This window comes from Sutcliffiella horikoshii (assembly GCF_019931755.1).
Classification (GTDB): domain Bacteria; phylum Bacillota; class Bacilli; order Bacillales; family Bacillaceae_I; genus Sutcliffiella_A; species Sutcliffiella_A horikoshii_E.
Map to the genome: position 1 here is coordinate 4,027,109 of NZ_CP082918.1, position 57,671 is coordinate 4,084,779.

The window sequence follows — 57,671 nt, forward strand, 5'->3', positions numbered from 1 at the left end:
GCTTGGTGTGTTGTTGAGCTGGGTCGCGAGCTGGTGTGAGGCTGGAATGTGGATGAATCCTGCCGGGATTTGGGCTATGTTCGGTTCATTTGTATCAGTAGGGTTAGCCGCTCCACCTGCTCCCTTTTGCGCCAGCTTGTGCAGGGCCGCGTACATGACGTTATTGCATAGGTAGGTCCCTGCTGTATTAGATATTTTTGCAGGAAAGTTATTTTCATTTAAATGGTTTACCATCGCGCGGATCGGCAAGGTGGAAAAGTAGCCGTCGGGGCCATCTGGGTTGATTGGTGCATCCTGAAGCACAACTCCATTATTATCAGGCGCACCACCAGCATCCTTACAATTGATTGCAATTCGCTCCGGTGTAATGTGCGCCCGACCCGCAGCAAGCCCAAGGGAAACCACGGCATCTGGTTGTAGCTCCTCCATATACTCCAATAACAACTTTTCCGATTCGGTGAAATCAACAGGCAGCACTCGGCTCACGACTTGGTATTGACCAATTATCTGTTGGTCCAATTCCCTGACAATCTCCTCTGTTGGATTGATCTTAAAATTCAAAAACGGTTCGAAACCTGTTAGAAGTAGGGTTTTGGTCATGATGGAAGACCTCCTTATATTTGGGAAGCGGAAGGACGGTTTTGGCGCCTAGATCGATGTTCGAAGGAACTAGTGAACCGTCCCACCTGCTTATTCAAAGTAATATTGCTCCGTAAGTTAATGCTCCCACAATGACGTAGGCGGGGTGCACTTTCCATTTTTCAAGAAGTAGGTAGCTTGCGATAATTAGAAACACTGTTTGGATGGTGCCGCTTGCTTCGTAGGATTCAGCGAAGAATCGAAAGGCCATGACACCTAGCAGGAGTGCGATGGTTGGTCGCACGTAGTTGGACATTCGTTTTACTTTTGGTGAGTCTCGGAATTTATATAGGAGGCTCATGAGTGCAATCATCAGGATGAGTGATGGTGCGACAGTGGCGAATACGCCGACTGCTGCGCCTAGGATACCAGCTTGTTCGTAGCCGATATAACCGGCCATTTTGGTTGCAATCGGACCGGGTAAGGCATTTCCGAGTGCGAGTACTTCACTGAATTCGGAGACCGACAGCCAGCCGTAGCGGTGGACGACTTCGTTTTCCACTAATGGAATGGATGCGGGGCCTCCGCCGTACCCCAGGATGCCCGGTATGAAAAAGGCGAGGAAAATCTCCCAATAGATCATCATGACTGGGTTCCTCCTTTTTCAGGTTTTGGTTTGTCTTTTTTCAGAACTGCTGCTGCAAGTAATAGTGCAATGACGATTCCTGGATGGATGCCGAGAATCTCGATGAATAGGAAACTAGCTAGGATTAGGAAGATGGCGATGGGCCAACCTAGTCCTTTTTGTGATTTTGATAGAAAGTCCCATGTCAGGACGGCAAGTAAGACGCCGACAACAGGCAGAACTGCTTTGGTCATACCTTGTACCCACGCTTGGTCTTTGAAGCTTGTAAGCGTGGTGAGCAGGACGATCATCAGTATGATGGTCGGGATGGTGGAGGCTAGGATGGCGTTCATCATGCCTGTATAGCCTCCGACGCGGTAACCGATGTAGCCGGCCATCTTGGTGTTGATGGGTCCGGGTAGCGTGTTGGCGAGCGCGAGGATGTCAGAGAAATCATCATCTGAGAGCCATCTGTACTTGCCTACTACTTCTTTATGTACAAGCGGGATGCTGGACGGACCTCCGCCGTAACCGAGCATCCCAACACGGAAGAATGCGATAAATAAGTCCCATTGCTTCATGGTGTGGTGGTTCCCTCCTTTTTGAGGAGGGGCTGACTGGCTCTACGTTGCTTTGGTGCTTTAGTGGAGTGAGGGTCAGACCCCTCTTTAGTTCTTTAGTGCTTTAACGGAGAGCGGGTCAGACCCCTCTTTAATTGTTTATCAATTTACCTCTTTATCCCTCTACCACGCTGCGATGCAGCCGTCGGTTCTTGGTTCGGTTCCTCCGGTGAGGGTGCCGGTTTGTGGGTCGCGCCAGATGATTTGGCCACGGCCGAAGCTGCCTCCGTCGAGTGTGATTTGAATGTTGTGGCCTTTGCGTTGGAGTGCTTGGGCCAGGTGTTGCGGGAAGTGGTGCTCGACGTGTACGGTTTTGCCTTCCATCCACTGCCATCTTGGTGCGTCCAGGGCAGCCTGCGGGTTGAGGTGGAAGTCGACGGTGTTCATAACGACTTGCATGTGACCCTGCGGCTGCATGTAGCCTCCCATGACGCCGAACGGTCCGACTGCTTCATTGTCTTTTGTCAGGAAGCCAGGAATGATGGTGTGGTATGTCTTCTTCCCTGGTGCCAGCGCGTTTTCGTGTTCTGGGTCAAGAGAGAAATCATGTCCCCTGTTTTGCAGGCCGATGCCTGTTCCTGGTACAACGACTCCTGATCCGAAGCCCATGTAGTTGCTTTGGATAAAGGATACCATATTCCCTTCCCCATCGGCAGTAGCCAAATAGACGGTTCCTCCTTTTGGCGGGGTTCCAGGTTCTGGCGTAAGAGCTGTGTCGGTGATGAGGCCCCTTCTTTCTTTTGCAAAGGAATCTGACAGCAATTCTTCTGCGGTGTGGGTCATGGTCGTTGTATCTGAAACGTATTTCTTGGCGTCAGCGAATGCGAGTTTCATTGCTTCGATTTGTTTATGATAGGTTTCAAAACTGTCGCGTTCAGTGAAGGTGTCCTCTTTTAGCATATTGAGTGCCATAAGGGCAACGATCCCCTGACCGTTCGGCGGGATTTCCCAGACGTCGTAGCCTCTATAGTTAACCTTTATTGGCTGCACCCATTCCGGTTGGTAGGCTGCCAGATCGTCGTATGTAAGGAAACCGTTGTGCTGCTTGGAGAAGTCTGCAATCTTATGGGCTAGTTCGCCGCGGTAGAAAGCTTCTCCGTTTGTTTCGCCGATTTGTCTTAGGGTGTCAGCGTGGCCTTGTGAGGACCAAATTTCACCGATTTCAGGTGCACGGCCGTCTGGTGCGAAGGTTTCGAACCAGTGCGTGAATTCTTCGGTTGTGCAGAATTTTTTATAGGCATTGTAGGCGCCCTTCCAGTACTTGCCGAGTGTTGGCGAGATTGGGTAGCCTTTTTCTGCGTAGTCGATGGCAGGTTGCAGCACTTCTGAGAGTGATAGTTTGCCAAATTTCTTGGATAGCTCTGCCCAGGCGGATGGTGCGCCAGGAACGGTGACTGGGATGAGGCCCATTTTTGGCATGGTGTCGTGGCCTCTTTCTTTTACCGCTTCAATTGAGATGGATTGTGGTGCTGGGCCGCTTGCATTGAGGCCGTGGAGCTCCCCTTTAGTCCAAACGAGGGCAAATGCATCGCCGCCGATTCCGTTGGAGGTTGGTTCCACGACGGTCAGGCAGGCTGCGGTGGCAATGGCTGCGTCAATGGCGTTTCCTCCTTTTTTCAGGATGTCGAGGCCGGCTTGTGCGGCTAGCGGCTGAGATGTGGCAACCATGCCGTTTTGCGCGAATACGGTGTTGCGCTGGGATGGATATGGGTTGTTGAGATAGTCGATTTTGAGTGTCATTTGTTGATCCCCCTATTATTTCGTTATGCGAATTATTTTCTATTATACGTAATATTCTTTATTTTTTCAAAATAAGAAATTTGGCTTTGTTGTTGGGGGTGAAATGGATTCGGGTGTTTGGGGTGTTGACGTATTGTGGGTAGGAGCCTTCGTGGTGGGTGGTGGAAAAGTATTTCAGGATGTCTTTGGTGCTGACGAGTGGGTCGTGTTGGTTGTTGTAGAGGTATTGCTTGTAGCTGCTGAATGGGTAGTCTTCGGGGTTGTGGACCATTTGGGCGGCCACTGGGTTCAGGTGGATGTATTTGCTGACGTCGATTTGGTAGTCGATGTCGTGGATGATGCTGGATTTGAATCTGCCTTCTAGGAGGTGGCCGGTGAGTTTGTATTTGCGGTTGATGTATTGGGCGTATTTGGTGTTGATTTTTTGCATGATGAGACTGATGTTGGTCGTTTCGGTTTCGATGAGCAGGTGCGTGTGGTTGGTCATAAGGCAGTAGGCATGCAGTTTGAACGGGTATTTGTGTTTGATTTCGAGGAGGATGCGCTTATAGGTGTGGTAGTCTTTCGGTTCAAAGAAGATAATGCTGCGGCGGTTTCCTCGTGTGGTGACGTGGTACATGGCTCCGGGGAACCACATTCTTGGGTTTCTGGGCATGGCGGATGGTGCTCCTTTCGAGGGTGGGATTTGGGTTTGTTGTTGGCGTGCTTAGCGGAAAGTGCGGAGGTCATGTTGTCGGGGAATTGGCATGCAGTGGGCCAACTTATATATTATTCGACATGAAGTGCAAAACACCTTTAGGGGTCTGACCCCTAAAGGTGTTTTTTTTCACTTTTTCACTTTTTCATTATTATTTCTTTTCTATCGTGTGCTGGTCAATGGTGCGTCCGTCTCTGGTTTTGGCTGTGATGGTGATGCCGTTTTGGGTGACGGAGATGTTGGAGTAGATTTGGGTTTTTTCTTCGAATATGACGTCCATGTATGGTTGCGGGACAGCTGCGTAGAATTTGCCGCCTGCAGATCCTGCGATGACGTAGGTGGTGCCGTCGTCATTCGCTTCTCCATTTTTCATCGGTTGAGTTCTTACGTATGCATGGTCATGTCCAGATATTGCAAGGTCTACGCCGATTTCATCGAATGCTTTCGGGAAGACTTCCTGCACATTGCCGCTTCCACCTTGTGGATTGGAGAAGTATGGAGAGCGGTGGTACATGACGATTTTCCATTTTTTTTCGGTGTCGGCCATGTCTTCTTTCAGCCATTCTGTTTGTTTGATTAATCCATCTTTATCCGTTTCTGTATTCAGGACGGCGATGTGTGCATCACCGTAATCGAAGGAGTAGACGGTTCCTTTAAATTCTTCTGGGCCGTTTTGCGGCATGCGGAAGAATTGTTTGAATGTATCTACTCCGTTTCCGATATTTTCATGATTCCCCACCGCTGTTACAATTGGCGTGGACGCGGATAGGGACGGATCTTCGATTGATTTGAAGAATTCGGACCAATGGTTGTAAAGGTTTCCGTCATCTATTAAGTCCCCAACCTGCATCATGAAGCTTGCGTCTGGGAAGTCGAATTTTGCTTTTTTATAAACGTCGGTGAAGGGGCCGAACCCTGTTTCCGATTGGTTTGGTGCTGCCTGGATGTCCCCCATAAGGATGAAATTGAAATCGTCAGAACCTTTTCCTGGTGCAGGTAAGGAGATGGTGGCCGTTTCACTCCAACCTTCTTCCGTTCCGTCACCGACTCTGTACGCATATAAGGTGCCTGGCTTTAGACCTTTCTCGGTGACCGAATGGACTTGCAGCTCGCCTTCGTTCATTGGATGTGGATTGCTTTCACCATTAATTGTCCTAGGCTTGCTTCCTTCCCATCCATTCTTTTCAAACTTAGAGTATTCCACCATTTCCAGAACGGAGTCTGTTACAAGTGGTGATGTAGTCCAGTTCACGTTACGTTGATTTTTGTTGCCGTTGAACGTGACGTTTACTTTTTTAGGGGACATGCCACCTAAATGTTTTAAGACATTCACTTCTTTTACAAAGCTGTATTGGGTCTCTTTTTCAGCTTGGATGTGACGGATGCCTGCTTCTGTTGTAAGTTCCTTTGTTTGCAACTTACCATCGTTGTTTGTTTTTCCAAGCAATACTTCTCCGTTCATTTCGGAGTCCCATGCTTTTACATCTGCACCTCCGACTGGTTGGCCATCTTGATCTTTGACTTGAATGACAGCCGGGAAGCCTACAGAAGCGCGGTCTACAGAAATTGTAAGAGCTGCTTTAAGAGTTTGCTGTACATTAGGGAGAAACAGCGGCGTTGCAACCTCTTCGTCTTTCAATGTCACTGCACCTTCGTGATAGCTCAACTCTAAGTTACCATTTGCATCTTTCGGGATGGAGAACATTATTTTTCCGATTTCCGTGACGGAAGTTGTTAGATCCTTTAATTCTATTAAAATTTCTCCGTTTTTATTTGTTTCTTTTTTTACAATCTGCTCCTCTGTGATGGATGGGTCTAGGACGATTTCTTTTACACGAATATTTGCAGATAACTTAAGGCTGATGCCGCTAATTTCTTCTGTTTGTGTTGCCTGAATGGTGATTGGGTGATCTTTTCCGATGAACGCATTATTTTCATAGTCAAGGGTAACGCCCGGCTGTCCTGCATGTTGCTCGTATTGCCAAATTTCCGTCGTTTCATTGCCAAAATTGTCTTGTGCCGTGATTTTTACTTGATGTGTTCCATCTAATAATGGCTTGTCCGGTGAAAATAGTAGTTCCCCGGCTTCTTCCTGGTAACTTGCGTCCACTTCTACTCCGTCAACGTGCATCCATACGCGCTCGGGATTGATGCCTGTTTGCTCATCGGCAAGGATTGCGCTGATGGAGTAATCGGTAGAATCTATCATACTGTCAGCTGCAGGATTGAATTCTGAGATGATTGGATTCTCTAAATCATCATTCGTTTCCCCATAGACCGCTCTGATATTGTCCACATAGATGGTACCAGCGTTTTTATTATTATTGTCTGTTTCCATGAGGCGAACTGGCAGGTCCATTTTCAAAGGAAGGGCTCTGCCTGGAGGAACTGCCGCTTCAACGTATTTCCAGCCTGTCCAGTCCATATTTCTGGCAAAGTCGAGTGCGATGGGGCTGTTGTTGCCGTCCCTCAGTTGTGCTCTCAACCAATGTCCTTTTCCATCGCCATACACCCACATTCCGATCGCTTCCGGATAGTCTTCCAGCTCGATTGGCGTTCTTGGGTGCGCATAGGCTCCGGATGTTCCGATGGTACCTGTAAAATCGTAATTCAGCTGTAGAGCATGATCGCCGAAACGAGCTGGTTCTGGATAGGTTGTCTGATTAATAGAGATAGAGTTATAGCGCGCTCCACTGAATGTCCAATGGTCGATACCGTCCTCGAAGGTTTCCAGGATGGTTGGCAGTTTGCCTACTTGAACGTCCATCGTGTCTGATACATTTTTATAGCTTACCGTGATTTTCCCCTGAGCAGATTCCTCCGTTGCATGGAATATGCCCTGCTCGTCCACATGTCCGATGTTTCCTTCCACTTCCCATGATAGATTGGCAGGATCATGATGAACATGACGGCCGCCAGATAGTGCAGTCACTTTTAGCTCAGCCGTTTCCCCTCTTTTTACAGTCAAGGCCTGCTGGTTAAAAGTAAGGCTTGAAAGCTCGTCGACAATGGTTACATTTGCTTCGCCCAGAGCACCGCCTGCCGAAGTTGAGATAATTTTACCGCTTGCTGCGGCTGGACCTGCTGTCAGGGTGCCATCTTCGTTAACCGCTCCTAAAGAAGAGTCAGAAACCGTCCAAGAAACTGTTTCTTCCAGTTGTACTGGGTTGTAGTTTGCATCCATGCCTTTTGCACCGAAATTGTATGCAGATTCCGCAAGCATCAGGCCGGAGCTCGGTTTTATTGCAAGTTGTTCGAGTGAGCCAGTTTCGGCAGTGGAGACAACTAGTAAACTATTGGCTACGCCGCGTTCTGTTCCGTCAGAAGGGATGTTCGATACCGATAATTCTTCTTCTCCCTGTTCGCGCGCGACGAATGTGGAGGAGCCGCCGCCATCAAAGTTAAGCGCCTCGACTGCACCTAGTTCATACATTAGGTTCTGCAGTTCAAATACGGTGATTCCTTCCGAGTAGCCGGGCTGTCTGCCATCCATGATGATAAAAAAGACAGAGCCGTCCGCTTTAATTCCAGCGGCTGTTCTTGGTGCCACGGCTGTTGTGAAGGCATTTGAAACCAGGTTCGTTTTTTGGCCTTCTTTGACAAGGACATACTGGCCGCCGATTGCTTCTGTTACCGTCTGCCATTGTTCAGCCACTGCCGTGTTAATTTGAATTTCTTGTCCTGCCTGAAGATTATTCAGGACAGCAGCCATTGTTCCATGGCCAGATAAGACAAGCTTGCCCTGTGGTATTGTTTCGTTTCCAACGTTCTTAATTACTTTTTCCACCGTAGCCTTGGCTGTGCCGGGCTGGTGTACGTTTCCTTCAATATTGGAAAGCACCACTTCTGTGCCATGTTCGTTTGTACTGGTTTCATTTTTTTCTGGTGAGTATAATGCCAGCTGGTTCGACTGGCGAACATCATTTAGGTGATGGATCTGATGAGTGGCATCACCGATTTGAAGGGTAAAGCTCGGGTTTGGGTAACCGATGATCGCCTGCCCGTCTTCTGTGATCCCAAATGTTTCTCTTGTTGAGGATTTAAGAATTTGTCCGTTGTGAATGACGTTTCCGATAGGAATGCCGGTGGAAGTGTTAAAAAAGTCTCCGTTCACTGCACCAACGACACGGCGGCCGTCTGTTGATGCTGCGTTTGCCTGCTCACGGACGGTCGTCATTGCTGCTACACTTCCGTTCGGTAAGCCTGCCTGGATGCTGATTGCAGGGTTTTGGAGATCTATATCCATCATGAACGCCTCCTGCCTGCCTCGGTCACTGATAAAGGTCATCGTTTCCTTTGCGACACCGGAAGCAATCTGGAGCCTTTCCTGCTCAATTACTTGTCCAAGCGAAAATTCCTGCGACTGTTGTTCCGCTGCAAAGGTTTCGATTGCCGGCTGTTGGATGGTGCCTGTTCCAACCGGTACAAGCATCGTTTGAAGCGCTAACATCCAAATGAATAATGTTAAAAATGGCTTTTTCATCCTACTCATTTTCTTATTCCCCCTATGTAACTTTGATCTGACAAGATTCTTGCAAACTACCTAAAATCCGCCATCAACGTAAACACTACCTGTCATTGATTAACCCGATGTGAAAGTTTATTAAAGAAATTGTAAATCGAGGAAAAATAGGTAAATGGAATCATGAAGTGCATCCGCATGAATACGACGATACTAAGTGTCAAAATTATTTTATTTTCATGAAATTAAATTTCAACACAGTCAAAAAAAATTTCACTTAGACATGTGAAGATATTGCTTCCACTTTTCAAATCCAAGCTTGTTGTAGAAGGATTCGAGCGTAGTCCAATCAATCATCCAGACCTCTACTCCGTCCTCTTTTAACTCCTGCATTGCCTGTTTGACAATTTTCAAGCCAAGTCCGCTTTTCCGAACCTGTGAAGAAACGCCAAGTGGTCCGATTCCGCCCACTGCCTTTCCCTTGTAAAGCTCACTCCAGTAGACATTGGAGCCAATCACAGCATCTTCCGGACGATTTATCCGACAGAACCCTCTGACTCTATCACCTTGCCATATCAGCACAAATTGCCTTGCCGTCCCACCTCGTTCAAACAGGCTGCGCACCTCATACTCCCAACGGCCAGGAAATGCTTCTTGTAAAAAAAGAATGAGTGCCGGTTCTTCTCCGCTTTGCCCTCTTTTGAAGTGAAAATTCTGATCTTGGGGGATGGATAAGTCGGTTAAGCACTCCTCCATCTTTTGAATCATATCAAAAACAACTTCACCAGATTGATAGCCCTTTTCTTTAAACCAGTCGATTGACTCCGTTAACTCGAGCGGAACTCCCGGAAAAAAGTGCTGCACATCTCTTCCAAGGTGAATCCTTGCGCACCCTTGCTCTCTGAGGCTATCTTCCGCCTCTTTCAATAATTGACTGCCAATCCCTTTGCCGCGCCATCCTTCTTTTACAAAAAGGAAATTGATCCATCCAACATCTCCGCCCGGATGATACCCAAACGTTTCCCCTGGCCACCTTTTGGCGATTACCGCACCAACCACCTCGCCATTCTCGACAGCTGCAAAACTGCTATGCGGACAAAAGCTACGCTCATCGGTCGTGTTCTGTTTGAATAACCTTGGTGTAATCGGCAGTATGAATCCCATGGAATGGTTCCATGCATCTAGAACGGCTTCTGCATGGTTAGGTGTAAATGATACCGTTTTCATTATTAAATTCACCTTGCTGTATCTCTCCCTTCAAAACTATTTACTCAGTCTGCCTACCAATTTCTCCATTTGTTCTTAATTTCCTTTTTTCTGTTTTTTAAAAAGGAAATGAATGGGACTAGGGAAAAAGACTGGGAAAGGGAGGATTTTTAGGGGTGTTGTGACATTGTACTTACAAAATAGGGTGGTTTGGGAAGTAGTTGTATCTAGTTATTTTAATTTGAGAATTTTAAAAACAGGAGTTAAGACTTAGGTGAAAATTTCCGAAGGGAGACTGCTTGAAGACAAAAAAATACCGCCAAACGGTACCTGCGTTTGGCGGTTTTGACATTCTCTTGTTTTTGCGCTGTTGTGTTGTTTGTGTATCGGTATTGTTAGTATACCCGCGGAGGCTTGGTTTTATTCCTGGTTTTGGGTGGAAGCAGATAAAAATTTGTATAGAAAAAGAGCAGCTTTCCGGAGTATGTTTCCCGTTTGTAAGCTGCTCTTTGGCTCAATAGAGTTTATCGTTCTAGCATATATTTTATTAACAAGACTTTAGATTATGTTAGATAGCTAACGGATTCTTCTTCTTCGTCAGAAGATCCTTCGTCGCCGTCTTTGTCTTCTCCGTCTTCAGGCTTGTCTTCGCCCTCTGCTGGAGTTTCTTCTTTTTCTTGTTCACCAGCAGGCTCGCTTCCTTCTTCAGAAGCTTGTCCTTCTTCCTCTAATAGGGAAGTTACTGGTTTGTTAAAAAAGCTGCTAGGGTTCACTGCTACGTTGTCCTTGCGAATTTCAAAATGAACGTGTACTGCGTCTTTGTTCAGTTGGTTTGTGTGTGCTTTGGCAATTGTTTCACCTTGCTCTACGAAATCGTTGACTTTGACTTGTACGTCAGTCAGTGATTGATAGATTGTTTTTACACCATCCAAATGCTCAATTTCTACGACGTTTCCTAGTAAAGGATCATTTTCAACATGCGTTACAGTTCCACTTAAAGAAGCGACTACTTCGAATGTTTCTCCGTCTTTCATTGCAATGTCGATACCTGTGTTTGGTTGGTAAATGCCATTGTACTCAATGAAAGCTGCTTCTTGCTCTTCTTTAGATGCGTTTGCATCCCAGAATGGTCTTTGGATGACAGAAGAGTTAACGTCTGTTACCGGCATTACAAAGTTTTCTACCGGGCTGTTCACTTCCATGGAATCTTGATCACCATAAGAAATGTTAGTTCCTTGCCCTTCTGGGTTTCCTGGATTACCTTCTGATTCATTACCTGATTGGGATACTAAAACCGCTGTCAAAATGATTGCCGCGCACCCAAGATAGATTGCTGGGAACACCCAACGCTTTTTCATTAAGCGTTGCCAATTTGAATTTTGAGAAGTCCGTTTCTTTTCTTCCTCTCTCATTGTATCATCACCTCAGCAATCATTCTGAACAGATTCACAGAATAATATACATCCGCGGTGAAAATTTTTTTGAAATGCTTATTTTCCTTCAATCGAGAGGGTTTTATGCATGGAAATGGAAAAAAGTTTTGAAAAAGGGTCAGACCCCGGCAGGAGCCGGGGTCTGACAGGTGAACCTTTATTCGACACGAAGAGGGAAAATCCTTTGGGGGTCTGACCCCCAAAGGGTAATTTTTTCTTTTTTTCTTATCATTCTATCTCTTCGCTGTCACCTTATTGATGTATTGGTCGGCGCTGGCGATTTGGACGTCTTTGTAGTAGTGGGAGATGATTTGGGTGTAGTTTTTGCCTTCTAGGGCCATTCCGTTGGCTCCGTATTGGCTCATCCCTACTCCATGGCCAAAGCCCTTGGTGGTGATGACGATGTTGTCTCCTTTGCGCTCCCAGGTAAAGTCACTGGAGCGCAGCATAAGAAGGTCACGCACTTCCCTGCCACTTAGCTTCTTCCCATTAATATCTACCGCCTCCACGCGATTACCCGTGGTGCGTGCGATAATCTTCCCTACCGACCCGTCACTTCCCAGGGTTACCCCAAGTTTGGACTGAAACTCTTGTACCGGTAAGGATACTTGGCTTAAGTATTTTTCAGAATCCACATCCCACGGGCTTTCTACACTTCGCAAATATGGGATTTCGTTTGGCCAGTATTCTTCTGAGTTTTCTGTGTAGCCGTTGCTGGTGGAGAAATAGCTAGCATCAATTGGTACATTATTATAGGTAAGGACGGATCCCGCTGTTTCTGCGACCGCCTGTTTTATTTTTTCCATCTTCCAATTAAAGTCTTCGGCTGCCCAAGCTGCTTTTAAATCTTCTGGGCTTTTATACACCTGGTGCTGTTCGGTGTCTGTGACATCCGCGCCTTCTGGTGTGCCAAGTTTTTCTTCCGCCATCAGCTGCCTTAAGATATACGTCCGTGCTGCCAGTGCCTGTGCCTTTAGCGCTTCAAGTTCAAAGTCCGCAGGCATCTCTGAAGCAACCACGCCCACAATGTAGTCCTCAAGCGGTATGTTTTCGATCATCTCCTGCTTGTGACGATACACCGCTACATCAATCGGAGAATCGATTGGTTCCACTTGATTTTGGATTTGCTGATTCGGTTGGAGTTCTTCTGCTAATTGGCCGCTTTCCTTATCGACAAACGGCATGACTAATAACGTTGGTACCATTAATACCATGACAAATAGAATAGAAGTGAGTACGATGATTGGTTTCAAGTTTCTCATAGCGCCGAGCCTCCGATAACAATAAAGTAGTAGTTGTTTGCTAATGGTTGGTTACCTTTACTCTTCATTCTTATGGGAGTGGACAAGCAATTATGACTAAAATATGGGCAGGTTTAAAGACTTCATTCACAAGCCTCTAACCCTAAAAAACTCTTAAATACTTCTATATTATATACACATAACCCACAACTGTCAGAAAACAATTCAATATCACACCAAAAAAATGGTCTGACAGAAAAAAAGTTGGAATATTAATAAGTAGTGAAAAAAATGCTGTGCTGGGGTCAGACCCCAGCAGGAATTTCCGCACTCACGTCGAATGCCAGTAAAAAAAGTTTGAAAAAGGGTCAGACCCCTAAAGGAGTCTGACCCTTGATGTAGAATATAAATATATGATTGGCTATTTTGGTGTGTTTAGGCTTCCTTGATTTGCTCTAGGATAACTGTTTGTTCTTGTTCCATGGAGCTTACTCGTTCGATGTCTGCGCCTAGTGCTGCTAGTTTGTTGTGGAAGTTTACGTATCCACGATCTAAGTGTTTTAGCTCGGTTACACGAGTGTATCCGTCTGCGATTAATCCTGCTAGGGTTAATGCTGCTGCTGCACGAAGGTCTGTTGCCGCCACTTCTGCGCCTTGTAGTTTTGAAGGTCCATTGATGACAACGGAACGTCCTTCGATCTTGATGTCGCCGTTCATACGACGGAATTCTTCTACATGCATGAAGCGATTTTCGAATACTGTTTCGGTAATCATGCTCGTGCCTTCAGCCGCCAATAATAGAGACATCATTTGGGATTGCATATCTGTTGGGAATCCTGGGTGAGGCATTGTTTTGATGTCAATTGACTTTAGTTTTTCAGGTCCGATAACGCGTAATCCGTTTTCGACTTCTTCAAACTTAACGCCCATTTCTTCCATTTTGGCAATTAAAGAGCTGGAATGTTCCGGCACTGCGCCTTCAACGATAACGTCTCCGCCTGTGATTGCAGCTGCTACCATGAATGTACCTGCTTCAATGCGGTCAGGGATGATGTTGTGTTGGCATCCGTGCAATTCGGAAACCCCTTCGATTCTGATAGTACCTGTACCTGCTCCACGAACTTTTGCTCCCATGGAGTTCAAGAAGTTCGCCAAGTCCACGATTTCCGGTTCTTTTGCAACGTTTTCCATGATAGTTGTACCTTCAGCAAGAGTTGCAGCCATCATGATATTTTCCGTTGCTCCCACACTTGGGAAGTCAAGATATATTTTCGCGCCTTGTAATCTTCCGTCTACTTCGGCATCGATATAACCATTTCCAACTTTTACTTTCGCACCCATTGCTTCGAATCCTTTTAAATGCTGATCGATTGGTCTTGAACCGATCGCACATCCTCCAGGTAGAGCAATTTGTGCTTTTCCGTTACGTGCAAGCAATGATCCCATTACTAGGACAGATGCGCGCATTTTTCGTACATATTCAAACGGTGCTTCAGTGTGAAGCTCTCTTGTTGCATCGACAATTATACGATTATTTTCAAAATCAACATCGGCATTCAAATAACGCAAAACCTCGTTAATCGTATAAACGTCGGAGAGCTCAGGTACATCTAAGATTTCGCATTTGCCTTTGCTAGCTAATAAAGTTGCGGCGATGACAGGTAGTACTGCGTTTTTTGCTCCCTCTACTTTAACAGTACCCTTTAACCTTTGTCCGCCGCGGACGATGATTTTTTCCAAAACGTTCCCCTCCGCGTCTTTTATTCTATATATTAATATTCAACAGTAATAATTGGCGTGCCTACAATCACGGTAGTCTTATCGCCCATTCCTTGTGTTCGTAACCCAATTTGTAAGTTCATCTTTCCCTGATGTGTCGGAAGAACATTATTCCATGCATCAGTATATGCTGAAACTGATACAAAGGTATCTTCCTGAATCTCTTCAACTATTTGTGCTGAAAATGCGTCTAGCAAAATATTTGTCGTATTTTGCAAACCACCTTCAATTTTAGCACTGAAATCGCCAGACATACAACTAAATATTTCAAAGTCTTCATGAGAAATATTGGTAAGATTCGAATGGAAATTGTTTATTATCTCTGTTGCTACAGGCTTTTCCCAACCATACCCAGTAACCTCATATAATACATACGATGTTTGGGATGAGTTTGTGTGGGTGGTGATGAGCTGAAGAGTCTCTTCTTGCTTTAATAAGTCATTATAATAAGTCCCAACTGCCTTCCATTGATCCTCTTCTTCCATCACATTCCAACTAAGATGGCCCATACTCTGTTTTAAACGATTTACCTCTTTTTGAAAAGTGACTAAATCCCTAATTTTATAGACGTTCTTCCGTCCATAAAGTTTCCATTCCTGAACATTAATTTTCTCCTTTTGAAAAACTTCTGCGATTTCAAGTATCTCAGTACTGATATCGTTTGGTAATTGAGCTCTGCTTCTTTCATTCCCAAGAATTACCCCCGTAAAACATATTACCAAAATAAAAAATAGTCCTAGCAATCTATTAATATAAAGTTTCCACGTTTTTTCTGCATATTTAGTATTAGTTTTTAAGCCCTTATCCGTATTCCCCATCTTAAACATATCCCCCACGCCCCTTTGTTTGTTACTACTCATTGTGACCAAAGTGAGCATAAGAGATACATAGAAATGTTCGTCAAAATTTTTGTGTTTTTTATATATTTTTTATTTTTGGGGTCAGACCCCGGCAGGAGTTTTAGCTCTTATGTAGAATGAGGCAAGAAAAACAAATAAAAAACCAGAGGATTCTCTCCCCTGGTTTGCTTAAGTTCGCTTATTTTCACCAAATCATCGGCAGTCTTTGTGATAGGAACAGGTAGTCCAGGAAGAAGTTGCTGACGGAGGATCCGATGGCGATGGTGATTAGGATCAGCAGCAGTCTGATTTGGACGACTTTGTTTGGTTTCATCCATTTTTCGTATTGGATGGCTTGGAGTGCCCACCAGGTGATGCTAATGAATAGTAGGTGGGAGATGATGCTGACGAGTGCTTGTACTCCGAAATCGATCATTGTGAAAGCAGCCTCCTCTTTATTTTAAGTAAAAGTTCTGGGTATACTCCGCTGTTGATTTCCGCGCTAGGCTTCGCTTTCCGCGGGACGGTGCTTGAGCCTCCTCGGCAAGCCTGCGGGGTCTCAACCAACCGTTATTCCCCCGCTGGAGTCTCAGCCTTTCGCTCCAATCACCAGCTCGATACACCTTGCTTCATTAGTTTCTTCCTATAGTAATCCACAAAAAAGAAGGAGCTCTATCACTCCTTCTTTTCTATTAAATCATATACCCCTTAATGGTGACAATGTGTTAGTTGTCTGTTTCGAAGATATCTCTTAAAATATCGAAATTGCTTCCGAACATGTCTAGGGCAAGGCCTGGTAAGATTCCTAACAACAGTGTTCCTAGTGCGCAAACAAAAACGGTGATCCAGATTCCAACGGGAACGTGGATTTTTTCTTGGCTTGCGGCTGGGCGGAAGAACATTTGTGTCATGATACCGAAATAGTAAAAGTATGAGACGACGGTGGTCAAGATCAAGACCGATGCCAGCACGTAGGCGTTGGTTGGTTCGGAAATGGCCCCGACGAAAATTGATAATTTTCCGATGAATCCGGCTGTTCCCGGGATACCTGCCAAAGAAAGCAAGAACACTGACATTAACACTGCAAGCAGCGGTGAACGCTGGTAGAGGCCGGCGAATCGGCTCAGATCCTCGGAATCATCTTGTGCGGTGACGACTTGCAATACTGCAAGTGCTCCAATGTTCATGAACAGGTATGCGACCAGGTAGAACCACATTGCTTCAAAAATGAAGATGAAGTTTACGGTTGCCAGTGGTACCAACAAATAGCCGGCGTGTGCGACTCCAGAGTAGGCGAACATTCGCTTGACGTTGCGCTGCCTAAGAGCAACGAAGTTACCGATGATCATGGAGGCCACGGCCAAGACTGCGATGAATTCCCCCATGGAGAACAGCATAGATGAGCCTTCTGCTGATCGGGTTGGGAAGAACAGTGTCACGAAAAGACGCAGGACGATAATGAAGCCTGCTGTTTTGGATACGACTGCAAGGAATGCCGTTACTGGTGTTGGTGCGCCTTGGTAGACGTCCGGTGCCCACATGTGGAATGGTGCGGTCGCGAGCTTGAAGGATAAGCCAACGAACATCATCATGAAGGCGATGACCAGCAGGTATTGCATGTCGCGTGCGTTGATCTGGGACAGTGTGATCCACATTTCCTGCAGGTTGGTTGTGCCTGTCAGGCCGTACACGTAACTCATCCCAAACAGGGTGATGGCGGTGGCGATTCCGCCGTTGATAACGTATTTCATGGCCGCTTCGTTGGATTGCAGGTTCTTTTTGCGCAGGCCTGCTAGTACATAGGAAGCCAGGGATAATAACTCAAGGCCCACAAACAACGTGATCAGGTCGCCGCTTGAGGACATGATCATGGCCCCTAGGACACCTAGCAGCAAGAGGTAGAAGAACTCTCCCCTGTACTCTTTCAGGCCTTCTTTCGGCTCGTAGCTGATGGCCATAAGCATCACAAAGGCTGCTCCGACTAAAATCAACGTTTTGAAGGCCATCGCGAAGCTGTCGAGTCGGTATGTTTCGTAAAGGATGGTGGTGACTTGCATTGGATCTTTGTCGTACATGCCCACTAAGAATCCGAGGGCAACCAGGATGCTGGCGAATCCGAGCCATCCGAGCAGTCTCCGGTCTATTTTTTTCGGTAAAAATAAGTCCAGTAGTGAGAGAAGGGTTGCTACACCAAGGATGATGAATTCCGGTGCCATGACACTCCAATCAAAGCTGAGTAAGGTTTCTAAATCCATCTCCAGTTCACCCCCCTATCCCTAAAATAATGGCGTTGATGGTGTCTTGCAGCGGTTGTGCGAGAATGCTAGGGTATACTCCGATCAGGATGATGAAGAATAGCATGGCAAATACGGGAATGTATTCAACTCCGCGCAGGTCCACCACTTTCTCGCCATAGCCTGCCGCTTTCGTGCCGAATGTCATTCCGAGCACTGCACGCAACAAGTATGCCGCTGTTAAAATAATCCCGAGTGTTCCGACTGCCGCAACAACCGGCATTTCATTGAAAAGTCCCATGAAGGCAAGGAATTCGCTGACAAATCCGGACATGCCAGGCAGACCGAGTGAGGCCATGGCTCCCACAAGGAAGAATCCGGCTGTGAGCGGCATCGCTTTTGCGAGTCCACCAAGCTTTCCGATGTCTGTCGTTCCTGTGCGTTCGTACATTACTCCTATTAAAAAGAACAAGAGTGCCGCGATGAATCCGTGGGAGACAACTTGGAAGATGGCGCCTTGGATTCCCGCTTCATTTAGGGCCGCAAGCCCGATCAGGACAATCCCCATATGCGAAATACTGGAGTATGCCAGCACCATTTTGAAATCTGTTTGGATGAGTGCAAGGAATGCACCGTAAAGGAGATTCACGACTCCTAAGATTGCTAGAATGAAAGCGAGCTGGTCGAATTGTTCCGGGAAAATTCCCACTCCGAAACGGATAAGTCCGAATGCCCCTATTTTCAAAAGAACGCCGGCATGCAGCATGACGATTGATGGCGGAGCCTGGACGTGGACTTTTAGCATCCAGCTGTGAAGCGGCACGATTGGCAGCTTGATACCGAATGCGACAAGCAATGCAATCAGCAGTCCCATGCGCAGGTCGTCTGAAACTTCGCCAAGGAACATGGCGTCACTGTTACCGGTGAACATGGCAGTGATTTCGGCGATGTTCATCGTTCCTGTTTTTGTGAAAAGGACAACGAACACGATTAATAGAATGGCAGAACCGAGACCGTTGTAGATAAGGAAGCGGTATGCTGCACTTTCTTTTTCAAAATAGCCCCATTTTCCGATGAGGAAGAACATCGGGATCAAGGTGAGTTCAAAGAAAAAGAAGAATAAGAGCAGGTTCTCCGCTGCAAAGACGCCGAGCATTCCGATCTGTAAAAGAAGAAAGAGAATGAAGTAGCCTTTCCATTCTTTTTTTACATGGATGCTTGCGATGGCTGCAAGGGTGGAAAGCACTGCCGTCAGTAAAATCATGACGAGCGAGAAGCCGTTGACCCCAAGCTCGAAAGAAATCGGCTGGTATACTTGAGAGCCGTAGATTTCACCAGTCAGATCTTTGTTTCCGAATGTAATCCATTCGTGCTTGATCGCAAATTGCTCAAGACCCGCTCCCGCCTTGTATTGCCAGAACGCGATGAGCGCAAGCACCAAGGACGGCAGGGTTGCAAGGAATCCAACGATTTTGATGGCTTCCACGTTTGTTTTTGGTGTGAAAAGAAGTACTAAAATACCTAAAAGAGGGGCGAAGATCAACGCTGTCAGAAATATGCTGTTCATCCGATGTACCCCCCTGTGAAGACGAAAATAATGATGAGAATGGCGAGTCCGACAAACGCGACTGCTCCGTATGTTTGGGTTTGGCCGTTCTGCACTTTGGCTCCGAGTCTACCGATTTGTTGGGATGCCGCGGCAATCCCCTTCATCGAACCCTGGACAAGGAACTCGTCGATGTATTTCAGGAACAGGCTGATCACGCGCGTTCCATAGACAAATGTCATATTGTAAATTTCATCGACAAAGTATTTGTTGCGTAAAATTCCGTACAGATGCGGTGCGCCTTGGCTGAATGTTTCGCGCGCGATCGAGCGGCGGAAATAAATCAGGTAGGCGAAACCGATGCCGGCAAATGAAACAAGGATGGCAGCCGCCATGATCCATTTTGGCCCCTCGATATGGGACGGCCCGTATAGGGTGGTCCCTTCTGTCAGCCAGTCTCCGAGAAAATGGCCAAACCAAGGGGTGTTCATATAACCTGCCACGACTGCAAGGACGCCAAGCACGATCATTGGAATGGTCATGACAGATGGTGACTCGTGCGCATGACTTTGGTCTCCACGTGCATCACCTGTGAATACCAGGAAGAACAGGCGGAACATATAGAATGCCGTGAAGAAAGCAGCGATTAGTGCCAGTAAAAATAAGAATGGATTCCCATTCACCCAAGCAGCAAGGAGAATTTCCTCTTTACTGAAGAACCCGGAGAACAACGGAACACCTGTAATGGCAAGAGTTCCGATTAGAAATAAGATTCCGGTGGTGCGCATTTTTTTCCAAAGGCCGCCCATTTCATCGATGTTTTGCGTGTGGACCGCATGGATGACGCTACCTGCTGCAAGGAAGAGCAAGGCTTTAAAGAATGCGTGTGTGGTGAGGTGGAAGACCCCTGCCACATAGCCTGCAGAACCGAGAGCAAGCATCATGAAGCCGAGCTGACTGACGGTGGAGTAGGCTAGCACTCTCTTAATATCTTTTTGTACAAGACCGATGGAGGCCGCGAAAATGGCGGTGAATGCACCGACGATTGCGACCGTCATAAGCGCCGTTTCGCTGGCATTGAACAGCGGAAACAGGCTCGCGACCAAGTAGACCCCTGCTGCAACCATTGTTGCGGCATGGATTAGCGCGGAAACCGGTGTTGGACCTTCCATCGCGTCAGGTAACCAGGAGTGTAGCGGGAATTGACCTGATTTCCCCATTGCCCCGATAAAAATAAGGATGGCAATGAGGGTCAGCATGCCTGCGGAGATTGCGCCTGCATTGACTGCTTCAAAAATCACATCGTATTCAAAGCTGCCAACCTGCCAGAATAATAGGATGATCCCGATGAATAACCCGACATCCCCGATACGCGTCATGATGAACGCTTTTTTGGCAGCGGCTTTTGCTTCATTTTTATAAAAATAGAACCCAATGAGCAAGAATGACCCTACTCCGACCAGCTCCCAGAAAATGTAGAGCTGAAGCAGGTTTGGTGACATGACAAGTGCCAGCATGGCAAAGGTAAACAGGCCCAGATAGGCGTAGAACACGTGGAAACGGTCGTCCCCGTGCATGTATCCTTTGGAATAAATATGTACAAGTAAGCTGACAAGTGATACTACGACAAGCATCAAGGCGTTTAATTGATTGACTTCATATCCCGCCGTCAGTACGACGTCTCCTATTTGGAGCCAGTCGAATGTGGCTTTGAAGGTTGGTGCTGAAAACCGCTCCCATAGTGCTGTGAGGGAAAAGATGAGTGATAGTCCAATGAGTGCGATTCCGAGGAATGCACTCGATTCTTTCAATCTTTTGCCGACAAGCATTAACAGGATAAAGGAGATCAGCGGAAAAAGCGGGATGATCCAGGCATTTTCCATCATCGTATCAAGTCCCCTTTTTTTTAGTTCTTCAGTGTATTCATTTCGTCGATGTTAACGGTGCGGCGGTTGCGGTAGAGGGCTATGAGGATAGCCAGGCCTACTGCGGCTTCTGCTGCTGCGACGGTAATGGTGAACAGGGAGAATACTTGCCCTGTGATGGATGGTGCGATGCCGAATTTACTGAACGCGACAAGGTTGATGTTGACTGCGTTCAGCATGAGCTCGATACAGATCAGGACGATGACGGTGTTGCGTTTTGTCAGGGCCCCGTAAAGTCCGATACAGAATAAAATAAGTGCAAGTACCAGGTAGGCTGATAATGGAACTCCGCTCATTCCTTGGTCGCCTCCTCTTTTACAACGTCCGCGTCTTCGTCATCTCGTCTTGCCAAGATGATTGCCCCGACAAGTGCCACGAGCAGAATCACGGAGGTCAATTCAAATGGAATGACGTATTTTGCATAGATGGCTACACCGATCTGTTCGGTGTTGTTCACATGCAGGTCGGCTGATTCTTGGGATCCAAGGTCAAGGCTGTACAGTCCGAAATACATGACTGCTGCAAAGCCGAGAACGCCGGCGCCGACGAGTATTTTTCGGGCAAGTCCTGATGTTTCGGATTCGTCATTGTGACGGGTAAGCATGATTCCGAACAGCATGATGATAGTGATGGCCCCGGAATAGATGAGAATTTGGACAGCCGCTACGAATTCAGCGGAGAGCATGACATAGATGCCGGCGATGCTGATGAAGGTGAACACTAGGGCTACCACCATGTGGACGACCTTTGTCAGGTTCAGCATGAGCACTCCACCGGCGATCGCAGCGATTGCTAGGAAAAGAAATGCGATGAATTCACCGGTTATCGTCATGCTTTATTCTCCCTTCTGATGTTCGTATCGTTTTCATCGAGCCATTGCAGGTCTTTGAAAAGTCGATCACGGCTGTATTCGGCAAGCTCAAAGTTGTTGGTCATGATGATGGCCTCTGTCGGGCAGACTTCTGTACAGAGGTCGCAGAGAATGCAGATTTCAAAATTGATGTCGTATGTGTCGATGATTTTCCCTTTTTTCGTTGGATCCGGATGTTTTTTCCCGGTAAGCTGGATGCAGTCTGTAGGGCAGATGTTGGAGCACTGGTTACAGACGATGCATTTTTCCGGGTAAAATTTTTGGATGCCGCGGAACCGGTCCGGTAGTGGAAGCGGTTCGTTTGGGTAATCATAGGTTACTTTTTTCTTCGTTAAGTTTTGTAGGGTATATTTTAAACCTTTTGCAAGACCGAGCATTTCGCTTCACCCCTATTCTTCCGTTACCCCTTTTAGTAATGAAAGTGAGTTTTTTATTTAAAGAACAATTCTTTCATGATCGCTGAGAAAAAGATGTTTGCCAGTGCTACCGGGAGCAGTACCTTCCAGCCGAATTCCATGAGCTGGTCTGCGCGCAGACGCGGGAAGGTGACACGGATCCAGATGAGCACGAATACGACTACGCTGAATTTCAGTGCGAACCAGACGGCACCCGGGATTAATCCGAGGAACTCGAATGGTGGCAGCCATCCGCCCAGGAACAGGACGGTGGTCAGGGATGCCATCGCAAACAGGTACACATATTCTGCTAGCATGAAGAATGCCCAGCGGAATCCGGAGTACTCAACATGGTACCCTGCGACAAGCTCGGATTCTGCTTCCGGCAAGTCAAATGGTGTACGGTTCAACTCTGCGACAGATGCAATCATGAAAATTAGGAATCCGACAGGCTGCAAGATGATAAACCAAAATGTTTCGCCTTGAGCTGCAACGATTTCGTTCAGGTTAAGGCTTCCTGCCAACAGGACAACCCCGATTACAGACATAACAAGTGGCACTTCATAGGAAATCATTTGGGCTGCTGCACGCATGCCTCCAAGTAAGGAGTACTTGTTGTTTGATGCCCAGCCTGCCGCAACGACGCCGACCGTTGTGATGCCCGAGATGGCGATATAGTAAAGCAAGCCGACCCCGATGTCCGCAAATTGAAAGCGGTCGGTGAACGGGATGGTGGCAAGCACCATGAACGCCGGTGTGAACGCGATCACTGGTGCGATAATGTATAATGGTCGATCCGCAAGTTTCGGGATCGTGTCTTCTTTTATAAGAAGCTTTAACACGTCGGCTACTGTTTGGAGCAAGCCCCATGAACCCCCGACCTGATTCGGTCCTATACGTCCTTGCATGAAACCCATTACTTTACGTTCGGCAAGGATTCCGTATGTTACGAAGCCAAGGACAGCGAGCAGCAATGCCGTGGCCAAACCGAAAAAAATGAAAAAGTTCGTCCAGGATGGTGAGGAATGCAACAAGCTTTCCATCATTAGCCATCCACCTCCCCGAGGACAATATCAATTGCCCCTAAAATGGCGATCAGGTTTGCCATGTTTTCGCCTTCCAAAAGCTTCGGTAAAATCTGCAGGTTGTAAAAGGACGGACGGCGGAATTTGAGTCTGTATGGCTCTTTTTTTCCGTCACTGGCAATGTAGCAGCCGATCTCACCGCGCGGGGATTCGATGCGTACATATGCTTCTCCCTTTGGCGCCTTGATGATTTTCGGTACTTTTGCCATGATCGCGCCTTCTTTCGGGAATTGTTCGACGGCTTGTTCGATGATCTTCAAAGATTCCTCGATTTCCTCCATGCGGCAGTGGTAACGCGCCCATGCGTCTCCGCCTTCCCGCGTTGGAACGTCAAAATCAAAGCGATTATAAATGGAGTAAGGCTCATCTTTACGAAGATCCCACTTCACTCCGGTACATCTGAGGTTCGCACCACTCAGGGAGTACGCAAAGGCATCCTCCTTCGTGTAACGGCCAACCCCCTTCACACGGCTCATGAAAATTTCATTGCCTGTTACAAGGTCATGGTAGCCCTTCAGCTGCTCCCTCATATATGGAACAAATTCTTCTACTTTTTCAATCCAGCCCTCCGGTGCATCCCATTTCACGCCCCCAACACGCATATAGTTGAAGGTAAGGCGAGCACCTGACAGCTCATTTAATAGATTGATAATCATTTCGCGCTCACGGAACGCATATAGGAACGGACTGACAGCCCCGATATCAAGTAAATATGTACCATACCAAACTAGGTGACTGGCAACACGGCCAAGCTCCATCGCAAGCACGCGAAGGTATTCGGCCCGCTCTGGAATTTCAATTCCCATCATCGTTTCCACCGCATGACAAAGCACGTAGTTGTTGGTCATGGCGGATAAGTAATCCATCCGGTCGGTGTACGGGATGATTTGCGTGTATTGGAGATTCTCCGCGAGCTTTTCGGTTCCGCGGTGAAGGTATCCAATGACCGGTGTCGCTTCTTTGATGATTTCCCCATCAATTTTTATGACAAGTCGGAACACCCCGTGGGTACTCGGATGCTGTGGACCGACATTCAGTAGCATTTCCTCTGTACGAATCATCTGCTACACCTCCACATCGTACGGCTCATAATCTTTGCGCAGCGGATAACCTACCCAATCATCCGGCATCATGATGCGCGTCAAATTCGGGTGTCCTGTAAACTGTATGCCAAGCAGGTCGTATGTTTCACGCTCCGGCCAGTTTGCCCCTTCCCAAATTGGCTGGATGGACGGGATGACAGGGTTCTCCCGGTCTATTTTCACTTTTAGGGCAACAGACTGCTTGTTTTTATAAGAATATAAGTGATTGTAGATTTCCATATGCGTTTCAAAGTCCGTGCCGTGCATTTCAGATAGAAATTCAAACGTCAGCTGCTCATTGTACCGCAGGAATGATGCCACTTTATAATAGTTCTCCGGTTTCGCGACAAGCGTCGGAACATCTTTGGAAAGCGGGTTGATGTACGCGTCTTCCAAGGTGTTTTCCCCGAGGTTGTCGTTGATCACTTTTACATATTTATCGAGGTATTTCTGGTTTGTTGATGGTGGTGATGGTGTATCTGATTCCGCGGCTGCTGTTGAGCCGGATGTTCCTTTGGCTTTTGCGGCGGCTGCTACTTTCGCTTTGGCTGCTGCGGCGGCCTTTGCTTTTGCTTTCGCGGCTGCGACGGCTTTGGCTTTTTCGTCTTGGAGGTCTGGGGAGGCAGTGTCTGCTTCGCCCGCGGCCCCTGTTGCTCCTCCGTCACGTTGCTGTTTGGCCAGTGCAGCGGCTTTTGCCTTGGCTGCAGCTGCTGCTTTTGCTTTCGCGGCTGCGATGGCTTTTGCTTTGGCGTCCTCGCCGTCTGTTTCGGTTGCTGGTGCTTCGCCTGTGTCGCGTTTTTGTTTTGCGAGTGCGGCGGCCTTTGCTTTCGCTGCGGCGGCTGCTTTCTTTTTAGCTAGTTCTTTGGCGTCGTCTGTTGGCTCTGTTGATTCGGCTTCGGATCCCACTTGTTCTTTCGCTTTTTGTTTAGCCAGTGCTGCGGCCTTCGCTTTCGCAGCTGCAGCGGCTTTCTTTTTAGCTAGTTCTTTGGCGTCGTCTGTTGGCTCTGTTGACTCGGCTTCAGATTCCGCTTGTTCTTTCGCTTTTTGTTTAGCCAGTGCTGCGGCCTTCGCTTTCGCAGCTGCAGCGGCTTTCTTTTTCGCCAGTTCTTTGGCGTCGTCACCAACCGGAGTTTCAGCGGGTGTTGTCTCTTCTATACTTTCAGAAGCCTTCGCTTCCATCTTCTTTTTAGCTTCTAATTTTGCAAGTGCAGCAGCTTTTGCTTTGGCTGCGGCCTCTTTCTTCTTTTCTTCCAGGCTTTTCTCCTCGCTCACTGCTAGATCACCTGCTTCCCTGTCTTGGCTTCATAACGAATTTTTTCGCGGAGCTTATTGATTCCATAAATAAGAGCCGCTGGATTTGGTGGGCATCCCGGTATGTACACGTCTACTGGTACAATTTGGTCCACACCTTTTACAACGGCATAGGATTTGATATATGGACCGCCTGCAGTCGCACAGGATCCCATTGCAATGACCCATTTCGGCTCAGGCATTTGATCATACAAGCGCTTCAACACGGGTGCCATCTTTTTCGTCACGGTACCAGACACGATCATACAGTCAGATTGACGCGGTGATGTACGAAAAAAGGACCCAAAACGGTCGAGGTCATAGTGGGACGAGCCAACTCCCATCATTTCGATGGCACAGCAAGCTAGACCGAATGTCATCGGCCACATGGAATTGCTACGGGCCCACGCTTTCAGCTCCTCCAATGTTGTCAGGAAGACCGTCTGTTTCAGTTCTTCCATTTCCTCTGGTGAGATACTCTCTAGATTTAGATCCATTTCAACACCTTCTTCTTCCATGCGTATATTAATCCGATCAGTAATAAAACTACGAAAATAAGCATTTCAATCAGTGCAAAAATCCCCAATTTCTCGTATGCCACCGCCCATGGATAAAGGAAAACCGTCTCCACATCGAAAATGACAAATAACAGGGCAAATATGTAATAACGAACATTGAACTGAACACGTGAATCATGAAAGGGATCAATTCCACTTTCATAGGTCGTCTGCTTGGCTGCTGATGGCTTATTCGGACGCAAAACACGTCCAATAGCAAGCGCCACGACCGGAAGCAATACCCCTAGAGCTAAAAATACAACCACTATCAAATAGTTATTTTGATATAAGTTTAGTAGATTCATGCCCGCCCCCTCCGAAGTCTCTCTTCATTTTCAGACTGCTCACAATATTTAAAAATGTAACCGATAACAATTATATCAAATCCCCATATCGGTGTCGACAGGAGATATCCTTATTATGGCTATTGTTTTTAGGGAGGCGAAGGGAATTGGTTTGGTGAAGGGTGAGGTTTTGTTTTTGTGGTTGATTGTGAGGCGCTTTGATCAAAGTTCAAAAGAAAATTACCTTGTTTTGAAAAAGGCCAGGCTTGGTGACTGCTGGAACCAATGAAATGTGGGGCTACTTGGAAGGTTTTAGTTGAAAGTAGGTAATTGGATTTGCGGATATCAATAAAACTCAGGATATTTCAAGAAAAATTCGGATATATCGAGAAATTAGGAGTGTATATCAATAAAAATTAGAATATATCAAGAAATTCAGGCATATATCAAGAAATCGACAGACCCTTCGTCATTTCGACAACATAGATACTGCACTCACCACCAGTCAACCATAATGCGTGGGACTGCTTCGCTTTAGCACATCACCGCACAGCGGGTCAGACCCCTCTTTAGTCCTTTAAATCACAAAAACCCCCTCCCTCCAAAGCACGTCTGCTCCGGAAAGAGGGGGTTTTGACACAGTATGTTTACAGGGTATTGTTACCCTCTTTTGGCTACGTTGATGCGGTTGATTGCGCGTTGAAGGGCAAGTTCAGCGCGGCGGTAGTCGACGTCGTCCTGTTTGGACTGAAGTCGTTGCTCGGCGCGTTTCTTTGCTTCTTCTGCACGTGTAAGATCGATTTGCTCAGCTGCTTCTGCAGTTTGGGCAAGGATCGTTACTTTATCAGGACGCACTTCTAGGAAGCCTCCGTTTACTGCCACTTGTTCGGTTTTGCCGTCTTTTTTCATACGGACGCCGCCGATTTGAAGTGGAGCAACCATCGGGATATGTCCTGGTAGAACTCCCAGCTCACCGCTTTGAGCACGGGCTACTACCATTTCTACGTCTGATTCATAAACCGGGCCATCGGGAGTAACTACGCTGACTTTTAATGTCTTCATTTCATTCCCTCCTAGGTCCCTTTAATTAAACTTCTACACCCATTTGCTTCGCTTTTTCCACTACTTCTTCGATGCGTCCAACTAGACGGAATGCATCTTCAGGAAGGTGGTCGTATTTGCCGTCAAGGATTTCTCTGAATCCTTTAACTGTTTCCTGAACAGGAACGTAAGAACCTTTTTGTCCAGTGAACTGCTCGGCTACGTGGAAGTTTTGAGATAAGAAGAACTGGATTCGACGAGCACGGTGAACGGTTAATTTATCCTCATCCGTTAACTCATCCATACCTAAGATAGCAATGATATCTTGTAGTTCTTTGTAACGTTGTAAAGTAACCTGTACTTCACGCGCTACTGCATAGTGGTCGTCTCCAACTACTTCTGGTGCTAAAGCACGGGAAGTGGAAGCTAGAGGATCAACCGCTGGGTAGATACCCATCTCGGAAAGCTTACGCTCAAGGTTCGTTGTTGCATCTAAGTGAGCGAAAGTTGTTGCTGGAGCCGGATCCGTGTAGTCATCGGCAGGAACGTAGATCGCTTGGATAGACGTTACAGAACCTACAGACGTAGACGTGATACGCTCTTGTAATTGACCCATTTCAGTAGCAAGTGTTGGTTGGTAACCAACGGCAGATGGCATACGACCTAGTAGGGCGGAAACCTCAGAACCTGCTTGTGTGAAACGGAAGATGTTGTCCATGAAGAATAGAACGTCTTGTCCTTGGTCATCACGGAAGTACTCAGCCATTGTAAGACCTGTTAGTGCAACACGCATACGTGCTCCAGGCGGCTCGTTCATTTGTCCGAATACCATGGCAGTTTTCTTGATAACGCCAGAATCCGTCATTTCGTGGTAAAGGTCATTTCCTTCACGAGTACGCTCACCAACACCTGCGAATACAGAGATACCACCGTGCTCTTGTGCGATGTTGTTGATTAATTCTTGGATAAGAACCGTTTTACCTACACCGGCACCACCGAATAGACCGATTTTACCACCCTTGATGTAAGGAGCAAGTAAGTCTACTACTTTGATACCAGTTTCAAGGATTTCAACGTCTGTTGAAAGTTGATCGAATGTAGGAGCTTGTCTGTGAATCGGATCACGACGAGAACCTGCTGGAATTGGAGCATCTAAGTCAATGTTTTCTCCTAGTACGTTGAAAACACGACCAAGTGTTACGTCACCTACTGGTACAGAAATAGGGTGACCAGCATCTTCTACTTCCATGCCGCGAACGACACCGTCTGTAGAAGCCATAGCGATTGTACGCACTGTGTTGTCTCCAAGGTGAAGAGCAACCTCAAGCGTTAAAGTAATGTCTACTTCATTAGCGCTACGAGCTTTATGATTAATATGAAGAGCGTTGTATATTTCAGGAAGATGTCCGCTGTCGAATTTTACGTCGACAACTGGACCCATGATTTGAGTAACGCGACCTTTCATCGTATTCCCTCCTAACTTACTTTTGCAAAATTTTGTTTCTTAACGAATCTATTGTTGAGCTGAAGCTCCCGCTGTAATCTCGGTGATCTCTTGAGTGATTGCTGCTTGACGGGCACGGTTGTAAGAAAGTGTAAGGCCTTGGATAAGCTCTTTCGCGTTATCTGTCGCACTTTGCATCGCTGTCATACGAGCAGCATGCTCACTTGCTTTTGCATCTAATAATGCACCGTAAATCAGGCTTTCCGCATATTGCGGTAGCAATACTTCAAGGATACCTTCTTGGGAAGGTTCGAACTCATAGGATGTAATCTTGTTGGATGTAGGTGCAATGTCAGTAAGAGGAAGAAGTTTCTTCTCTGTTACTTCTTGGGAGATTGCACTTACAAAGTGGTTGTAATACACGTATAACTCATCAAACGTTCCATCCGCGTACATGCTGACTGCACGATTCGCAATGTCCTTGATGTCTGAGAAGGATACTTGGTCGCCTAGACCAGTAATTTCGGAGAATACAGGGACGTTACGCTTTCTGAAAAAGTCGCGGCCGATTCGTCCGATGGCAATTACTGCGTATTCATCTTGAGACTTATGACGTTTTTGAACCGTCTGATGAACCGTACGTAAGATGTTACTGTTATAGGCACCTGCAAGACCACGGTCAGAGGAGATTACGATGTAGCCAGTACGTTTTACCGGACGGCTTTCTAGCATTGGATGCGATACATCTGTACTTCCTAGTGCGATACTTGCTACAACCTCTTGGATTTTATCCATATAAGGATTGAAAGCTTTTGCATTCGTTTCAGCACGATTCAGTTTCGATGCGGAAACCATCTGCATGGCTTTTGTGATTTGACTAGTCTTCTTCGTCGAGGTAATTCTCGTTTTTATGTCGCGTAATGATGCCAAAGGATTTCACCACCTTTTTAACCCTATTCAGAGTGGTTAGACACATGGAAAGGAGGAATCGAAGGTTGGTTCGGGTTCCTCCATCGCATGGTGTAACTCACTATGTCGATCTATTACTTTTCAGTAGCTACGAAAGTCTTTTTGAATGCATTAAGTGCTTCAGCCATTGCTTCGTCGCTTGGTAATCCTTTAGTTGTACGGATTTCTTCTAAAAGTTCTTTACGGTTGTGCTCTAGCCAAGTAAGCATTTCGTCTTCGAAACGAGTTACGTCTTGTACAGGAACATCATCGATGAAGCCTTTTGTAAGAGCGTAAAGAATCGCAACTTGTTTTTCTACTTTAAGTGGCTTGTTCAAGCCTTGCTTAAGTACTTCAACTGTACGAGCACCACGGTTAAGTTTTGCTTGAGTTGCTTTATCTAAGTCAGAACCGAATTGCGCGAACGCTTCTAACTCACGGTAAGATGCAAGGTCAAGACGTAATGTACCTGATACCTTTTTCATCGCTTTGATTTGAGCGGATCCTCCAACACGAGATACGGAAAGACCAGCGTTGATCGCAGGACGAACACCGGAGAAGAATAGGTCTGATTGTAAGAAAATTTGTCCATCAGTGATGGAGATAACGTTTGTTGGGATGTAGGCAGATACGTCACCAGCTTGTGTTTCGATGAACGGTAAAGCTGTTAAGGATCCAGCGCCTTTTGCATCACTAAGTTTCGCTGCACGCTCGAGTAAACGAGAGTGAAGGTAGAATACGTCACCAGGATATGCTTCACGCCCTGGAGGACGTTTTAATAGTAGGGAAAGCTCACGGTATGCAGCAGCTTGCTTTGTTAAGTCATCATAGATAACTAGCACGTGCTTGCCGTTGTACATGAATTCTTCACCCATTGTTACTCCAGTGTAAGGTGCTAAGAATAGCATTGGAGCTGGTGCAGATGCAGATGCAGTTACAACGATTGTGTAATCAAGTGCACCATGCTTACGAAGAGTTTCTACCACTCCACGAACTGTAGATTCTTTTTGACCGATAGCAACATAGATACACACCATGTCTTGGTCTTTTTGGTTAAGAATCGTATCGATCGCAACAGATGTTTTACCTGTTTGACGGTCTCCGATAATTAACTCACGTTGTCCACGTCCGATTGGTACAAGCGCATCGATCGCTTTGATACCTGTTTGAAGTGGCTCATGAACGGATTTACGATCCATAACACCAGGAGCTTGTGCTTCGATTGGACGAGTTTTGCTTGTTTCGATTGGACCTAAACCATCAACTGGTTGTCCTAATGCGTTTACTACACGGCCGATAAGTGCTTCACCTACCGGTACCTCCATGATACGGCCTGTACGACGAACTGCATCGCCTTCGCGGATTTCAGTATAAGGTCCTAAGATTACTATACCGACGTTGTTTTCCTCTAAGTTTTGGGCAAGACCCATAACTCCGTTAGAAAATTCAACTAGCTCTCCAGCCATGACGTTGTCGAGACCATGAGCACGAGCGATACCATCCCCAACTTGGATAACAGTACCGACATCGCTAACTTCGATTTCAGACTGATAACTTTCGATTTGCTTTTTTATCAGCGCACTAATTTCTTCAGCTTTGATGCTCATGAATTTCACCCCTATCTACTATCTATTCGTTGTAAGTTGACGTCCTAGACGCTCTAATTTTCCACTGACACTTCCATCAAAAATACGGTTGCCGATGCGAATCTTCAAGCCGCCGATTAAAGATGGATCTACGATATTGCTGATGTTTAAAGAAGATTTCCCAACTTTTGCTGCAAATACAGCGGAAAGCTGAGCCTGCTCTGCGTCCGTTAAAGCGCGAACAGAGTACACTTTTGCGTCTGCCACATTAAGGGCTTCGTTAGAAAGTGCTTTGTACTCGTCAATCATATCGACAACGATACCTTGACGGTGACGGTCTATTAAAAGCTGTAACGTGTTTACGATAAATGGTGATGCGGAAGCAAATGCCTCACGGACGATTTGCTTTTTAGAGTCTTTGCGTACTTTCGGGTTGCTTAGGACAACGTCAAGTTCCTTGTTGTTCAAAAACACCTTTTTCACTTCTGCAAGCTCTGAATCAAACTGGGCGTAAAGGTTGTTTTCTTTTGCCAGTTCGAAAAGAGCCAATGCATAACGCTTTGCTACTCCGTTTTTGCTCATCGCACTTCGCCTACCTGTTTCACGTAATCATCGATAAGCTTCTGCTGATCTTTTTCGTTTAGTTCTTTTTCAATCACTTTAGAAGCGATTAATACGGACAAGGAAGCAACCTGTTCACGCAGGGCAACAACTGCTTGTTCTTTTTCCTGAATGATTTCTTTTCTTGCCGCTTCTTTCAAGCGTGCAGATTCCTCTTGAGCAGCTCTTACGATATCTGCTTTTTGATCTTCTGCTACTTTTTTCGCGCTTTCCACTAAAGCCTGAGCTTCCGTGCGAGCTTCTTTTAAAAGAGCTTTTTGCTCTTCTACAAGACCTTTTGCTTCAACATTGCTTTGTTCAGCTGCTGTAATTTCATTTGCAATGTGATCTTCACGTTGCTTCATCATTCCAACAAGCTTATCCCAAGCAAATTTTCTAAGGAAATATAGTAAGATTAAAAATGTGATTAACTGGAATAGTGCATCTCCTAAAGTTAGAAGTCCTGCACCAAGCACTAAGTGATCTAAGCTATACAATGCTTTCACTCCCTTCGAGGAATACATAAGAAAAGCACAAGCACCTAAAGGGCACCTTGGCTAGATTTTCGAGAAAAATTGTTCATACTAAAGGAAAGGCGAAGGTTCTCTTGTGAGACGGACTTCGCCATTATTGATGCTAAGAATTATTCGGGCAGTTAATTAACCACCGATAACCATGAACGCGATAACAACGGCGATGATAGGAATCGCCTCAACTAGTGCTACCCCGATGAACATTGTAGTTTGAAGAGTGGATTTAAGCTCAGGTTGACGAGCGATCCCTTCTACTGTACGACTTACGATTAATCCGTTACCAATACCTGCTCCTAGTGCTGCTAAACCAATTGCAACTGCTGCTGCTATAAGACCCATTGATAATTTCCTCCTTATGTTTAAAAAAAGTTTTTTTTGGTTATTAAAAATTTATAAATTAATGGTCATGACTCACTTTGTGTGCCATATAAACCATTGTTAACATGGTGAAGATAAATGCTTGGATGGTACCAATGAAAATACTGAACGCTTGCCATACTAACATAGGAATGATTGCAACGGCTGTTCCAATAATTCCGGACATGAAGCCCATTTGATAACCGTTAACTGCCAGTCCTGCAAGCAACCCTAGCAAGATTTCCCCTGCGAAGATGTTCCCGTATAAACGAAGACCAAGCGTTAATGTGTTAGCAAATTCTTCAATGATCTTAAGTGGAAATAAGAACGACATCGGTTTGAAGAAGTCCTTCCCGTATTCCTTGAAGCCTTTCATCTTAATCCCATAATAATGCGTCAACGCTACTACCATTGCCGCGAGACTAAGCGTAATAACAGGATCTGCTGTTGGCGATTTCCACCATAAAGTGTGGTCGTCACCAAGGATAATCGCAAATGGCAACCCGAGCATATTCGCGACAAATACATACATCATAATTGTCAGAGCTAATGCAAGGAATCTACCTCCTGTTTGCCAATCCATGGTACTGTTAATGATACCTTTAGCAAAGTCAACCAACCATTCCATGAAATTCTGCGCTCCGGTAGGTTTCAATGCCAGTGTTCTTGTGCAAAGTATTGCGATAAGGAACACGATTAAGGCTGTTATAATAGTCATCAAAATATTCGACAAGTTGAAATGAAGGTCGTAACCAAACAAATCAAGCGTCGCTATAGGAGCACTGTGACCCAACACTACTCACCTCTCTTCCCCACTGCTTTAAAGAGTGTTACAAATGAATCTATGATAATGACAATATAGGATGTCATAATCCCTATGATGACGCCGTAGAGATTCAAAGTTTCTGGATATCTCATAGCGATGACCACACCGAGAATTGCGGCGGCCATTCTTGAAAAAGAACCTAGTGTCATAGCTTTCCGACCCTCAGCAACTGCTTCCGTGAACTTCTTCACTTTCTGATGCAACAGCCAATGGTTGTACACACTTATCACTGTCCCAAGGATCAAACCTAGGAACCAATCTTGGTATGGGGTAAATCCCCAACCTATTACAAAAAAGGCAAGAAAAAATAAGAAATACTTCATATGCCTCATAAACTTTTCGGTTGATTCGGGCATATTTATGACTCTCCTGAGAAGAATTTTTGGACCAGGTATAATACTCCCAACACACCTGCTGCTAGTCCTAAAAGAAGTCCAATAATAAGGAACAATGGTTCTGTACCAATTTTTCCATCCAGCCATCTTCCTGCAAATAATCCAACTAAGGTGGGACCAACTAAGTAGGAAAGGATTCCGGACATCAAAGCCATTGCTTGGAATGGGCGGCGTTTATCTTCCATAGAAAACACCCCGTTTTACATGCGGTAAAAGATTTGAGGTCTTACTGATAAATCGGTGTTAAATATGTATAAAATTGGTTTTTAAAAACCTATGAAAACCCTATCATTTTATACCCTTTGTAAGCATACAATAGCACTTTATCAATGTCAATGTGTTCTAAGGAAAAATCGACATTCTTTTCATTGGTAAGATTTCTCTTCGAACCAGCTTTTTTTGCTATGTATTTTTCCAGAAAAAAACAGCCAAATGATGAACAGTTTTCCTCATTCGGCTGTTGTATAACATTATTTTATCACAGAAGACATATAGGTTAAGTTTGTCGATTGTGAACATTATGTGACTATTCAGTAGTTTCAGGTTGTGTTGCTTGACAGGGTTCGACAAAAATGTCTCCTCACTCAAAGTAAAGGTCCGCTTCCACAGTGTCTTCCTTGTCCAGTTTCTTCGCAAAGACGACTGCCTTCACAAGTCCTTTGACTTTTACGCGATCTGCGGGGATTTGATTTTTGAATAGCCCGCGCGGAAGGTCCCTTTCCCAGTCAAGATAGTCGATGAAGTGGAGCGTATCTGCTTCGTACAGCGCAATTCCAAGTTCCTCGGCGCCTTCTGGCAAATACACTTCGTACTGATACTCCCCTTCCTTATCTCCATAACCGAACTGAAAGCCCATGATCCGCGGATAATCCGGTTCTTCTATTATATAGAGGTAAGGCAGACGGATCTTCTGGTTGTCCGCGTTCACGATGACCTCTCCCTCGTGCATCCCCGCTGTCTGCTGGTTTGGGGTGATATCGAGCGTGATGTTGGTCTCGCGTTTTTCTTTTGGTTTCAGCTTAAAGGTGATCGGTGTCTTCCACTGAACTCCCTTTTTCTGTTTCGGTACTTCTATTGAATAGGTGACTTCTTTGTCTGAGACGTTTTCAATCGTAATCGGAACTTCCTTTTGTGTTCGGGTTTGTTTCTTTTCCAGCATTCCAAAGTTAAGAGATCCCGGGTACACGAGGCTGTTCGTCTGGATCGCTTCCTCCAGCTGGATGCGTCCAGTTCCTTGTTCCAGAACGGAATAACCTGAACCATCTTCTTTAATGAGAGGTTTTGTCGTATTCATCAGGGCTGCTTTCACCTGAGCCGGCGTCCAATCGGGATGGGCCTGGATGATGAGTGCACTTGCCCCCGCCACATGCGGCGCGGCCATGCTTGTTCCTTGAAGCGCGAGGTAACCGTTAGGAATTGTGCTGTCGATCGCCACACCAGGTGCGACGACATCCGGCTTGATTTCCCACGTATGTGTCACCGGCCCGCGTGAACTGAAGCTAGCAATATCATCTTTGTGCCATTTGAATTTTGTCTTCACCATAGAGAAACTTCTTTTTAGATGCTTTTTTAAAAATAACCCGTCTTCTTTGGAAATCGAGACGACCGGTATATCCATCTCCACTTCTAAAGTACCTGTAAAATTGCCCTCGAGGTTGTTGTAGATGACAACACCAGCGGCACCGCGCATTTTTGCGTGATGTGCCTTTTCCGAAAAAGGAATCTTGCCGCGTTCAAGCAACACTAGTTTCCCCTCTATCTTCTTGCCTTCCCAATCCTCTTCTTCCCCAAGGCCTACATGCACCATGCCCATCGGTTTGGCCGGAAAATCCCAAGGCATCGACCCCTGCAGCGGAAGCATCTCTATCTCTCTTTTAGAAAAAATAGGAGACAGATGCGGAATGTGAAGCGGCGGCGTGGATGCTCCAACCGATATTGCCTCAGACGAGGTCCCGGGGGATCCCACCGTCCAAAGGTTTGGACCGGAATTGCCGCTTGAAGTGACTGCCACCACACCATGTTCTACCGCTTTATTCAGAGCCAGGCTTGTCGGCCAATCCGGCCCATTGATGGTGTTTCCAAGCGATAAATTCAGCACGTCCACTTTGTCATGAATGGCCATTTCGATAGCCGCAATGACGTGCTCACTGGAACCATGGCCTCCCGGACCAAGGACTCGGTACGCAATAAGTTCCGCTTCAGGCGCCACTCCATGAAGATGCCCGTTCGCCCCGACAATCCCGGCAACATGCGTCCCGTGGAGAGTCGGCATTCCTTGCGACCTCTTTGTTTCCATCGGATCCTTGTCCTCGTCGACGAAATCATAGCCACCCGCATAATTGTCCCGGAGGTCGGGATGCGTGTAATCGATTCCAGTGTCGATGATTCCCACTTTCACACCCTTACCGGTGAGACGATTTCCTTCTTTGTCAAAGAGTCGGTGCATTTTCTCTCCGCCGATAAAAGGCACACTCTCGTCGATATTGGGGGTGTAATTGGTAACAGGCGAAACTTCGAGAATTCCCTGTTCTTTTTGGAGTTTCTCAAGATCTTTTAGCGGGCCGTGGATGGCAAATCCTTTGAATACGGCGGTATAAGTTCGTTTTATTTTTAGATTAGGATATTTCTGTTGGATTACGTTTTGGATGGCGTTTTGGCTGTTTTCCTCCACGATTAAAATAACGGTCTGTTCCTCCAGCTCGTTATCTTTGCTTACCGGAAGTGGCGGCCGTTTTGGGTATTTTGGTGTGTTAGTTGTATTGGTTGTATGTAATGAGTCGTTTGCGTGTGTGTTTATGGCGGCTGTTGTATTTGTTAGCGGCTCCACTAGAGTTGATGTCAACAGCAACACAGTGAGTCCGATACATAAAAAAATTTTCCCTGATTTCACGTCCTTCACCTCTGATATGTAGCATTTGTTATTGATGGGGGATTATGCATAGGTTGAGAGTTGAGGTGAATTAGTCAAAAAAGCGATTGAATTAGTCAAATAAACAGGAGAAGTATACAAATAACGGTGTGAAATAGTCAAATAAACAGGTCAGATTTTCAATAATCCATATATTCCCACAAAACAACTACAAAAAAAGGCTGCTCAAAGATCTCATTCGATCCTCAAACAGCCAGTCATTTATTTTGTGCCGTATAATCTGTCTCCAGCGTCACCTAGACCTGGGACGATATAGCCTTTTTCGTTTAGCTTTTCATCAAGCGCCGCGATGTAGATGTCTACGTCAGAGTGCGCTTCTTTAAGTAATTCCACACCTTCAGGGGCAGCGATTAAGCACATGAATTTGATATTTTTCGCGCCACGTTTTTTCAGGGAGTGAATTGCTTCGATTGCAGATCCGCCTGTAGCAAGCATTGGATCAACCACGATGAAGTCGCGCTCTTCCACATCAGAAGGTAATTTCACATAATATTCAACAGGTTGAAGCGTTTCTGGATCGCGGTATAAGCCGACATGCCCAACTTTTGCAGCCGGAATCAATTTCAACATTCCTTCTACCATGCCAAGACCGGCACGTAGGATTGGAACGATTCCTAGTTTTTTCCCTGCTAATACGTTTGATTTTGAAATAGAAACCGGTGTTTCCACGTCCACTTCTTCAAGCGGAAGGTCACGGGTAATCTCGAATGCCATTAAACTTGCCACTTCATCAACTAGTTCACGAAACTCTTTCGTACCTGTATTTTTGTCGCGGATGTATGTAAGTTTGTGCTGAATTAACGGGTGATCAAATACGTACACTTTTGCCATTCGAAATCTCTCCTTTTATCATGTCTAGCCGGCGATTCTGTTAAAGACTTTTCCGGCTCTCAACTCACACTTCCATTGATTCTACAGAAAAAGCGGGATTGATTCAAGTAATTTTCCACAAAAAAGAGAGGTCTAACCTCAGACCTCTCCCATTAACACCTTTATCCTAAAGAAGGATACAATTCATATTTTCCAGAAACTGCTTCCACACGAGCTTTTGCTTCTTCCAGTTTCGTTTCGTCTTCATGATTTTTCAATGTGAAAGCAATGATGGACGCGATTTCATCCATATCTTCCAATGTGAAGCCACGGCTTGTGACAGCTGCTGTACCGATACGGATACCACTTGTTACAAACGGGCTTTCCGGGTCGAATGGAATCGTGTTTTTGTTCACTGTGATTCCCACTTCGTCCAATACTTTCTCAGCGATTTTCCCTGTGATGGAAAGAGAGCGTACGTCCACAAGTAACAAGTGGTTGTCCGTTCCGTTCGAAACAAGAGAAAGGCCTTCATTTTTCAACGCTTCCGCCAAACGGTGTGCATTGTCGATGATTTTTTGTGCGTAGTCTTTGAAGCTTGGTTGCAATGCTTCGCCAAACGCAACAGCTTTAGCTGCGATTACATGCATTAACGGACCGCCTTGAAGACCAGGGAAGATGGATTTATCAATTTTCTTTGCCCATTCTTCCTTACAAAGGATCATTCCGCCGCGAGGTCCACGCAATGTTTTATGGGTTGTTGTCGTAACGAAATCCGCGTAAGGTACCGGATTTTGGTGTAGGCCAGCAGCAACAAGTCCTGCAATATGCGCCATGTCGACCATTAGGTAAGCTCCCACTTCGTCTGCGATTTCACGGAACTTCGCGAAATCAATGGCGCGCGGGTATGCACTTGCACCGGCAACGATCAGCTTCGGCTTGTGCAGTCTAGCTTTTTCAGCAACGTCTTCATAATTGATAGTATGAGAGTCTTTGTCCACCCCATACTCCACAAAATTATATTGAATACCACTAAAGTTAACCGGGCTGCCGTGCGTTAAGTGGCCGCCGTGGGAAAGATTCATCCCAAGGACCGTGTCGCCCTGTTCTAGAATGGTAAAATAAACTGCCATATTCGCTTGGGCACCAGAGTGTGGTTGAACATTTGCATGCTCGGCTCCGAAAATTTCCTTCGCACGGTCACGGGCAATGTTCTCCGCTACATCTACGTGTTCACAACCACCGTAATAACGACGACCTGGATACCCTTCTGCGTATTTATTCGTCAGTACAGATCCTTGAGCCTCCATAACCGCTTCACTCACAAAGTTCTCAGAAGCAATCAACTCGATTTTCGTGCGTTGTCTTGCCAATTCATCCTGGATGGATTGAAACAATTGCTGATCCTGTTGTGCTAATTTCACTTTCGGAATCCCCCTTTAAGTATGAACAATAAAATTTGAAATGTTTTTTAAAACTAACTACATTCGTCTTTTCAACCATTACCTCCTCCATTTTATCACGATAGACAATAGATAGAAACAGAAAAGGAAGATTGACAGCGCTTACTCTAAAAAACTTTCGTGAAAATAAAAAAGAACGAAAAGGGGTCAGACCCTCAAAGGATTTTCGTCATCCATGTCGAAGGCCTGCCCCGCGTTTGTTTTATGTTGTTTCTGTTGTAGCGATTTCATATATTGCTCTGGCGCCGCCGATGAGTTTTGGACGGGTCCGGGCGATGGTGATGTGGGCGTTGCCGACGGATTTGACGGTGCTGCGCACTGGGACTGCGACGTGCTTGAGGTGCATGCCGATTAGCGTGTCCCCGATATCAATGCCTGCGTCGGCTTTGATGTGTTCGACCATGACCGCATCTTCCATGTGATGAAAGGCGTGTGAGGCCATTGCACCACCTGCATGTCGGACAGGTATGACCGTCACTTCATCTAATCGGCGCCTCCATGCCGTTTCCCGCTCCACTACTAACGCACGGTTCAAATGTTCACAGCATTGAAACGCAAGCTCGACACCTGTCCGCTCACGGAACTCAGCCAACACGGCAAAAAGCGTTTCAGCGACTCCTTCTGTTCCTGCTGTTCCTATCTTTTCCCCAATCACTTCACTTGTGCTGCAACCCACAACCAGAATCTGCCCTTTTTTCAAATCCGCTTGACCCTGTAAGTCATTCAGCACCTGCTGCAACTGCTCTTTCCACTCATGTTGCACCATTCTACTTCTCCAACTGATGAATTTTATTTACACGGTTTTCATGGCGGCCGCCTTCAAATTCGGTTGTCAGCCAGATCTTTGCAATTTCACGGGCAAGCCCAGGGCCGATAACACGCTCACCCATTGCCAACACATTGCTGTCATTGTGTTCGCGAGTCGCTTTCGCACTGAACATATCGTGCACAAGCGCACAACGGATGCCCTTCACTTTATTCGCCGCAATGGACATCCCGATTCCTGTCCCGCAAATTAAAATACCGCGGTCAAACTCACCCTCTGCCACCTTTGTCGCCACCGGCTGTGCATAATCCGGGTAATCGACGGATGTTTCACATTCACATCCGAAGTCTTCAAACTCTATGTTTAACTCTTTCATCAATCCTTTGATTTCCTCACGGATGTTGATGCCACCGTGATCTGATGCAATTGCCACTCTCATATTTTCATCCCCTATTCGAATGATCTTGTTATATGTACATCTTACCCGTCTATAGGGAAAAAATCCATTAGGTTGTTCACGGGTTCTTATCTCTTCCCTATAAAAAAAGCCTGAGCAACTAAGTGCCCAAGCAAATTTTTCACCAAAAAATTTTATTAAACCTTAAACCTTGAAATCATTCGCTTCAGGTTGCTCGCCTGTCCTGCAAGCTCCTGGGATATTTTCTCAACATCGGCGATCATGCCTGCCTGTTCTTGCGTGGTCGCAGTTACTTCTTCCGCTCCAGCAGAAGTTTCTTCGGCAATCGCCGCCACCTCTTGGGACTGACGTGCAGTTGTCTGGATGCTGTCCATTTGGCGGTCCACAAGGTTTGCGATCTGTTTAACCGAGGATGCAACCTCCAATACGGAGTTGGTCATTTCCGCAATTACCGTGTTTGTCGCCGTACCTTTTTCCGCTTCAACATTCGCGGCCTTCACCTGACCGGTGATTTGCGTTACCACGTTTTTCACTTCTTCTTGAATGTTTTTGATCAGTTCGGAGATTCCTTGCACCGCTTTGGCGCTTTCATCTGCCAAGGAACGAACCTCTTCCGCCACGACGGCAAATCCGCGTCCATGTTCTCCGGCCCGCGCCGCTTCTATCGAGGCATTTAATGCTAAAAGATTTGTCTGACCAGCAATATCGCCAACAAGCGAGATGATATTTTCTACTTCTTTTGCATTTTTTTCAAGTCTTTCCACCGTCTTTAAGGACGTCTGATTTTCACCGGCAAGCTTCTGGATTCCAGACACCAACGAATGGATGACCTCCTTGCTTTCCTCAAGGTCCTTCACCATCTCTTCAGAAAGCTGCTGGGAGGACGTTGCTTTTTCATGAACCTCATCGGCAATTTTAATCACTTCTTCCACCGATTCAGCTGTATCTTGAATGGAAGCAGCGGAACTCTCTGCACCTCTGGCAATCTCTTCAATCGTATAAGAGATGTTTTCTGCCTGCTCAGAAGCCTGCATCGATACGTCGCTTATTTCTTCCACTTTTTCATTTGTTTTCTCAAACGTTTCGTTTATCGTTTTCACCATGTCCCGCAGATTATGTAACATGAGGTTGAACGCATCCCCGACCGCACTGATCTCATCGCGCGAATTGGATACCGGCACATCCTCCGATAAATCCCCGTTTGCCGCCTTTTGAGCGACTTCTTCCAGTTGCTGCAACGGTTTGGTGATATATTTTGCTGCAAAAAAAGCAAGAATCCCGGACCATACAATTCCTAGAACCAACGTAAGGATGGTAAAAAGGCCAGCCCCCATAATTCCTTCCACATAATCTACTAAAAAATAGATGAAAAAGCCACTGACCGTATACGTGATGACCGCTAAAATCGTTGTAAACAACACGAGCTTGTAGCGTAAGCCAAACTTATATTTCCCGTTTTCCCCCATCGTACTTCCTCCTCCATGCATGGTCCGCACAGAAATCTCTCTCTTATATGGCAGCCTGCATGAGTGCTATTTTATTTTTTCCACTATAGCCTCTATGACGTTTTGAAGCTCTTCGAATGTCGCGCGATACGTCTCCACCGAGCCACCGTACGGATCCATCACTTCCCCACTTTGCTCAGCAAACCCCTTCAAGGTATAGGTTTTCCCAAAGCTGTTAGGGTAGCTGTTCTCCAGCAACATTTTATGCTGTGCCGTCATGGTGAAAATATAATCCGCCCACTCAATCAATTCGTCCGACACTTGGGAAGACTGATGCTCAACCGGCAGTCCCTTCTCCTTTAAGACTGCTTGCGCCTGACTGGAAGCTTCACTGCCCGGCAAAGCAAACACACCAGCTGACCTAACCTCGACATCCTTTATATCACGGCCTGCCAAGATTGCGGCAGCCATTGGACTTCGACACGTATTCCCCGTACACACAAATAATACATTCATTCCTGACTCCTCCTTTTTCTTTTATTATAAACGAAAAGAAGGCAGAAATAGTCATAGACACTTTGCATAACTTGGTGTATTCGATTCAAAAACTAGTCATAAAGACCCTCTCTCTAGTTATGTCGGCATAACGGGAGACTTTTAAAGAGGACAAAATAAAAAAAGACCCGTCGGAGGCCTTTTCTCTTCACACAAAAAACAATAATTTAATGCCGAACCCGAGCAATATACTGCCCCCAAGCGCCTCGCTGTAAGACCCGAGCCACCCCTGCAACTTCCTGCCGAAAATAAGCCCCATCCACGTCAGCAGCATACTCACCGCACCAAATAACAAAATGGTTAACAACGTCCGCGCCCCGTATATCCCAAGGCTCAGCCCCACCGAAAAACTATCCAAACTCACACTCAGTGCAAAAACGAATAATCCCGCCCCAACCGGCGTGATCATCGGCCCGTCCTCTTTTTTAAAAGAAGAAAGCATCATCTGCAACCCAAGCATCATAAGGAGCAAACCTCCTATGAGCGTTGCAATCGAACCGAATTCCTGTGACAGCACCTTGCCGACCGCCATTCCACCAAGCGGCGTGAAAATATGGAAAACCCCGATAGTAACCCCTATGTAAAAGATCTGGCGCAATCTCAGTTTGATCATGCCCATCCCAAGCCCGACCGAAAAAGCATCCATCCCAAGCGCAATCGCCATCAATAAAAGCGTCATGAATTCCCCAAACGTAATCCCCATGCTCTGCCTCCCCTTAGGACTTGTCTACTTCAAGATATGCACAAGCCTTCGGGAATAGAAGGAAAACGACGCAAAAAAGGACCCCTGTTTTTGTCGAGGTCCTTCACATTATTCTTTTATAAACTTATGTCCTGCGGCTTTTTCAAGGCGGTTCATAATCGCCGCACCCACTCCCGTTCTCGGGAACGTCTCACTAAAAATGATGTCCACATCGGTCGCATTGAAAGCGCGAAGACCATCATACAACTGGCTCGCGACGGTTGCGAGGTCTTTTTGGGTGCCGCATGAAATGGCATTGATCTCAGCGGTTTGTATTTGGGCGATGGTCTCTTCTGTTGCGAGTAGTCCCACCTTCTGGCCTTTGAGTTGAGCGTCGTTGATTGTTTGCTTCATGAAACTCGCGCTTCCCTCCACCAGATAAACCGGCGCAACTGGTGCATAATGGGTATATTTCATCCCGGGAGATTTAGGTTTATGCAGTTCTTGTTTATGCAGTTCTTCTTGCGAAAATAAAGCAGGATCCACGTCCACTTTACCTACCACTTTCTCCAGCTCTTCCTTTGTCACACCGCCCGGACGCAGGATCATCGGTGTCTCTGTTGTACAATCCACAACTGTAGACTCAAGGCCAACACCCGTTGCCCCGCCATCCACAATTCCGGCGATCCTGTGGATTAAATCTTCCTCCACATGCTTCGCGGTTGTGGGACTTGGTTTGCCTGATAAATTGGCGCTAGGAGCGGCAAGCGGTAATCCCGAAGTCTCTATCAGCGCCCGCGCTACCGGATGGTCAGGCATACGGACTGCAATCGTTTCAAGTCCTGCCGTCACATATTGGGAGACTCCTTCTTTCTTTGGAAGGACAAGCGTAAGCGGTCCAGGCCAAAAAGCCTCCATCAGCTTGCGGGCAGATTCTGGCACGTTCATGTTATCCACAAGCTCTGTTAGTTGTTCCATCTTCGATATATGCACAATAAGCGGGTTGTCACTGGGACGTCCCTTCGCTTCAAAAATCTTCAATACAGCCTGATCTGACAAGGCATTAGCACCAAGACCATAAACCGTCTCCGTCGGAAAAGCCACCACTTCATTTTCCTTCAACAAGCTGGCTGCTTCCATAATCTGTGGATAACTATGTTTTAACGGTTCTTCCTTATCCACAGCCCATAATTTCGTATTCATTTCCAATCCCTCATTCTACAATCTATTAACATGTGAATATGTAAGCATTTCTCCTGAAAGTATAAATAACTTCCACAAATAACACAAGCCTTATCCACAAACTGTGGATAAAGCCTCACCAAACCGTGGATAACTCTGTGGGTAATGTGGATTTAACAGAAAAAAGAACGAAAAAGGGGTCTGACCCGCTCCGCGTTAATGCGTTACCTTACTGCTAAGGGGTCTGACCCCTTAATTCACACACCATCAGTGTGCATCCTTCTTGTTGGGTGATTTCTTGGAAGAAGTCGGATGCGAGCATGGTTTGTGGTGCGGTGTGTATAGGTTGTGGATAAAAGTTGAGCAGTTCGAAAAATTGGATGAAGTTATTTTTGTTGGTAACTAGGTAGAGCTGCTCTAATCCTTTTTTCCGTGCATGCTGCTGTGTATGCTCAAACATTTGCAACAACTGAAACTGCTTGACGGACGGACCTATGACTAGCGATCGCAAAAGCCCCACATTTCCGTACTCTTCTATTCCGATGGTTCCGCAAATCCCTTCATTCTCTTCTTCCAGAATGATGAAATCCTCTATTTTATCTTCCAAATCCACAATACTGATATTTGCTCTTCTTAAAAATACTTGCAATGCCCAAAGGTCGTCCTGTGTTGCTGATCGCAATACTTTCATTTTCTTCACCTCATCTAGTAGTTTTCTAATACTACTCTATTGAGAGAGATGAAAAAGTAGAACCTTAAGCCGTAATTTTATTCCATAGGGATGATAGAATCTCTACTAGGAAGAATTCAACTTCCACTTCTTCTGGCTCTTCATCCACTAGAAAGTCCTGTGTGTTCTCTTTAGTATCTGTTTTCGCAGTTGATGCAGTGACCGTTGCTGTCTCTTCGGTAGTTTTCTCGTCCGCTTCTTCTTCCTCAAAAGGGCTTGCCGTTGCTTCTCCGTTTGAAAAATCCAGGAAACATAATGGCGGGAACAATACGCACCACCAGTTCGCTCCAGTGCCTTCTCCAAGTGTAATAAGGATTGCTTCATAATCTCCTGCAGGGTAAATGAATTTGCCATACATTTTTGTCGGGAAATCCACTCTGCCAAAATCCACATTATAAGACTGAACAATTCCTTCCTCTGCCATTACCTCTTCAACAATTTCTTCGATTTGATCCATGTTACCGGTAATCACTTCGCGAGCATTCTCCATGGAAGTCAATCCTTCCACCCAAACCGTGATTTCCTCATTCACACGATCACGAATCTTTCGCTTTAGTTCCTGATCCTGTTCGCTATCACTATTTGCTAGAATGCGAAGCCTGATCGCCTCATCCGGAATCACCATCGCACCATTCTTCACATTTGCACCAGCCGTCGCCTGCTCTCCCAAAAGCGAAAGATAAGCCCCTACAAAAAGTAACACTATATATAAAGTAAGTTTATTTTTCTTCAACATTTCCCCCAGCTCCCCTCTAGCAAACAGTCTAGGCAAAAAACAAAAATCCTAAACTAGTAAAATGCAAAAAAATAGAGCGGGAAAAGAAAAAAATTTAAAAAAGGGGTCAGACCCCTAAAGGTTTTTCGCCCTCCATGTCGAAACCCCTTTGAACTCCGATATGCTCGGTTTTGGTAGTTTGCTAGTTTGGTGGTTTGGGGTTTAGTCAAAGCGGGTATATGTACAGGACGCGTTACTTTAAGTGATGCAATTTTTATGAAAGGGAGATAGGCTTTATGAGATCGTTCACTTGCAATATTGAGGCATTTCGCATTGGCGAAATGAAAAGTGCATTCAATCACATCAGCATTCCTATCGTTTTTGAAATTTTGGTAGGCGGCAGATGGATGAGCGGTAAGGCATTTTACCACCATTACCATCGCACCATTTCTTACGATTCTAATCTGTCCCAATTGATCAACCTGTGTACCGCGGAAAAGAAAGAAGAAATCCGCCAAGCATTTGTGAAATTTGTGGAAGAAAAAACAAATAGAGGCCTGACACTTGCCAGACCTCAACAGGAAGACGGAGCAATAATGGAAGCGTAGATTCAACTTCCACACTCTGAAAACCAGTACCACCTTGCCCTAATCGACAGAAGCAAGCAAGGTGCAGCTCCCTCCTCCTTCTTTAAAAAAACATCATCCAATCAGTGCAAAAACCATGCGATCTTTGCCGTTGATGTCCAATACAACCTCCACAGTTGCCTGAGGAAATGTTTTTTTCAGCAACGCTTTTACGTCTTCTCCTTGTCCCATGCCTACTTCAAACGCCACAATGGCCCGTTCCTTCAGCACTTTTGGAAGCTCGTCCATAAACCGTTCGTAAAACTCCAAACCGGAAACACCGCCAACCAATGCACGATACGGTTCAAAATCTTTTACCACCGTAGACAACCCTTCATACTCCTTCTGAGGAATATACGGAGGATTGGAGACAACCACATCCACTTTTATATCTTGCTCGATGAATGGTAGAAGTAAATCACCTTGTAGAAACGCTACTTCCGCTCCCAATGCTTCTGCATTATCCATTGCCACTTCCAGCGATTCGCCTGCGATATCTGTCGCATGAACGTTTAGACGGCTATTTTCCAATGCAAGGGTAATCGCAATGGCGCCGCTGCCTGTCCCAACGTCCACGACGCTCAATTTTTCACCAGCAGAACCTGAACTCGCGCCAAAATGCTTTTTCACGCGATCTAAAACTCCAACGACCAATTCCTCTGTTTCAGGTCTTGGAATCAACACCTCTTCACTGACAAAAAAGCTGCGGCCGTAGAATTCTTCTTTTCCCATCAAGTACTGCACCGGAATTCCGGCAACATGTTTATGAACGTTGAAAATGAAAGAGCTTTGCATTTCCATCGGCATCATTTCTTGCATTCTACTAAAAAGTTGAGCCCGATCCAATTTCATATGGTGTCGCAACAACAATTCTCCCGCATTTTCGTCGCGATCGTTCTTTTTTAAAAAAGAAGAAGCCCAGTTCAGGGCTTCGTACACCTTCATGGCCTTCATCATTTTTCCATCTGTTCCATTCTTAGCGCCTGATCTTCCATGATTAAAGCATCAATGACTTCTTGAAGCTTTCCTTGAAGGATCTGGTCAAGTTTTTGAATGGTCAGGCCGATGCGGTGATCGGTTACACGATTTTGCGGGAAGTTGTACGTACGAATGCGCTCAGAGCGGTCACCGGTACCTACCGCCTGCTTACGGTTCGCATCATATTCAGCTTGTACTTCACGTTGGAACTTATCGTACACGCGGGCACGAAGAACTTTCATCGCTTTTTCTTTATTTTTAATCTGTGACTTCTCATCCTGACAGGAAACAACCGTGTTTGTCGGGATATGCGTTAAACGCACCGCGGACATTGTGGTGTTAACAGATTGTCCACCAGGACCACTGGATGCAAATGTATCCACACGGATATCCTTGTCATGAATCTCGATTTCTACCTCTTCCGCCTCAGGCAATACAGCTACTGTCGCAGTTGAAGTATGGATACGTCCTCCTGATTCCGTCTCAGGGACACGCTGCACGCGGTGGGCACCATTTTCAAATTTCAGCTTGGAGTATGCACCCTTACCTGTAATCATGAAAATGATTTCCTTGTATCCGCCAACGCCTGTGGACGCAGCTTCCATCACTTCTGTTTTCCAGCCCTGAGCCTCGGCATATCGGCTGTACATGCGATATAGATCGCCTGCAAACAGCGCCGCTTCATCTCCACCCGCAGCACCGCGGATTTCCATGATAACGTTCTTGTCGTCGTTCGGGTCCTTCGGTAAAAGAAGGATATGTAGGCGGTCAGCCAAGTTTTCCTGTTGCTCTTCAAGCTCAGAGATCTCTTCTTTTACCATCTCGCGCATATCGGCATCCAATTTATCCTCAAGCATCGCTTTTGCATCATCCAGCTGTTCTTTTACAGCCTTGTATTCACGGTACGCTTCCACAGTCTCCTGAATATCAGACTGCTCTTTGGAGTACTCGCGCAACTTTTTCGTATCGCTGATGACTTCCGGATCACTCAATAACTCCGTCAATTTCTCGTAACGCATTTCTACTGCCTGCAAACGATCAAACACGTGCATTCACCTCTATAAATGTATACAGAAAAATCTGCAATTATTTTTATATCTACAACATTCTAATTATAGTATAGGTTAGGTGGTGCGTCAAAATCAACATGACCGTGTTTTACTGGAAACCCTGGCACCAAAAAGAAAACCCGTCCCGAAAAATCAGAACGAGCTCACCTTATCTTTCTTTAATTGTAAGTTTAACGTGGTAGCGGGGAGTGACCTCAAGGAATTTCTCTTTGAGCTCTCTTTGCACACGCTTCTTTTCTTCTTTTGAAATGCCGCTTGGCGCATAGGCAGTGACCCTCGCCGTATCACCGGTAATGTAGACGGGACCAGGTTTGAGGTCGCTGTTCAATTCAATCACTTCGGCAAATTTATTCTCATCGTCTCCGTAGTCAGGACGATTTTCCGAGAGATCGAGGAAATTTGGATTTTGGTTGGTGTTGTAATCTTCTGTGTCGAGGTCTCGTTTATAGAAGCCGTCTTGTTCATCGTTTTTTACACCAATCAGTCGTTCTCCGTCAAAATCCTCGTCCGCTCCGAAACGTTGTTCGCCGCTGCATCCACTAATAAAAAAAGAGCATATCACCAATAACAGGACTGCATGTTTCATGCAAACACCTCCTGTTTCTTAGCGTATCCTCTTTCTTTTTTAACTTACGGACTAAATTTAGGAAATATTTATTTTTTCATTTCTTGCAGCACAGATACTTTGTGAGGAACTTCATGATGATGACGACAGCGAGGTTCGTATGATTCCGAAGCGCCCACTAAAATTATTGGGTCATCGTAGCAAGCCGGTTCTCCATTGATCAAACGTTGCGTACGGCTCGCAGGGGATCCACAGACAGCACATACCGCTTGCAGCTTTGTTACGGATTCAGCGATCGCCAATAGCTCCGGCATTTTTCCGAACGGCTCTCCACGGAAGTCCTGATCCAGTCCAGCTACAATCACACAATAGCCTCTGTTCGCCAACTCCTGCACCACTTCTACGATCTGATCATCGAAAAATTGCACTTCATCGATACCGACAACTTCCGTCTCAGGTTGCACCTTATCCAGGATGGCTTGAGAACTCGGAACAGGCAAGGCAATGATGGATGTCCCGTTGTGGGAAACAACCGCTTCATCACTATAACGATTATCGATGGCTGGCTTAAATACTTGAATTTCCTGTTTGGCAAATTGGGAACGTCTCATGCGGCGAATCAACTCTTCGGATTTACCCGAAAACATACTGCCACAAATCGCTTCCACCCAACCGGAATGCTTCATTACATACATATACGGCCTCTCCTTTTTGATAATTTTACGTATAAAAAGTGCTTAGCGGTCTCGTCGAAAAAACGAATTCTAAGCACTAGTTTATGTAAATAGAAGTAAAAAAACAGGCAAGATATAGGATAACCTGCCTGTTTTACTTTATTACTTAAGGCCGTATTTTTTGTTGAAACGCTCAACACGTCCATCAGCAGCAGCATGCTTCTGACGTCCAGTGTAGAATGGGTGAGAATCAGAAGAGATCTCAACTTTGATTAGAGGGTAAGTAGTACCGTCTTCCCATTCAATAGTTTCGTTTGTTTTCATCGTAGAACCTGTGATGAATTTGAAACTAGTGTTGATGTCCATGAATACAACTTTACGGTAATCCGGATGAATTCCAGCTTTCATTCTTGTCATCTCCTTTTCGCCCTGAGTCTTTCGAAACAGAGTTATCATTCAAATGATACCAGCCTTGTCGGCCGCCATCACTTATCTTAAAAACACACTGATGAAATTATATCAACTAATGGGTTGTTTTGCAAGATTACTTTTGGAGTTATTCCGCCCCAAATATTTCCCCATTGAAAACGCACCCCGATGAAGCAAGGGTGCGCGTGAGTTTTTATTATTAGCGTTTTGCCGTTCCAGCCTTTTGGTCTTCTTCAAGCATTTCGAAGAATTCCTGATTTGTTTTGGATTGGCGAAGTCTGCGCAATAGTTTTTCTGCAAAGTCTGGAGAGTCGGACATCGTTTTGCGGATGGCCCATAGCTTGTCCAAGTGATCTTTCGGGATAAGCAACTCTTCTTTACGCGTACCGGAGCGACGGATGTCGATGGCCGGGAAGATACGGCGTTCGGCAAGTTGACGGTCAAGGTGAAGTTCCATGTTACCTGTTCCTTTGAACTCCTCATAGATAACGTCATCCATACGGGAACCTGTGTCTACAAGTGCAGTCGCAAGGATCGTCAAGCTTCCACCCTCTTCAATGTTACGCGCAGCACCGAAGAAACGTTTTGGACGGTGGAATGCTGCAGGGTCGATACCACCGGAAAGTGTACGTCCACTTGGCGGGATAACCAGGTTGTAAGCACGCGCCAGACGTGTGATGCTGTCCATAAGGATAATTACGTCCCGCTTGTGCTCCACAAGGCGCAGAGCACGCTCTAGAACCAGCTCAGCCACTTTGATGTGATTTTCAGGCACTTCATCAAATGTGGAGCTTACTACGTCTCCAGCAACGGAACGCTCGATGTCTGTTACTTCCTCTGGACGCTCGTCAATCAAAAGGACGATCAGCTCAGCTTCTGGGTGGTTCGTTGTGATGCTGTTCGCAATTTCCTTGATCAGCATCGTTTTACCGGCTTTAGGAGGCGCAACGATTAGTCCACGTTGACCGAAACCTACCGGTGCAATCAAGTCCATAATGCGCGTGGAAAGACCTTTAGGCTTTGTTTCCAGCACAATTTGACGATCTGGATATAAAGGAGTCAATGCCGGGAAATGGACACGCTCTTTTGCAGATTCCGGGTCATCCCCATTGACTGCTTCCACGTGAAGCAGACCGTAGTAACGCTCATTCTCTTTTGGAGGGCGCACTTTACCAGAAACCTTGTCCCCGTTTCTTAAGTCAAAACGACGGATTTGGGATGCGGAAATATAGATATCTTCTGAGCTAGGAGAATAGTTGATCGGACGCAGGAAGCCAAAGCCTTCCGATTGGATGACCTCGAGTACCCCTTCCATGAACAATAGACCGTCTTTTTCAGCCTGTGCTTTTAAAATAGCAAAAATAAGTTCTTTTTTCGTCAATTTGCTGTAGTAAGATACTTTATGCTGACGGGCAAATTCATATAGTTCTTTTAATTTTAAAGTTTCTAAGTGAGAAATAGTTAAATCCATAAAAAGAAAACACCACTCTATTCGTTTAATTGTTTAGTACGTTTATGATCCAAGGATAAATGTTTGTTTGTCTTCCAACACTGATTCAAGCCGAATTAAGTTCGAAGGATGGGAAATATACTTTTAGTCGCTGCACTTTTTAAGGATATTGAAATGGAAGTGAGGACGTTTCCCTCGTGTTTGTGGGATAAACTCTCCTTATGAAGAAATTGTAGAAGAATCGCTAGGAAGATATAAGGTAGATTTTGCATAAATACTCGTAGTATTGTTTATTTTACCCACAAAATGGTCTTTTAAGCAACTGTTTTCTGTAGACAAGCTTTGAGTATTCCTTTTATTTTCTGGGGAATATTCTTGGATTTCCCCTATTTGTGTCGAATGGGGGCTTGTTGTCTATTACAATATTCGGAAGGTGTGCGGGTTTTTTGACGTTGGTATATAGGAAAACCGTAAATGGGAAGGATCCATTTACGGTTATATTTATGGTTTAGCGTTGACTCCCCGTTGATTTGCGTTCCAGGTGTTCGCTTTCCGCGGGAAGGTGCTTGAGCCTCCTCGCTTCGCTGTGGGGTCTCAAGCTACCTTTATCCCCCGCAGGAGTCTCACACCTTGCACTTCAATCAACTGGGTGGGCTACTATCTTTCCTAGTATCCAGTTAAGGCTTAAATACTAGATTTGGTTTTTTCTTGATATTGTGTTGGCCGTCGATGAAGCGGACGGTGCCGGATTTTGCGCGCATGACAACGGAGTGGGTGGTGGCGTTTGTGCCTTTGAATTGCACGCCTCGCAGCAATTCGCCGTCTGTTACTCCTGTTGCGGCGAAGATGGCGTCATCTCCGCGTACAAGGTCTTCCATTCTAAGTACGGCATCGATGTCTTCGATGCCCATTTTGCGGCAGCGAATTAGTTCTTCTTCATTTTGTGGAAGAAGTTTTCCTTGAATCTCGCCTCCAAGGCATTTCAGTGCGACTGCAGCGATTACGCCTTCTGGTGCACCACCGGAACCGAACAGGATGTCTACACCCGTGTGATCAAAGGCTGTGTTGATGGCTGCGGCAACGTCTCCGTCATCAATTAACTTGATACGAGCTCCGGCTTCACGCAGTTCTGCAATGATTTTTTCATGGCGAGGTCTGTTCAAAATAACCGCAACCACGTCTTCGATATCTTTATTTTTTGCTTCTGCCACGGCTCTCAGGTTGTCTGTGACAGATGCGTTTATGTCAATTTTCCCGACGGCTGCAGGACCGACGGCTATTTTATCCATGTACATATCCGGCGCATGAAGCAGGTTTCCGTGATCAGCAATGGCAAGTACCGCAAGTGCGTTCCAGCCCCCAGATGCTACGATGTTTGTCCCTTCAAGCGGATCGACCGCAACATCTACACGAGGCCCGTAGCCTGTGCCAAGCTTTTCACCGATATAAAGCATAGGCGCTTCGTCCATTTCTCCTTCACCAATGACAACTGTCCCTTTCATCGGAACCGTATCAAACACATCACGCATGGCGGAAGTAGCCGCTCCGTCCGCGCTGTCTTTATCTCCGCGTCCCATCCAGCGCGCTGAAGATAAAGCCGCCGCTTCTGTTACTCGAATTAATTCCATGGATAAACTTCTTTCCATTCCTTCCACTCCCTTTGCATTCTATGAATCTAGTTATTTTTTATGGTAGGCCAGCAGGCTGTCTGTGCAACCCGAGGCATTATGCTATACTTTTCGTTAATAGTATATCACATTTGTCGGAATTTGAAAGCGGTATCTACAAAAAAGAAGGAACCCGCTATATTCTCAGCGAATTCCTTCATTTTTTATTTATGAGTTTTGCATTTGTTCGATTTCTTCTTCTGTCAGCTTTTCACGCCAGATGCTGGCACCCAGTCCTTCTAGCTTTTCTTCTAGATGACTGTAGCCGCGGTCGATGTGTTCAAGACCTGTAACCTCTGTCAAGCCGTCAGCAAGTAAGCCGGCAATGACAAGAGCTGCTCCTGCACGGAGGTCACTTGCTTTTACCTTGGCACCTTGCAGCTGAACCGGTCCGTTGATAATAGCGGAACGGCCTTCTACTTTAATCTGTCCGTTCATGCGACGAAGTTCATCGACGTGTTTGAAGCGGGCTGAGTAGATGGTGTCCGTTACAATGCTCGTACCTTCCGCCTTTGTTAAAAGGGTGGTCATCGGCTGCTGAAGGTCGGTCGGGAACCCTGGGTGTACAAGGGTTTTTACGTCGACGGCTTTCAGTTTTTCGCCAGGAACGACAAGTACTTGATCTTGGTCATTGTTGATATCGATGCGTACGCCCATTTCACGAAGCTTTGCGATAAGCGGCTCCAAGTGAGTCGGGATGACATTGTCGATGATCATCTCGCCGCCTGTTGCAGCAGCCATGATCATGTATGTACCTGCTTCGATTCGGTCAGGAATGATGGTGTGTTTGCACCCGTGAAGGCTCTCCACTCCATCGATACGGATGACATCTGTACCCGCACCTTTGATTTTCGCACCCATGCTGCTTAAAAGTGTTGCAACATCGATGATTTCCGGCTCTTTTGCCGCATTTTCGATGATTGTTCTACCTTTTGCTTTCACTGCAGCAAGCATGATGTTAATTGTTGCGCCAACACTTACCACATCAAGGTAAATGCGGGCCCCTCTTAGTTCTTCTGCTCGCAGGTAGATGGCGCCTTGCTCATTTGTTACTTCTGCTCCAAGCGCTTCAAAGCCTTTGATGTGCTGGTCGATAGGTCTTGGTCCCAAATGACAGCCACCAGGCAATCCAACTACCGCTTTTTTAAAACGTCCTAGCATTGCTCCCATTAGATAATAAGAAGCACGCAGTTTTTTCACTTTTCCGCTTGGTAGTGGCATTGCGATCATTTTGGAAGGATCAACTGTTAGGTCTTCTCCCTCAAGCGATACGCTGCCGCCAATTTCCTCAAGCAGGCTGCTCAAGATCTCTACATCTGATATTTGCGGTAACCCTTCGATCGTGACGGGCGAGTCCGCTAGAATGGTTGCAGGGATCAAGGCCACTGCACTATTTTTCGCTCCACTTACGCGTACGGTTCCATTTAACTTGTTACCACCAAGGATTTTTAACTTTTCCATATATTTCTCCCTTCAAGGCGAGGTTGGTTTCCAAAAGTGCTATTTTCTATTATACACAATTATTACCAATCATAAAAATTTTCGTTAGCTATTAGTTTACACGAAAATTTTCTTTTCATATATGAAAATGCATGAAACTTTATCAAATCGTAATATTTGATACCATCCGCCTATATTCGACACATTGATTTTGTCGAAAAATAGCTGAAATTAACAAAAACCCCCTGCTTATTTTTTCAGCAGAGGGTTTTATGAAAAATTATTGCTTGCGGTTATTCCAATCCGCTAAGAATTTTTCGATTCCTTGGTCTGTTAATGGGTGGTGGAAAAGTTGCATCAGCACTTTGTAAGGAACAGTGGCAATGTGTGCTCCTTTTAACGCCGCTTCTGTAATGTGCATCGGGTGACGGATGGAAGCCGCGATGATTTCTGTCGGTATGTCATGCACCGCAAAGATGTCAGCAATGGTAGATACGAGATCCATTCCATTTTGCCCGATGTCGTCAAGGCGTCCGAGGAAAGGAGAAACGTATGTAGCACCTGCTCTCGCTGCCATCAATGCTTGATTTGCGTTAAAAATAAGCGTGACATTCGTTTTGATATTGAGGTCACTGAATGCTTTTACTGCTTTCAAGCCATCTGGAGTCATCGGCACTTTTACCGTGATGTTCGGCGCGATTGCCGCAAGTGTTTTCCCCTCTTCAATCATGCCTTCTGCGTCAAGTGCAATAACTTCGGCACTGACAGAACCTTCTACGAATGAAGTGATTTCGCGAAGGCGGTCTTCGAATGTAATGTTTTCTTTTGCCACAAGGCTTGGGTTTGTCGTTACGCCTGCAAGTAATCCCAGTGCATGGGCTTCTTTGATTTCTTCAAGATTTGCTGTGTCGATGAAAAATTTCATGTCAATCTCTCCCTTGTTATGAAAAGTTATGTTTGCGCTTTCATATAAAAATGAAACAAAACCGCCGGGTATGGCGGTTCTGCATATCGTTGCCTTGTTGTTGGTTGAATGGTGTTGTTGTCTTGTTAAAAAAATTTATTACGCTTTGTTGGAAGATCCAAATTCGCGCATTTTGCCTTTTACTGTATCTTTAATTGCGTCGCGAGCAGGTCCTAGGTATTTACGAGGATCGTACTCTTCTGTTTTTGCAGCAAGTGTTTCACGAACTGCTTTTGCAGATGCAATTTGGTTTTCTGTGTTAACGTTGATTTTCGCTGTTCCAAAAGAGATTGCTTTTTGGATGTCATGCGTAGGGATTCCAGTTCCGCCGTGTAATACTAGAGGAACGCCAGCACGGTTGTTGATGTCTTCCATCTCTTTGAAGCCAAGGTTCGGTTCGCCTTTGTATGGACCGTGTACGGAACCTAAAGCTGGAGCTAGGCAATCAATACCTGTGCGTTTTACAAGCTCTTCACACTCTTGTGGATCAGCATAGATTACGCCATCAGCGATAACGTCGTCTTCTTGTCCACCTACTACACCAAGCTCTGCCTCAACAGATACTCCGTGGAAGTGTGCTAATTCTACAACTTTAGAAGTTGTTTCAATGTTCTCCTCAAATGGATGGTGAGAAGCATCGATCATTACAGAAGTAAATCCAGCGTGGATCGCTTTTGCACAAGACTCATAGCTAGAACCGTGGTCTAAGTGAATCGCTACAGGTACAGTTACACCGTACTCTTCCATTAACGCTTTTACTAATGCTACGATTGTTTTGAAGCCACCCATATAACGAGCCGCACCTTCAGAAACACCAAGGATAACTGGTGAATTTTCCTCCTGTGCTGCTTGTAGAATTGCTTGTGTGAACTCTAGGTTGTTCAAGTTGAACTGACCTACTGCATAGCCTTCTGCATTTGCTTTTTTCAGCATTTCTGTCATGGAAACTAAAGGCATAATAACATCCTCCTTCGTATTATATTCACTCCGAAAAGTTTTTCCCGTTCTTACAAGGCGGTAAACACTGAAGCTCGTCCCTTTGATTAAAGGGTTCGCGGATCGTGCAAACCTTTTGTAAAAAATTTCACCCATATCAAAACTAGCTTGACCAATCGGGAAACCAGTTATGTATATTGGGTAAAAATGTGCAAAAACTTGACGGTTGATTTTTATCCAGTACTTAGCATATCAACTATGTAGAAAAACGGCAACTACTGAAGTATGCCGTTTTTCAATGTAAGCGATAACACCTAAAATGTTTTAATATTCAGTTATAAAATCAGCGTTTCAAACCGATTGGCGCGGCATGTTTTTACGGACCGCATCTCTTATTTCATCAATATCGAATGGTTTGGCAAAGTGCGTGATTGCACCAAGGTCTTTCGATTCCTGGATCATATCCAATTCACCGTAAGCTGTCATAATGATTACCTGGATATCAGAATTAATTGCTTTTAGCCTCTTTAAAATCTCGATTCCGTCCATACCGGGGATCTTCATGTCTAACAATACTAAGTCCGGTGAATGCTTTTCTACGATATCTAATGCTTGGTACCCGTTTGCTGCCTGAAACGTCTGATAGCCCTCTTTTTGAAATACTTCATTCAACAAAATCCGTATCCCATACTGGTCATCCACAATCAGTAATTTTTGACCCACCATTACACCCCACCTCTAAAAATAATCAATCCGTTTCCATCCACCCACCTAATTCTACTATAATAGTCTTATTTCCTCCTTTTTCGACCGGGAAATTTTTTTGGGAAGATGTAATAGCAAAAAAATTTCGTTAAGGGGTCAGACCCCTGCAGGACTTTTCCCCTTGATGTAGAAGGCTCCAGCCAACTTAGCGAATGTCGGATTATGTAGGAAAAACGCGAACGAAAAGGGGTC

Annotated in this window: 57 protein-coding genes (1 of these 57 cut by a window edge); 2 read left to right on the forward strand and 55 right to left on the reverse strand. The window is 45.8% G+C overall.

Annotated features, from left to right (window positions below):
• From K7887_RS20540 to K7887_RS20650, 23 genes are all read right to left on the reverse strand, one after another.
• On the reverse strand, positions 1–600 hold the 5' portion of the coding sequence (locus K7887_RS20540) for a pyroglutamyl-peptidase I (protein WP_223491473.1). 54 nt of this gene lie to the left of the window's left edge; the window shows 600 of its 654 coding nt (coding positions 1–600); its start codon is at positions 598–600; the stop codon falls past the left edge of the window.
• Between the two features lie 94 nt (positions 601–694).
• Positions 695–1,222 carry a chromate transporter gene (locus K7887_RS20545; protein ID WP_029326646.1) on the reverse strand — a complete coding sequence of 176 codons (528 nt, stop codon included), beginning with the start codon at positions 1,220–1,222 and terminating at the stop codon, positions 695–697.
• Entirely contained in the window at positions 1,222–1,785 is a 564-nt protein-coding gene (locus K7887_RS20550; RefSeq protein WP_223491474.1) for a chromate transporter, read from the reverse strand. Before K7887_RS20550 ends, K7887_RS20545 begins: the two co-directional genes overlap by 1 nt.
• A gap of 162 nt (positions 1,786–1,947) precedes the next feature.
• On the reverse strand, positions 1,948–3,552 hold the full coding sequence (locus K7887_RS20555; RefSeq protein ID WP_223493721.1) for a gamma-glutamyltransferase family protein: 1,605 nt from the start codon (positions 3,550–3,552) through the stop codon (positions 1,948–1,950).
• A 70-nt stretch (positions 3,553–3,622) separates the two neighbouring features.
• Positions 3,623–4,219, reverse strand: a complete 597-nt coding sequence (locus K7887_RS20560; RefSeq protein WP_223491475.1) for a transposase — start codon at positions 4,217–4,219, stop codon at positions 3,623–3,625.
• Positions 4,220–4,412: 193 nt separating this feature from the next.
• Positions 4,413–8,753 (reverse strand): phosphodiester glycosidase family protein, encoded by a 4,341-nt coding sequence (locus K7887_RS20565; RefSeq protein ID WP_223491476.1) that lies wholly within the window; start codon positions 8,751–8,753, stop codon positions 4,413–4,415.
• Between the two features lie 243 nt (positions 8,754–8,996).
• Positions 8,997–9,950, reverse strand: a complete 954-nt coding sequence (locus K7887_RS20570; protein WP_223491477.1) for a GNAT family N-acetyltransferase — start codon at positions 9,948–9,950, stop codon at positions 8,997–8,999.
• 542 nt (positions 9,951–10,492) lie between these two features.
• A complete protein-coding gene (locus tag K7887_RS20575) occupies positions 10,493–11,341 on the reverse strand; it encodes a stage II sporulation protein SpoIIQ (protein WP_223491478.1) in 849 nt (282 codons plus the stop codon).
• Between the two features lie 254 nt (positions 11,342–11,595).
• Positions 11,596–12,624, reverse strand: coding sequence for a stage II sporulation protein D (spoIID, locus tag K7887_RS20580; RefSeq protein WP_223491479.1), 1,029 nt, complete (start codon positions 12,622–12,624; stop codon positions 11,596–11,598).
• A gap of 414 nt (positions 12,625–13,038) precedes the next feature.
• Positions 13,039–14,343 carry a UDP-N-acetylglucosamine 1-carboxyvinyltransferase gene (gene murA / locus K7887_RS20585; RefSeq protein WP_223491480.1) on the reverse strand — a complete coding sequence of 435 codons (1,305 nt, stop codon included), beginning with the start codon at positions 14,341–14,343 and terminating at the stop codon, positions 13,039–13,041.
• A gap of 32 nt (positions 14,344–14,375) precedes the next feature.
• A complete protein-coding gene (locus K7887_RS20590; protein ID WP_223491481.1) occupies positions 14,376–15,200 on the reverse strand; it encodes a YwmB family TATA-box binding protein in 825 nt (274 codons plus the stop codon).
• Between the two features lie 226 nt (positions 15,201–15,426).
• Complete coding sequence (locus K7887_RS20595) at positions 15,427–15,657, reverse strand: DUF1146 family protein (protein ID WP_148987230.1); 231 nt, start codon at positions 15,655–15,657, stop codon at positions 15,427–15,429.
• A 289-nt stretch (positions 15,658–15,946) separates the two neighbouring features.
• A complete protein-coding gene (nuoN, locus tag K7887_RS20600) occupies positions 15,947–17,476 on the reverse strand; it encodes an NADH-quinone oxidoreductase subunit NuoN (protein ID WP_223491482.1) in 1,530 nt (509 codons plus the stop codon).
• A 7-nt stretch (positions 17,477–17,483) separates the two neighbouring features.
• Entirely contained in the window at positions 17,484–19,022 is a 1,539-nt protein-coding gene (locus K7887_RS20605; RefSeq protein ID WP_223491483.1) for a complex I subunit 4 family protein, read from the reverse strand.
• On the reverse strand, positions 19,019–20,887 hold the full coding sequence (gene nuoL / locus K7887_RS20610) for an NADH-quinone oxidoreductase subunit L (RefSeq protein WP_223491484.1): 1,869 nt from the start codon (positions 20,885–20,887) through the stop codon (positions 19,019–19,021). The genes K7887_RS20605 and nuoL overlap by 4 nt, the downstream gene beginning before the upstream one ends.
• Positions 20,888–20,907: 20 nt before the next feature.
• Positions 20,908–21,222 (reverse strand): NADH-quinone oxidoreductase subunit NuoK, encoded by a 315-nt coding sequence (gene nuoK / locus K7887_RS20615; protein WP_010200357.1) that lies wholly within the window; start codon positions 21,220–21,222, stop codon positions 20,908–20,910.
• A complete protein-coding gene (locus K7887_RS20620) occupies positions 21,219–21,758 on the reverse strand; it encodes an NADH-quinone oxidoreductase subunit J (protein WP_223491485.1) in 540 nt (179 codons plus the stop codon). Before K7887_RS20620 ends, nuoK begins: the two co-directional genes overlap by 4 nt.
• Positions 21,755–22,174, reverse strand: a complete 420-nt coding sequence (gene nuoI / locus K7887_RS20625; protein WP_010200360.1) for an NADH-quinone oxidoreductase subunit NuoI — start codon at positions 22,172–22,174, stop codon at positions 21,755–21,757. Before nuoI ends, K7887_RS20620 begins: the two co-directional genes overlap by 4 nt.
• Before the next feature lie 53 nt (positions 22,175–22,227).
• Positions 22,228–23,238, reverse strand: a complete 1,011-nt coding sequence (gene nuoH, locus K7887_RS20630) for an NADH-quinone oxidoreductase subunit NuoH (RefSeq protein WP_223491486.1) — start codon at positions 23,236–23,238, stop codon at positions 22,228–22,230.
• Entirely contained in the window at positions 23,238–24,338 is a 1,101-nt protein-coding gene (locus K7887_RS20635; protein ID WP_223491487.1) for an NADH-quinone oxidoreductase subunit D, read from the reverse strand. Before K7887_RS20635 ends, nuoH begins: the two co-directional genes overlap by 1 nt.
• A 3-nt stretch (positions 24,339–24,341) precedes the next feature.
• Positions 24,342–25,631 carry an NADH-quinone oxidoreductase subunit C gene (locus K7887_RS20640; RefSeq protein WP_223491488.1) on the reverse strand — a complete coding sequence of 430 codons (1,290 nt, stop codon included), beginning with the start codon at positions 25,629–25,631 and terminating at the stop codon, positions 24,342–24,344.
• 2 nt (positions 25,632–25,633) lie between these two features.
• Entirely contained in the window at positions 25,634–26,146 is a 513-nt protein-coding gene (locus K7887_RS20645; RefSeq protein WP_010200368.1) for a NuoB/complex I 20 kDa subunit family protein, read from the reverse strand.
• On the reverse strand, positions 26,137–26,511 hold the full coding sequence (locus K7887_RS20650; protein WP_010200369.1) for an NADH-quinone oxidoreductase subunit A: 375 nt from the start codon (positions 26,509–26,511) through the stop codon (positions 26,137–26,139). The genes K7887_RS20645 and K7887_RS20650 overlap by 10 nt, the downstream gene beginning before the upstream one ends.
• A 115-nt stretch (positions 26,512–26,626) precedes the next feature.
• On the opposite strand from K7887_RS20650, the gene K7887_RS20655 reads away from it, so the two are divergent.
• Positions 26,627–26,779, forward strand: coding sequence for a hypothetical protein (locus tag K7887_RS20655; RefSeq protein WP_223491489.1), 153 nt, complete (start codon positions 26,627–26,629; stop codon positions 26,777–26,779).
• Positions 26,780–27,150: 371 nt separating this feature from the next.
• On the opposite strand, the gene K7887_RS20660 is transcribed toward K7887_RS20655, so the two are convergent.
• The 21 genes from K7887_RS20660 to spoIIR form a co-directional block, all read right to left on the reverse strand.
• Positions 27,151–27,552, reverse strand: a complete 402-nt coding sequence (locus K7887_RS20660; protein ID WP_088019729.1) for a F0F1 ATP synthase subunit epsilon — start codon at positions 27,550–27,552, stop codon at positions 27,151–27,153.
• A 25-nt stretch (positions 27,553–27,577) separates the two neighbouring features.
• Positions 27,578–28,996, reverse strand: coding sequence for a F0F1 ATP synthase subunit beta (atpD, locus tag K7887_RS20665; RefSeq protein ID WP_148965306.1), 1,419 nt, complete (start codon positions 28,994–28,996; stop codon positions 27,578–27,580).
• Between the two features lie 48 nt (positions 28,997–29,044).
• Positions 29,045–29,905: a F0F1 ATP synthase subunit gamma gene (locus K7887_RS20670; protein WP_064099565.1), complete on the reverse strand. Its 861-nt coding sequence runs from the start codon at positions 29,903–29,905 to the stop codon at positions 29,045–29,047.
• Between the two features lie 113 nt (positions 29,906–30,018).
• Positions 30,019–31,530 (reverse strand): F0F1 ATP synthase subunit alpha, encoded by a 1,512-nt coding sequence (gene atpA / locus K7887_RS20675; protein ID WP_223491490.1) that lies wholly within the window; start codon positions 31,528–31,530, stop codon positions 30,019–30,021.
• Positions 31,531–31,548: 18 nt separating this feature from the next.
• Entirely contained in the window at positions 31,549–32,091 is a 543-nt protein-coding gene (locus K7887_RS20680) for a F0F1 ATP synthase subunit delta (protein WP_223491491.1), read from the reverse strand.
• Positions 32,088–32,633: a F0F1 ATP synthase subunit B gene (atpF, locus tag K7887_RS20685; RefSeq protein WP_223491492.1), complete on the reverse strand. Its 546-nt coding sequence runs from the start codon at positions 32,631–32,633 to the stop codon at positions 32,088–32,090. The genes K7887_RS20680 and atpF overlap by 4 nt, the downstream gene beginning before the upstream one ends.
• 135 nt (positions 32,634–32,768) lie before the next feature.
• On the reverse strand, positions 32,769–32,981 hold the full coding sequence (atpE, locus tag K7887_RS20690) for a F0F1 ATP synthase subunit C (RefSeq protein ID WP_010200387.1): 213 nt from the start codon (positions 32,979–32,981) through the stop codon (positions 32,769–32,771).
• A gap of 58 nt (positions 32,982–33,039) precedes the next feature.
• Positions 33,040–33,792, reverse strand: a complete 753-nt coding sequence (gene atpB, locus K7887_RS20695; RefSeq protein ID WP_148980110.1) for a F0F1 ATP synthase subunit A — start codon at positions 33,790–33,792, stop codon at positions 33,040–33,042.
• Between the two features lie 2 nt (positions 33,793–33,794).
• Entirely contained in the window at positions 33,795–34,181 is a 387-nt protein-coding gene (locus K7887_RS20700) for an ATP synthase subunit I (protein ID WP_223491493.1), read from the reverse strand.
• Between the two features lie 2 nt (positions 34,182–34,183).
• Positions 34,184–34,405 (reverse strand): AtpZ/AtpI family protein, encoded by a 222-nt coding sequence (locus tag K7887_RS20705; RefSeq protein WP_223491494.1) that lies wholly within the window; start codon positions 34,403–34,405, stop codon positions 34,184–34,186.
• Positions 34,406–34,800: 395 nt separating this feature from the next.
• Positions 34,801–37,110 (reverse strand): S8 family serine peptidase, encoded by a 2,310-nt coding sequence (locus tag K7887_RS20710; protein ID WP_223491495.1) that lies wholly within the window; start codon positions 37,108–37,110, stop codon positions 34,801–34,803.
• A 240-nt stretch (positions 37,111–37,350) separates the two neighbouring features.
• Positions 37,351–37,980, reverse strand: coding sequence for a uracil phosphoribosyltransferase (gene upp / locus K7887_RS20715; protein ID WP_223491496.1), 630 nt, complete (start codon positions 37,978–37,980; stop codon positions 37,351–37,353).
• 161 nt (positions 37,981–38,141) lie between these two features.
• The gene (locus K7887_RS20720; protein ID WP_223491497.1) at positions 38,142–39,383 is read right to left on the reverse strand and encodes a serine hydroxymethyltransferase; all 1,242 of its coding nucleotides are present in this window, start codon (positions 39,381–39,383) and stop codon (positions 38,142–38,144) included.
• Between the two features lie 241 nt (positions 39,384–39,624).
• Positions 39,625–40,188: a TIGR01440 family protein gene (locus K7887_RS20725; protein WP_223491498.1), complete on the reverse strand. Its 564-nt coding sequence runs from the start codon at positions 40,186–40,188 to the stop codon at positions 39,625–39,627.
• A 1-nt stretch (position 40,189) separates the two neighbouring features.
• Positions 40,190–40,627, reverse strand: coding sequence for a ribose 5-phosphate isomerase B (gene rpiB, locus K7887_RS20730; RefSeq protein WP_010200406.1), 438 nt, complete (start codon positions 40,625–40,627; stop codon positions 40,190–40,192).
• Positions 40,628–40,782: 155 nt separating this feature from the next.
• Positions 40,783–42,072 carry a methyl-accepting chemotaxis protein gene (locus tag K7887_RS20735; RefSeq protein WP_223491499.1) on the reverse strand — a complete coding sequence of 430 codons (1,290 nt, stop codon included), beginning with the start codon at positions 42,070–42,072 and terminating at the stop codon, positions 40,783–40,785.
• Positions 42,073–42,138: 66 nt separating this feature from the next.
• Entirely contained in the window at positions 42,139–42,567 is a 429-nt protein-coding gene (locus K7887_RS20740) for a low molecular weight protein arginine phosphatase (protein WP_223491500.1), read from the reverse strand.
• A gap of 187 nt (positions 42,568–42,754) precedes the next feature.
• Complete coding sequence (locus K7887_RS20745; protein ID WP_223491501.1) at positions 42,755–43,309, reverse strand: manganese efflux pump MntP; 555 nt, start codon at positions 43,307–43,309, stop codon at positions 42,755–42,757.
• Between the two features lie 108 nt (positions 43,310–43,417).
• Entirely contained in the window at positions 43,418–44,491 is a 1,074-nt protein-coding gene (locus K7887_RS20750) for an L-threonylcarbamoyladenylate synthase (RefSeq protein ID WP_223491502.1), read from the reverse strand.
• Between the two features lie 214 nt (positions 44,492–44,705).
• Positions 44,706–45,161: a GNAT family N-acetyltransferase gene (locus K7887_RS20755; RefSeq protein ID WP_223491503.1), complete on the reverse strand. Its 456-nt coding sequence runs from the start codon at positions 45,159–45,161 to the stop codon at positions 44,706–44,708.
• A gap of 64 nt (positions 45,162–45,225) precedes the next feature.
• The gene (gene spoIIR, locus K7887_RS20760; protein ID WP_223491504.1) at positions 45,226–45,936 is read right to left on the reverse strand and encodes a stage II sporulation protein R; all 711 of its coding nucleotides are present in this window, start codon (positions 45,934–45,936) and stop codon (positions 45,226–45,228) included.
• Between the two features lie 275 nt (positions 45,937–46,211).
• On the opposite strand from spoIIR, the gene K7887_RS20765 reads away from it, so the two are divergent.
• Complete coding sequence (locus K7887_RS20765; protein ID WP_223491505.1) at positions 46,212–46,523, forward strand: hypothetical protein; 312 nt, start codon at positions 46,212–46,214, stop codon at positions 46,521–46,523.
• A 93-nt stretch (positions 46,524–46,616) separates the two neighbouring features.
• Here the strand turns inward: K7887_RS20765 and prmC are convergent, their stop codons facing one another.
• The 11 genes from prmC to K7887_RS20820 form a co-directional block, all read right to left on the reverse strand.
• The gene (gene prmC / locus K7887_RS20770) at positions 46,617–47,486 is read right to left on the reverse strand and encodes a peptide chain release factor N(5)-glutamine methyltransferase (RefSeq protein WP_223493722.1); all 870 of its coding nucleotides are present in this window, start codon (positions 47,484–47,486) and stop codon (positions 46,617–46,619) included.
• Positions 47,487–47,494: 8 nt separating this feature from the next.
• A complete protein-coding gene (prfA, locus tag K7887_RS20775; protein WP_169291397.1) occupies positions 47,495–48,565 on the reverse strand; it encodes a peptide chain release factor 1 in 1,071 nt (356 codons plus the stop codon).
• Positions 48,566–48,737: 172 nt separating this feature from the next.
• Complete coding sequence (locus tag K7887_RS20780) at positions 48,738–49,175, reverse strand: hypothetical protein (RefSeq protein ID WP_223491506.1); 438 nt, start codon at positions 49,173–49,175, stop codon at positions 48,738–48,740.
• A 68-nt stretch (positions 49,176–49,243) separates the two neighbouring features.
• Entirely contained in the window at positions 49,244–49,849 is a 606-nt protein-coding gene (locus tag K7887_RS20785) for a thymidine kinase (RefSeq protein WP_223491507.1), read from the reverse strand.
• Between the two features lie 141 nt (positions 49,850–49,990).
• Positions 49,991–50,236 carry a type B 50S ribosomal protein L31 gene (locus K7887_RS20790; RefSeq protein ID WP_010200435.1) on the reverse strand — a complete coding sequence of 82 codons (246 nt, stop codon included), beginning with the start codon at positions 50,234–50,236 and terminating at the stop codon, positions 49,991–49,993.
• Positions 50,237–50,456: 220 nt separating this feature from the next.
• Positions 50,457–51,728, reverse strand: coding sequence for a transcription termination factor Rho (rho, locus tag K7887_RS20795; protein WP_060664634.1), 1,272 nt, complete (start codon positions 51,726–51,728; stop codon positions 50,457–50,459).
• 656 nt (positions 51,729–52,384) lie between these two features.
• The gene (gene glpX / locus K7887_RS20800) at positions 52,385–53,353 is read right to left on the reverse strand and encodes a class II fructose-bisphosphatase (RefSeq protein ID WP_223491508.1); all 969 of its coding nucleotides are present in this window, start codon (positions 53,351–53,353) and stop codon (positions 52,385–52,387) included.
• A gap of 189 nt (positions 53,354–53,542) precedes the next feature.
• Positions 53,543–54,835 carry a UDP-N-acetylglucosamine 1-carboxyvinyltransferase gene (locus K7887_RS20805; protein WP_223491509.1) on the reverse strand — a complete coding sequence of 431 codons (1,293 nt, stop codon included), beginning with the start codon at positions 54,833–54,835 and terminating at the stop codon, positions 53,543–53,545.
• 259 nt (positions 54,836–55,094) lie between these two features.
• Positions 55,095–55,739 (reverse strand): fructose-6-phosphate aldolase, encoded by a 645-nt coding sequence (gene fsa, locus K7887_RS20810; protein ID WP_223491510.1) that lies wholly within the window; start codon positions 55,737–55,739, stop codon positions 55,095–55,097.
• Between the two features lie 138 nt (positions 55,740–55,877).
• Positions 55,878–56,735: a class II fructose-bisphosphate aldolase gene (locus K7887_RS20815; RefSeq protein WP_064099593.1), complete on the reverse strand. Its 858-nt coding sequence runs from the start codon at positions 56,733–56,735 to the stop codon at positions 55,878–55,880.
• Between the two features lie 330 nt (positions 56,736–57,065).
• A complete protein-coding gene (locus K7887_RS20820; RefSeq protein WP_010197444.1) occupies positions 57,066–57,440 on the reverse strand; it encodes a response regulator in 375 nt (124 codons plus the stop codon).
• Positions 57,441–57,671: the final 231 nt, after the last annotated feature.

What these genes read in the sequence shown, in the direction of transcription:
- K7887_RS20545 (WP_029326646.1), bottom strand. Translation starts at nt 1,222, where the DNA reads ATGATCTATTGGGAGATTTTCCTCGCCTTTTTCATACCGGGCATCCTG.
- K7887_RS20550 (WP_223491474.1), bottom strand. Translation starts at nt 1,785, where the DNA reads ATGAAGCAATGGGACTTATTTATCGCATTCTTCCGTGTTGGGATGCTC.
- K7887_RS20560 (WP_223491475.1), bottom strand. Translation starts at nt 4,219, where the DNA reads ATGCCCAGAAACCCAAGAATGTGGTTCCCCGGAGCCATGTACCACGTC.
- K7887_RS20565 (WP_223491476.1), bottom strand. Translation starts at nt 8,753, where the DNA reads ATGAGTAGGATGAAAAAGCCATTTTTAACATTATTCATTTGGATGTTA.
- K7887_RS20570 (WP_223491477.1), bottom strand. Translation starts at nt 9,950, where the DNA reads ATGAAAACGGTATCATTTACACCTAACCATGCAGAAGCCGTTCTAGAT.
- K7887_RS20575 (WP_223491478.1), bottom strand. Translation starts at nt 11,341, where the DNA reads ATGAGAGAGGAAGAAAAGAAACGGACTTCTCAAAATTCAAATTGGCAA.
- spoIID (WP_223491479.1), bottom strand. Translation starts at nt 12,624, where the DNA reads ATGAGAAACTTGAAACCAATCATCGTACTCACTTCTATTCTATTTGTC.
- K7887_RS20590 (WP_223491481.1), bottom strand. Translation starts at nt 15,200, where the DNA reads ATGGGGAATACGGATAAGGGCTTAAAAACTAATACTAAATATGCAGAA.
- K7887_RS20595 (WP_148987230.1), bottom strand. Translation starts at nt 15,657, where the DNA reads ATGATCGATTTCGGAGTACAAGCACTCGTCAGCATCATCTCCCACCTA.
- nuoN (WP_223491482.1), bottom strand. Translation starts at nt 17,476, where the DNA reads ATGGATTTAGAAACCTTACTCAGCTTTGATTGGAGTGTCATGGCACCG.
- K7887_RS20605 (WP_223491483.1), bottom strand. Translation starts at nt 19,022, where the DNA reads ATGAACAGCATATTTCTGACAGCGTTGATCTTCGCCCCTCTTTTAGGT.
- nuoL (WP_223491484.1), bottom strand. Translation starts at nt 20,887, where the DNA reads ATGATGGAAAATGCCTGGATCATCCCGCTTTTTCCGCTGATCTCCTTT.
- nuoK (WP_010200357.1), bottom strand. Translation starts at nt 21,222, where the DNA reads ATGAGCGGAGTTCCATTATCAGCCTACCTGGTACTTGCACTTATTTTA.
- K7887_RS20620 (WP_223491485.1), bottom strand. Translation starts at nt 21,758, where the DNA reads ATGACGATAACCGGTGAATTCATCGCATTTCTTTTCCTAGCAATCGCT.
- nuoI (WP_010200360.1), bottom strand. Translation starts at nt 22,174, where the DNA reads ATGCTCGGTCTTGCAAAAGGTTTAAAATATACCCTACAAAACTTAACG.
- nuoH (WP_223491486.1), bottom strand. Translation starts at nt 23,238, where the DNA reads ATGATGGAAAGCTTGTTGCATTCCTCACCATCCTGGACGAACTTTTTC.
- K7887_RS20635 (WP_223491487.1), bottom strand. Translation starts at nt 24,338, where the DNA reads ATGATTCGTACAGAGGAAATGCTACTGAATGTCGGTCCACAGCATCCG.
- K7887_RS20645 (WP_010200368.1), bottom strand. Translation starts at nt 26,146, where the DNA reads ATGGATCTAAATCTAGAGAGTATCTCACCAGAGGAAATGGAAGAACTG.
- K7887_RS20650 (WP_010200369.1), bottom strand. Translation starts at nt 26,511, where the DNA reads ATGAATCTACTAAACTTATATCAAAATAACTATTTGATAGTGGTTGTA.
- K7887_RS20655 (WP_223491489.1), top strand. Translation starts at nt 26,627, where the DNA reads ATGGCTATTGTTTTTAGGGAGGCGAAGGGAATTGGTTTGGTGAAGGGT.
- K7887_RS20660 (WP_088019729.1), bottom strand. Translation starts at nt 27,552, where the DNA reads ATGAAGACATTAAAAGTCAGCGTAGTTACTCCCGATGGCCCGGTTTAT.
- atpD (WP_148965306.1), bottom strand. Translation starts at nt 28,996, where the DNA reads ATGAAAGGTCGCGTTACTCAAATCATGGGTCCAGTTGTCGACGTAAAA.
- atpA (WP_223491490.1), bottom strand. Translation starts at nt 31,530, where the DNA reads ATGAGCATCAAAGCTGAAGAAATTAGTGCGCTGATAAAAAAGCAAATC.
- K7887_RS20680 (WP_223491491.1), bottom strand. Translation starts at nt 32,091, where the DNA reads ATGAGCAAAAACGGAGTAGCAAAGCGTTATGCATTGGCTCTTTTCGAA.
- atpF (WP_223491492.1), bottom strand. Translation starts at nt 32,633, where the DNA reads ATGTATTCCTCGAAGGGAGTGAAAGCATTGTATAGCTTAGATCACTTA.
- atpE (WP_010200387.1), bottom strand. Translation starts at nt 32,981, where the DNA reads ATGGGTCTTATAGCAGCAGCAGTTGCAATTGGTTTAGCAGCACTAGGA.
- K7887_RS20700 (WP_223491493.1), bottom strand. Translation starts at nt 34,181, where the DNA reads ATGCCCGAATCAACCGAAAAGTTTATGAGGCATATGAAGTATTTCTTA.
- K7887_RS20705 (WP_223491494.1), bottom strand. Translation starts at nt 34,405, where the DNA reads ATGGAAGATAAACGCCGCCCATTCCAAGCAATGGCTTTGATGTCCGGA.
- upp (WP_223491496.1), bottom strand. Translation starts at nt 37,980, where the DNA reads ATGGCAAAAGTGTACGTATTTGATCACCCGTTAATTCAGCACAAACTT.
- K7887_RS20725 (WP_223491498.1), bottom strand. Translation starts at nt 40,188, where the DNA reads ATGGTGCAACATGAGTGGAAAGAGCAGTTGCAGCAGGTGCTGAATGAC.
- rpiB (WP_010200406.1), bottom strand. Translation starts at nt 40,627, where the DNA reads ATGAGAGTGGCAATTGCATCAGATCACGGTGGCATCAACATCCGTGAG.
- K7887_RS20735 (WP_223491499.1), bottom strand. Translation starts at nt 42,072, where the DNA reads ATGGGGGAAAACGGGAAATATAAGTTTGGCTTACGCTACAAGCTCGTG.
- K7887_RS20740 (WP_223491500.1), bottom strand. Translation starts at nt 42,567, where the DNA reads ATGAATGTATTATTTGTGTGTACGGGGAATACGTGTCGAAGTCCAATG.
- K7887_RS20745 (WP_223491501.1), bottom strand. Translation starts at nt 43,309, where the DNA reads ATGGGGATTACGTTTGGGGAATTCATGACGCTTTTATTGATGGCGATT.
- K7887_RS20750 (WP_223491502.1), bottom strand. Translation starts at nt 44,491, where the DNA reads ATGAATACGAAATTATGGGCTGTGGATAAGGAAGAACCGTTAAAACAT.
- K7887_RS20755 (WP_223491503.1), bottom strand. Translation starts at nt 45,161, where the DNA reads ATGAAAGTATTGCGATCAGCAACACAGGACGACCTTTGGGCATTGCAA.
- spoIIR (WP_223491504.1), bottom strand. Translation starts at nt 45,936, where the DNA reads ATGTTGAAGAAAAATAAACTTACTTTATATATAGTGTTACTTTTTGTA.
- K7887_RS20765 (WP_223491505.1), top strand. Translation starts at nt 46,212, where the DNA reads ATGAGATCGTTCACTTGCAATATTGAGGCATTTCGCATTGGCGAAATG.
- prmC (WP_223493722.1), bottom strand. Translation starts at nt 47,486, where the DNA reads ATGAAGGTGTACGAAGCCCTGAACTGGGCTTCTTCTTTTTTAAAAAAG.
- K7887_RS20780 (WP_223491506.1), bottom strand. Translation starts at nt 49,175, where the DNA reads ATGAAACATGCAGTCCTGTTATTGGTGATATGCTCTTTTTTTATTAGT.
- K7887_RS20785 (WP_223491507.1), bottom strand. Translation starts at nt 49,849, where the DNA reads ATGTATGTAATGAAGCATTCCGGTTGGGTGGAAGCGATTTGTGGCAGT.
- K7887_RS20790 (WP_010200435.1), bottom strand. Translation starts at nt 50,236, where the DNA reads ATGAAAGCTGGAATTCATCCGGATTACCGTAAAGTTGTATTCATGGAC.
- rho (WP_060664634.1), bottom strand. Translation starts at nt 51,728, where the DNA reads ATGGATTTAACTATTTCTCACTTAGAAACTTTAAAATTAAAAGAACTA.
- glpX (WP_223491508.1), bottom strand. Translation starts at nt 53,353, where the DNA reads ATGGAAAGAAGTTTATCCATGGAATTAATTCGAGTAACAGAAGCGGCG.
- K7887_RS20805 (WP_223491509.1), bottom strand. Translation starts at nt 54,835, where the DNA reads ATGGAAAAGTTAAAAATCCTTGGTGGTAACAAGTTAAATGGAACCGTA.
- fsa (WP_223491510.1), bottom strand. Translation starts at nt 55,739, where the DNA reads ATGAAATTTTTCATCGACACAGCAAATCTTGAAGAAATCAAAGAAGCC.
- K7887_RS20815 (WP_064099593.1), bottom strand. Translation starts at nt 56,735, where the DNA reads ATGCCTTTAGTTTCCATGACAGAAATGCTGAAAAAAGCAAATGCAGAA.
- K7887_RS20820 (WP_010197444.1), bottom strand. Translation starts at nt 57,440, where the DNA reads ATGGTGGGTCAAAAATTACTGATTGTGGATGACCAGTATGGGATACGG.